Here is a 55,465-nt window from a genome sequence, read left to right as displayed (position 1 = left end):
CAGCGCGCCGATGTTGTGGTCCCGCATCAACTGGGCGGCACGGTCGAGGGTTGCGCTCGCCGGGATGCAGCGGACGTCGACGGACATCAGATCGCGGGCGCTGGTCATGGGGGCCTCCGGGGTCCTGGGTGGGGGCGGCCCGTGGGATCCGGCGGGCGGCCTCGGGTACGCCCTCGTCATGCTGGCCGCGCCCCGGGCGCGCGGCGACCGTATGGAGACGAACGGGTGACCAGCCGAGGGGACGGCTCCACTCCCCACCGCACCGCCCTTCCAGATTCTTGGAACACGTTCTACTGTGTGGCCGCCCGCACGACGTACCAGCGACGGACAGCTACCCGCACAGCGACGGACCGTGACCAGCCTGGAGGGGCCCGTGCACCTCGAATACACGCCCGAGCAGCAGCGGCTCCGCGCCGAGCTGCGCGCCTATTTCGCCGAGCTGGTGCCCGACCACGCGTACGCCCGCCCCCATGGCCCTGAAGGCATGGGAGGTGCCCCCCTCACGGACCCCGCCACCCAGAAGCGCTTCTACCGCGACACCGTGCGCCGCCTCGGCGCGGACGGCTGGCTGGGGGTGGGCTGGCCCGAGGAGTACGGCGGGCGCGGGCTGAGCCCGATGGAGCAGTTCATCTTCTTCGACGAGGCCGCCCAGGGCGGGGTGCCGCTGCCGCTGATGACGCTGAACACGGTCGGACCGACCCTCATGCGGTTCGGCACGGACGAGCAGAAGGCGTACTTCCTGCCGAAGATCCTGTCCGGCGAGATCGACTTCGCGATCGGCTACAGCGAACCCGACGCGGGCACGGACCTCGCCGCGCTCAAGACGAGGGCGGTGCGGGACGGCGACGAGGCCACCGGCCACTACACGGTCAACGGCCAGAAGATCTGGACCACCAACGGCGACACCGCCGACTGGGTCTGGCTGGCCGTGCGCACCGACCCCGGAGCGCCGCCGCACAAGGGCATCTCCCTGCTCCTCGTGCCGACCTCCGACCCCGGCTACTCCTGCACCGTCATCAACACGCTCGCCTCGCACGACACCACCGCCAGCTACTACGAGAACATCCGCGTCCCCGTCTCCCGCCGCGTGGGCGAGGAGAACAACGGATGGCGGCTGATCACCAACCAGCTCAACCACGAGCGCGTCACGCTCGCCGCGCATGGCACCATGGCGATCCGCGCCCTGCACGACGTCCAGCGCTGGGCCGCCGACACCAAGCTCGCCGACGGCCGCCGCGTCATCGACCTCGGCTGGGTACGCGGCCGCCTGGCCCGTACCCACACCAGGCTCGACGCGATGAAACTCCTCAACTGGCAGATGGTGAACGCCGTCCAGGAGGGCACCCTCACCCCGCAGGACGCCTCGGCCGTCAAGGTGTACGGCTCGGAGGCCCGCCGCGACGCGTACGCCTGGCTGATGGAGATCGTCGGCGCCGCGGGCCCCATGAAGGAGGGCTCGGCCGGCGCGGTGCTCCACGGCGAACTGGAGCGCGGCTACCGCTCGGCCGTGATCTTCACCTTCGGCGGAGGCAACAACGAGATCCAGCGCGAGATCATCTCCTGGATCGGTCTGGGGATGCCGCGAGTACGCCGTTAGCCTGGCCCTACAGGAGGTGGCGCCGCATGCCCGAACCCAGCCCCCGGCCCAGCACCCCCGACCCCGGCTACTTCGGCCCCGAGTCGGTGACCTGGCAGCTGCACGGTGACCCGATCATGTGGGTCGCCGGGGTGCGGGCGCTGTACCTCCAGGCGCTGCATCCGCGCGCCGTGCGCGGGGTCATGCAGAACAGTGACTTCCGCACGGACACCTGGGGGCGGCTGCTGCGCACCGCCCGGTTCGTGGCGACCATCTCGTACGGGACGAAGGACGACGCGGAGCGTGCGGGGGCCCGGGTGCGGCGCATCCACGGGTTTCTGAAGGCCGACGATCCGGTGACCGGTGAGCGGTTCCGGGTCGACGAGCCCGCGCTGCTGCTGTGGGTGCACTGCGCGGAGGTCGACAGCTATCTGCACGTGGCGCGCCGCTCCGGGTATCCGCTCAGCGACGCGCAGGCCGAGCGCTATGTGGACGAGCAGCGCGAGGCCGCCCGGCTCATCGGGCTCGACCCGGCCGCCGTCCCGGCGTCCACCGCGCAGCTCGCCGCCTACTTCGCGGACGTACGTCCCCAGCTCGCCGCCGGTGCCGACGCGCGCGACGTGGACGCCTTTCTGCGGCGGCCGCCCGTCCACCCGCTGCTGGCACCGGCGCGCGCGGTGCTGTGGCGGCGCGTGGCGGGACTCGCCTACGACGCGCTGCCCCCGTACGCCCACGAGTTGTACGGGCGGCCCGCGCCCGCTCCGCACGAGGTCACCCGGCGGCTCGTCGCCACCGGGCGCCTGCTGCGCCGCGTTCCGCCGACCGTGCGCTGGCAGCTGCCGCCGAAGCACATCCTGCGCGCGGTCGACCGGATGGGGCCGGGAACGCGCCCGTCACCGTACACACTCCGCAGACAGGCGGCCATACTGGAGGGAGCCGGGGAGGGCGCAGCGGAGTGACGTGACGGGGGCGACATCGCGCGATGGCGGACACCAGGCTGATCCACGGCCGGTACCGGCTGCTGGAGCTGATCGGGCGCGGCGGCATGGGCGAGGTGTGGGCGGCCCGCGACGAGTCACTGGGACGGCGGGTCGCCGTCAAGTGCCTCAAGCCGCTGGGGCCGCTGCACGACCAGTCGTTCGCCCGCGTGCACCGCGAGCGCTTCCGGCGCGAGGCGCGGGTCGCGGCCGTGCTCCAGCACCGCGGCGTCACGGTCATCCATGACTTCGGGGAGTACGAGGGCGGGCTCTATCTCGTCATGGAGCTGCTCGACGGCCGCAATCTGAGCCAGCTCCTCCAGGACGGCAGGGGCCATCCGCTGCCGGTGCCGGACGTCGTGGACATCGCCGAGCAGCTGTCCTCGGCCCTCGCCTACACCCATCAACAGGGCATCGTCCACCGGGACTTGAAGCCGGCCAACATCATGCGGCTGCCGGACGGCACGGTGAAGATCCTGGACTTCGGGATCGCCCGCCTCGGCGCCGACATCGGGTTCACCTCCCGGCTCACCGGCACCGGCATCGCCATGGGGACCCCGCACTACATGTCACCCGAGCAGATCGGCGGCGCCCCCGTCGACCACCGCAGCGACCTGTACTCGCTGGGGTGCGTGCTGTACGAACTGGCCACCGGGGCACCGCCGTTCGACCTCGACGACGCCTGGGCGATCCTCGTCGGCCACCGCGACACCGCGCCCGAGCCCCCGCGCGCCACGCGCGCCGAACTCCCCGTGTTCTTCGAGGAGATCGTGCTCGACCTCCTCGCCAAGGAGCCCGGCTCGCGACCCCAGGACGCGAGGGAGGTGGTGCGGCGGCTGGCCGCCGGGCGCGGGCTCGTCCCGCCCCCGGCCGCCCTGTCCACGGTGGCGCCGCCGCCCGTGCGGCTGCGCGGGCTGCCGTCCTGGGCGCGCGGGATGACCACCGGCCACAAGGCGACCGGCTCCGCGCCGCCGGATCCCGCCCCGCCCGACCCCGACGCCAGCCTCACCGGCGCGTGGACGACCGCCCTGCCACCGGTCCCGCCCGCCCCCGACCGGCCGCCGCCGCCCCCGCCCGAGCTCCTGGCCGAGCTCGACGAGCGGCACCGCGAAGGCCTGGGCCTGGGCCGCGCCGGCCGCTGGGCGGAGGCGGGTGAGGTGCACCGCGCGGTCGCCGCCGAACGCGCCCAGACGCTGGGCCCCGACCACCCCGACACCCTGGTCAGCCAGTACGAGGTGGCCTTCGCCCTGAGCCGGACCGGGCGCGAGGCCGACGCGCTGCGCGAGTTCGGCCTGGTCGCCCAGGCCCGGGCCCGCGCGCTCGGACCCGACGACCCGGGCACGCTCGACGCCCGCCAGGAGACCGCGTACGTCCTGGGCCGCCTCGGTCGCCACTTCGAGGCCCACCAGGTGTACACCTCGGTGCTCGCCGCCCGGGAGCGCGTCATGGGAGCCGACCACCCGGCCACCCTGCGCTGCCGCCACAACCTCGCCTTCAACCTGGGCCGCCTCGGCCGTCTGGAGGACGCGCACCGCATGGCGCGCGAGGTCGCCGCCGACCGTGCGCGCGTGCTCGGCGCGGGCCACCCCGACACCCTGGTTTCCCGGTCCGAAGTCGCCTATGTGCTCGGCCAGTTGGGGCGCTGGGTCGAGGCGTTGCAGCTCTATCGCGAGGTCGCCTCCGCGCGCGCGACCGTGCTCGGGGCCGACCATCGCGACACGCTCGCCACCCGGTACGAGGTCGGCATCGCCCTCGGCCGCCTCGGCCGCAGCGCCGAGGCGCTGGAGCTGTACCGGGTCCTCGTCGAGGACCGCACCCGCGTCGACGGCCCCGAGGACCCCGAGACCCTGCGCGCCCGCCACGGCCTGGGCGTCAACCTCGGGCGCCTCGCCCGCTGGGAGGAGGCCCTGGCCGAGGCGCGCGAGGTGGGCGCACTGCGCGAGCGCGTGCTCGGCACCGACCACCCCGACACCCTGGTCAGCCGGCGCGAGATCGCCGTCGGGCTCGGCTGGCTCGGGCGGTGGGCGGCGGCCCTGACGGTCTACCGGCAGGTCGCGGACGCCCGCGAGCGGGTCCTCGGCGCCGCCCACCCCGACGCCCTGGCCAGCCGGAACGACGAGGCCCACTGCCTGGAGCGGCTGGGCCGCGGCGCCGAGGCGGCGGCCCTGTACCGGCGGGTCGCGGTGCTGAGGCAGGAGAGCGGGCGGCTGGGGCGGTAGCGGGCGGCGCGGGCAGCGGAGCACCGGCGCCACCCTGGCCGCCGGTGATCGGCGCGTGCTAGGAAGGGCCATGCCCGCACACCAGGTGTACGACACCGTGATCGTCGGCGGAGGCCACAACGGCCTGGTGGCCGCCGCCTACCTCGCCCGCGCCGGCAAGTCGGTGCTGGTCCTGGAGCGCCTCGGCCACACCGGCGGCGCGGCCGTCTCGACCCGCCCCTTCGCGGGCGTCGACGCCCGGCTCTCGCGCTACTCCTACCTCGTCTCGCTGCTGCCGCAGAAGATCGTGGACGACCTGGGGCTGCGCTTCGCCGTCCGCAAGCGGACCGTCTCCTCGTACACGCCGGTGGTACGCGACGGACGCCCCACCGGGCTGCTCGTCGGCGGTGGCGAGGAGCGCACCCGGGCCTCGTTCCGCCGCCTCACCGGCTCCGACAGCGCGTACACGGCCTGGGAGGCGTTCTACGGGATGACCCGGCGGGCCGCCGAGCGGATCTTCCCCACGCTGACCGAGCCGCTGCCCACCCGCGAGGCCCTGCGCGAGCGCCTGGGGGACGACACGGCGTGGCGGGTGCTCTTCGAGGAGCCGATCGGCGTCGCCGTGGAGGAGCGGTTCGGCGACGACCTGGTGCGTGGCGTCGTCCTCACCGACGCCCTGATCGGCACCTTCGCCGACGCCCACGACCCCTCCCTCGCCCAGAACCGCTGCTTCCTCTACCACGTGATCGGCGGCGGCACCGGCGACTGGGACGTGCCGGTGGGCGGGATGGGCGCCTTCACCGACGCGCTCGCGGGCGCGGCGCGGGCGGCCGGCGCGGAGATCGTCACCGGGTACGAGGCGACCGCGCTGCGCACCGACGGCCGCGAGGCCGAGGTCGACTTCCGTACGGCCTCGGGCGAGGGCACGGTCGCGGCCCGCCACGTCCTGGTCAACGCGTCGCCCGAGGCCCTGGCCGCGCTCACCGGCACCACGGCCCCGGAGCGCGCCGAGGGCGCCCAGCTCAAGGTCAACATGCTGCTCACCCGGCTGCCCCGGCTGAGGGACACGGCGGTCGACCCGCGCGAGGCGTTCGCCGGGACCTTCCACATCGGCGAGGGGTACGGGGCGCTGGCGGCCGCGTACGCCCAGGCCGCGGCGGGCGAACTGCCGACGGCGCCGCCCTCCGAGATCTACTGCCACTCGCTCACCGACCCCTCGATCCTCGGCCCGGACCTGGCGCGGCGCGGCTACCAGACGCTGACCCTGTTCGGGCTGCACACCCCGGCACGGCTGTTCGCGGGCACCGCCAAAGACCACGACAGGACGCGCGAGGTGCTGCTGGAGGCGACGCTGGCCCAGTTGGACGCGCACCTGGCCGAGACGCTCGCGGACTGCCTGGCCACCGACGCCGACGGGCGGCCCTGCATCGAGGCGAAGACCCCGCTCGACCTGGAACGGGAGCTGCGGCTGCCCGGCGGCAACATCTTCCACCGCCCGCTCGCCTTCCCGTACGCGCGGGAGTCCGCCGGCCGCTGGGGCGTGGCGACCGCGCACCCGAACGTCCTGCTGTGCGGGGCGGGCGCGGTCCGGGGCGGTGGGGTCAGCGGCATCCCGGGCCACAACGCGGCGATGGCGGTGCTGGGGAGGTAGGACCGGCCGTCAGCGCGGGATCGCCCGGGCCAGGGCGTCGGCCAGGGCCACTCGGGGCGCTGAGCCGGAGCGCCAACTCCGTACCGGATGAACGGAGTTGGCGAGGACCACCAGGAACGTGTCGGTGTCCGGGGCGATGACGAGGCTGGTGCCGGTGAAGCCCGTGTGGCCCGCCGTGCGCGGGGAGGCGAGCGCGCCCATGTACCAGCGCTGGTCGAGCTCGAAGCCGAGGCCGTGCGCGTCGCCGGGGAAGGCGGTGTTGAAGTCGGTGAAGAGCAGCTCGACGGAGGCGGGGCGGAGGATGCGGGCGGGGCCGTACGCGCCGCCGTTCAGGAGCGTGCGGGCGAGGACCGCGAGGTCACGTGCGGTCGAGAACACCCCGGCGTGCCCGGCGGCGCCGCCGAGCGCGAACGCGTTCTCGTCGTGCACCTCGCCCCACACCAGCCCCCGCTCAAGCCCCGACCAGGGCTTTCGCGCGTCCTCGGTCGCGGCGATCCCGGGTCGCCAGGAGGCGGGCGGGTTGTAGCGAGTGCGGTGCATCCCGAGTGGAGCAGTGATCTCGTCGTGGAGCAGGTCCTCCAGAGTGCGAGCGGTGATCCGTTCCAAGAGCAGCTGAAGCGCGAGGAGATTGAGGTCGGAGTAGCGGTACGCGCTCCCCGGCGGCCGCTCGGGCCTCTCGTCCCACAGCAGCCGCAGCTTCCCCTCGTACGTCGGTTCGTCGTACAGCGGGAGCCAGGCGCGCAGCCCCGAGGTGTGGGTGAGCAACTGGCGCACGGTGACGGCCCCCTTGCCCGCCACTGCGAACTCCGGCAGATACGTGGCCGCCTCGGCCTCCAGCTCCAGCGCGCCCCGCTCGATCTGCCGCACCACGAGCAGCGAGGTGAACAGCTTGGAGACGGAGGCGAGGTCGAAGACCGTGTCCCGGGCCATCGGGATCCGCCGCCCGGGCGGGAGTTCGACGCCGGTGTCCGTCCGCTCGTCGTAGGCCGAGTAGCCCACGGCCGTACCGACGGCGTGGTGCAGTGCCACCGTCGAGCCGCGCCCGGCGAGCACCACCGCGCCCGCGTACCAGGGGTGGACCGGCGAAGGCCCCAGGAACCGCTCGGCCACGGCGACCAGCGTGCCCAGCGGCCCCGGCATCAGCCCGGCCTCCTCGGCGGTGCCGTACCGCAGCACGGGCCCCGTCTCGTCGCTCCGGATCATGGCCGCCACCCTAACCGGCTCGGGTGCGCCGTCCACGTAAAGAATCTGACGCAGCATCAGAAAATCTCTTCCCTCGTCGCCCGGGCTGCGGCATCCTGCGCCCCATGCAGACGGAGCTGAGCAGAAGACTGGGAGTGGAGCACGCCATCTTCGGCTTCACGCCGTTCCCGGCGGTGGCCGCCGCCATCACCCGGGCCGGCGGATTCGGCGTGCTCGGCGCGGTCCGCTACACCGCCCCCGACGACCTCGCGCGCGACCTCGACTGGATGCAGGACCACACCGACGGGCTGCCCTACGGCCTCGACGTCGTCATGCCCGCGAGGAAGGTGGAGGGCGTCACCGAGGCCGACGTCGAGGCGATGATCCCCGAGGGGCACCGGCAGTTCGTGCGCGAGACGCTCGCCGAACACGGCGTCCCCGAGCTCGCCGAGGGCGAGGCGTCCGGCTGGCGGATCACCGGGTGGATGGAGCAGGTCGCCCGCAACCAGCTCGACGTCGCCTTCACTTACCCGATCAAGCTGCTCGCCAACGCGCTCGGCTCCCCGCCCGCCGACATCGTCGGCCGGGCGCACGCCAACGGGGTCCTGGTCGCCGCGCTCGCCGGCAGCGCCAAGCACGCCCGCCACCACGCCGAGGCGGGCATCGACATCGTCGTCGCCCAGGGCTACGAAGCCGGCGGCCACACCGGCGAGATCGCCTCCATGGTGCTCGTGCCCGAAGTCGTCGACGCGGTCGGGCCGCTGCCCGTGCTCGCCGCCGGAGGCATCGGCAGCGGCGCCCAGGTGGCCGCCGGACTCGCCCTCGGCGCCCAGGGCGTCTGGCTCGGCTCCCTCTGGCTCACCACCACCGAGGCCGATCTGCACTCACGCGCGCTCACCCGCAAACTCCTCGCGGCGGGCTCCGGCGACACCGTCCGCTCGCGCGCCCTCACCGGCAAGCCCGCCCGCCAGCTGCGCACCGAGTGGACCGAGGCCTGGGACGGCCCGAGCGCCCCGGGCACCTTGCCGATGCCCCTGCAGGGGCTGCTGGTCGCCGAGGCGCTGTCGCGCATCCAGAAGTACGAGATCGCGCCACTGCTCGGCACGCCGGTCGGCCAGATCGTCGGCCGGATGAACTCCGAGCGCAGCGTCCAGGAGGTCTTCGACGACCTCACCCGCGGCTTCGAGCAGGCCGTCGACCGTATCAGCCGCATCGCCCGAAGGAGTGGGGCATGACCGACTCCCAGCAGCCGCCCAACGGGTTCTGGGCGCAGGCCGCAGCCGATCCCGACCGGGTGGTGCTCACCGCGCCCGACGGCGAGCGCTGGACGGCGGGGCGGCTGCACGCCGCCGTCAACCAGCTGGTGCACGGGCTGCGCGCGGCCGGACTCGAACAGGGCGACGCGTTCGCCGTCGTCCTGCCCAACGGGGTCGAGTTCTTCACCGCGTATCTGGCCGCCTCCCAGGCCGGGTTCTACCTCGTCCCCGTCAACCACCATCTGGTCGGACCCGAGATCGCGTGGATCGTCGCGGACTCCGGCGCCAAGGTCCTCATCGCCCACGAGCGGTTCGCGGACGCGGCGACCGCCGCCGCCGACGAGGCGAAGCTGCCGGGCAGCCAGCGGTACGCGGTGGGCGAGGTGGCGGGATTCCGCCCGTACGGCCAACTCCTCGACGGGCGGCCCGAGTCCGTGCCCGAGGACCGCACCCTCGGCTGGGTCATGAACTACACCTCGGGCACCACCGGCCGCCCGCGCGGCATCCGGCGCCCGCTCTCCGGCAAGCTCCCCGAGGAGTCCTACCTCGGCGGCTTCCTCGGCATCTTCGGCATCAAGCCGTTCGACGACAACGTCCATCTGGTCTGCTCGCCGCTTTACCACACGGCCGTGCTCCAGTTCGCGGGCGCGTCCCTGCACATCGGGCATCCGCTGGTTCTGATGGACAAGTGGACGCCCGAGGAGATGCTGCGCCGGATCGACGCGTACCGCTGCACCCATACGCACATGGTGCCGACCCAGTTCCACCGGCTGCTTTCGCTGCCCGAGGAGGTCAGGGCGCGGTACGACGTGAGCTCGCTGCGGCACGCCATCCATGGCGCGGCCCCCTGCCCCGACCATGTCAAGCGGGCGATGATCGAGTGGTGGGGGAGCTGCGTGGAGGAGTACTACGCGGCGAGCGAGGGCGGCGGGGCGTTCGCCACGGCCGAGGACTGGCTCAAGAAGCCGGGCACGGTCGGCAAGGCGTGGCCCATCAGCGAACTCGCGGTCTTCGACGACGACGGCGACCGGCTGCCCCCCGGCCAGCTCGGCACCGTCTACATGAAGATGTCGACGGGCGGCTTCAGTTACCACAAGGACGAGACCAAGACGCGGAAGAACCGCATCGGGGACTTCTTCACCGTGGGCGACCTCGGCTACCTCGACGAGGACGGCTACCTCTTCCTGCGCGACCGCAAGATCGACATGATCATCTCGGGCGGGGTCAACATCTACCCGGCCGAGATCGAGGCCGCGCTCCTCACCCACCCGGCCGTCGCCGACGCCGCCGCGTTCGGCATCCCGCACACGGACTGGGGCGAGGAGGTCAAGGCGGTCGTCGAAGCGGCGCCCGGGCACGAGCCGGGGGACGCGCTCGCCACGGAGATCCTCGCCCACTGCGAGGAACGGCTCGCGGGCTACAAGCGCCCCAAGTCCGTCGACTTCATCGCGGCCATGCCGCGCGACCCCAACGGCAAGCTGTACAAGCGACGGCTGCGCGAGCCGTACTGGGAGGGCCACGAGCGGGCGATGTGAGCCGCCTGCCCCAGGGGGCGCCGTACGGTGCCCGATGGGGCAGGCGGCGACCGTCAACGCACGGCGGGGCTCACCCGCCCTGATGCCGAACCTCTTCCGGGGCCGTGCACCGGGTCCGGAGGGCCGGCCTCAGAAGGAACCCCGTGCGTGTACTCGTCGCCGGAGCAACCGGAGTCATCGGGCGGGGGCCCTGGTCCCGCTGCTCGCCCCCCGACAAGCCCGGCCACGTCCCGGCGTAACCTCCGGCGCGGCCCGCCCGGGCGGGCCGCATGGACGTCAGCGGTGCTCGCGCACCCGGACGACCCGCAGGGCGGGTGAGGAGAGGATGTCCCGCTCGCAGAAGCGCGAGCTGACCCAGCGCTGCTGTGAGTAGAGCCTCGTCTGGTCGCTGCAGTGCGGGGAGAGGACGTTCTCCGACTGGGAGTACGTCAGGAGGGTGCGGGCGACGGGGCACTTGCCGCCGTCCCGGCCGACCGCCTGGATGTGGCTGGATCCGGTGGACACCTCGGAGTAGCCGCGCGCCGGGTCCCATATCCCCTCGACCTTGTTCCAGATGCCGAGGGCCTCCGTCCCGCCGGAGACGGGCAGGCGCCTGCCGTCGCGCACCACGTACTGGTGGTCGCCCAGCGCCGAGTCGAGCGGGATGCCGGCCGCGCGCAGCTCGCCCACCGCGTCGGCGAGTGCCCGGGCGACGCCGGGCGAGGCGGTGTTGAGGGTGTTCGGCGTGTGCGCCGGGTCGGCGGCCGAGAACGGCACCTTCCACAGCTCAGCTGCCGAAACCGTCGCCGTGAGCTTGCGCCAGTAGCGGTCGAAGAGCAGCGCGCCCCGGCTCCTGGCATCCACCGTACGGTCCCAGCCGGCCAGTACCGCGCACGCCCCGGACACGTCGACCGGCTTGCCGGTGCTGTCCGACGCGGCGTCGCCCGCAAGCGCGGCGCAGGCCCGGGCCGTGTCGGCCGCCGCCAGGTTCCCGGCGGGCGCCCGGTCGGCGAACTCCTGGCGCTGGAGGTCGGCGACGGTGAGCCGTCCCTTCGCGGCCATGGCGGAGACGTCCTCGACGGCCAACTCAGGGGGTGACACGGGTGGTTGCGCGTGACACATGAAGTGCCGCCAGCCACTCAGTCAGCCCGGGCGCACGCCTGTCAACACTCATGCCCCGCCCGCAGGGCCCTGGCGCAGATCCACGATCCGTTTGAACTTGCCCACCGACCGCTCGATGGTGTCGGGGTCGACGACCTCCACCGCCACCGAGACCCCGATGCCGTCCTTCACCGACGAGACGATCGACCGCGCGGCCGCGTCGCGCTGCTCGGGCGAGGTACCGGCGCGCGCCTCCACCCGTACCGTCAGCGCGTCCAGTCTGCCCTCCTTGGTGAGCCGCAGCTGGAAGTGCGGGGCCAGGCCGGGCGTGCGCAGCACGATCTCCTCGATCTGGGTGGGGAAGAGGTTCACCCCGCGCAGGATCACCAGGTCGTCGCTGCGGCCGGTCACCTTCTCCATCCGGCGGAAGACCCGCGCCGTGCCCGGCAGCAGCCGGGTCAGGTCCCGCGTCCGGTAACGGATCACGGGCATGGCCTCCTTGGTGAGCGAGGTGAAGACCAGCTCGCCCCGCTCGCCCTCGGGCAGCACCTCGCCGGTGAGCGGATCGACGACTTCCGGGTAGAAGTGGTCCTCCCAGATGTGCAGCCCGTCCTTGGTCTCCACACACTCCTGCGCCACACCGGGCCCGATCACTTCCGAGAGCCCGTAGATGTCGACCGCGTCGATGGCGAAGCGCTCCTCGATCTCGCGGCGCATCTCCTCCGTCCACGGCTCGGCGCCGAAGATCCCGACCCTGAGCGAGGTCGTTCGGGGATCGACGCCCTGCCGCTCGAACTCGTCCAGGATGGTCAGCATGTACGAGGGGGTCACCATGATGATCTCGGGCCGGAAGTCCTGGATCAGCTGGACCTGGCGGGCCGTCATGCCGCCGGACGCGGGGATCACCGTGCAGCCGAGCCGCTCCGCCCCGTAGTGCGCGCCCAGGCCGCCCGTGAACAGCCCGTATCCGTACGCCACATGTACCTTGTGGCCGGGTCTGGCGCCCGCCGCGCGGAGGGAGCGGGCCACCACGTCCGCCCAGATGTCCAGGTCGCGCTCGGTGTAGCCGACCACCGTCGGGCGGCCGGTGGTGCCGCTGGAGGCGTGGATGCGGCGGACCTCGGAGTCGGGGACCGCGAACATCCCGAACGGGTAGTGGTCGCGCAGATCCGCCTTGCTGGTGAAGGGGAAGCGGGCGAGGTCCGCAAGCGAACGGCAGTCCTCGGGCCGTATCCCCGCCTTGTCGAACGCCTCCCGGTAGAAGCCCACGTGGTCGTACGCGTGGCGCAGCGAAGCCCTCAGCCGATCGAGCTGAAGGGCCTCCAGCTCGGCCCGGCTCAGCCGTTCCGCCGCGTCCAGCAGGGGTTCCATGGGCCGCTCCTGTCCTCGCCGGTCGTCACTCCGCCCGAAATCGGACGACCGATCATTCGGTAGATCTGCTCGGTTCAGTAATCCAGCCACCGAACCGCACCGTCAAGGCCTGTGGACAACGCGCTTCACCGCGTCGGCCGTGCTGCCGTTCGCGCTCTCCGCGAAATCCCCTTGGCCCGATCGCCACCGGCTGTGAGGATCACGATCATGCCGAAGTTCACCGCGTACGACGGGACCGAGCTCGCCTACCACCTGGTGGGGGCGGGGAAGCCGCTGATCTGTCTGCCCGGCGGGCCCGCGTGGGCCTCCGCCTACCTGGGCGACCTGGGCGGCCTCGACATCCACCGCCAACTGGTCCTGCTCGACCAGCGGGGCACGGGTGACTCGGCGGTGCCGGACGACATGTCCTCGTACCGCTGCGACCGGCTGGTCGACGACGTGGAGGCGCTGCGCGAGCACCTCGGTCTGGCGGAGGTCGACCTCCTCGGGCACTCGGCCGCCGGCAACCTCGCCACGCTCTACGCGGCCGCCCACCCGCACCGGATCGGCTCGCTCGTCCTGGTCACGCCCGGCACCCGGGCCGTCGGCCTCCCCGTCACCGAGGACGACTGGCGCGGCGCCGTGGCGCTGCGTGAGGGCGAGAGCTGGTATCCGCAGGGGCGGGCCGCCTTCGAGGAGATCTGGGGCGGGCGCGACTCCGGCGAGGTGCGGTCCGCCATCGAGCCGTTCATGTACGGGCGTTGGGACGCGGCGGCCCGGGCGCACGCGGCCGCCGCCGGCTCGCGGGCCAGCCGGGAAGCGGCTGCCGTCCACTACGAGGACGGGGTCTTCGACCCGGCCGCCACCACCGAGGCGCTCGCGGCCGTGGAAGCGCCCGTGCTGGTCCTGGCCGGGGAGTACGACGGCGGCCCCACGCCCGCGCTCGCATCCCGGCTCGCCGCGCTCTTCCCGCACGGCGAGGCCGCCGTGCTGCCGGGCGCCGGGCACTTCCCGTGGGTGGACGCGCCCGGCGACTTCGCCCGTACGGTCGCGGCGTTCCTGGAACCCGGTGTCCACAGCGTACGGACCAACTCCGGCATCCGGCTCGCCTACCGGACCTGGGGCGATGCCTCCGCGCCGCCCGTCGTGCTCGCGCACGGGCGCGGCGGATCGGGCGCGCACTGGACGGAGGTGGCCGAACGGCTCGCCGCGACACGCCGGGTGTACGCGCTCGACCTGCGCGGGCACGGCCTCAGCGACTGGCCCGGCCGCTACTCGTTCGAGGGGTTCCGCGACGACCTGCGCGGCTTCATTGACGCGCTCGGCCTGGCCGGCGCCGACGTGGTCGGCCACTCCATGGGCGGCGCGGCCGCGCTGCTGCTCGCCCAGGACGCGCCCGAGCTGGTCGGGCGGCTGGTCCTGGAGGAGGCGCCCGCGTTCGTGCCGCTGGATCCGCCGCGCGGGTTCGTGGCGCGGCCCGACGAGGAGCTCGTGTTCGACTGGCCGGTGGTCGCCGACACCAATGCCCAGCTGAACGCGCCCGACCCGGCCTGGCGCGAGCGGCTCGCCGAGCTCGCCGTGCCGACCCTGCTGGTCGCGGGCGGCGAGTCCGGCGGCATCGAGATCCAGGACCGGATCGCCGAGATGGCCGCCCGCATCCCCGGCGGCCGCCTCGTCACGATCGAGGCCGGCCACTCGGTCCACACGGTCCGGCCGGACGAGTTCGTCGCGGAACTGAGGGAGTTCGGGATCTGAGGTCACCCGGCCGTGGACTCCGCCACGGCCACCGACCGCGCCCAGCGGTAGTCCGCCTTGCCGCTGGGCGAGCGCTGGATGCTCGGGGCGATCACCAGCTGGCGCGGCACCTTGTACCCCGCGAGCCGGGTGCGGCAGTGGCTCTGGATGTCGTCGAGGGTCGGCTCCTCGGCGCCCTCGCGCAGCTGCACCACCGCCGCGACATGGTTGCCCCACGTGGTGTCCGGCACCCCGGCGACCAGCGCGTCGTACACGTCCGGATGGGACTTGAGCGCCTGCTCGACCTCCTCCGGATACACCTTCTCGCCGCCGGTGTTGATGCACTGCGAGCCCCGCCCGAGGACCGTGACGATGCCGTCCTCGCCGACCGTGGCCATGTCGCCGAGCAGCACCCAGCGCTCGTCGCCCCGCTGGAAGAACGTCTCGGCGGTCTTCGCCGGATCGTTGTAGTAGCCGAGCGGCACATGGCCGCGCTGGGCGATCCGGCCGGGCTCGCCGGGCTTCACCGGCTCTTGGGTGGCCGGGTCGACCACCGCCGTACGGGAGTTGACGCGCAGCCGGAAGCCCTTGTCGGGGCCGGAGTCGTCGGTGGCGGTGCCGTTGAAGCCGGACTCCGACGAGCCGAAGTTGTTGAGCAGCATCGCGGTCGGGACCAGCGCGCTGAACTGGGCGCGGACCGTCTCCGACATGATCGCGCCGGACGACGAGACGCTGAACATGGACGAGCAGTCGGTGCCCTTCATCGGGCCGCTCAGCGCGTCGATGAGCGGGCGCAGCATCGCGTCCCCGACCAGCGACATGCTGGTGACCTTCTCCTTCTCCACCGTCCGCAGGACTTCCTCGGGCACGAACTTGCGGTGGATGACGACGCGCTGGCCGAAGTTGAAGCCGATGAACGCGGTGAGCGTGGAGGTGCCGTGCATCAGCGGGGGAGTGGGGAAGAAGGTGATGCCCCCGCCGCCCGCCGCGACCCGCTCGGCCAGCTCCTCGGGGCGCGCGACCGGCTCGCCCGTCGGGGCGCCGCCGCCGAGCCCCGAGAAGAACAGGTCCTCCTGGCGCCACATCACGCCCTTGGGCATGCCGGTGGTGCCGCCGGTGTAGATGATGAAGAGGTCGTCGGGCGAGCGGGGTGCGAACCCGCGCCCGTCGGACCCGGCCGCCTCGGCCTCGGCGAACGGCACCGCGTCCAGCACAGGCGCACCCTCGGGGGGTTCCCCCACCCGTACGAGGTGGCGCAGCTTCTCGGTGTGCGGCAGCGCGCCCGCCACGCGCTCGGTGAACTCCGCGTCGAAGACCAGCGCCGCCAGATCGGCGTCCCGGTAGAGGTAGACCAACTCGTCTTCCACGTAACGGTAGTTGACGTTGACCGGGACGATCCGGGCCTTGAGGCAGCCGAGTGCGGTCTGCAGGTATTCGACGCCGTTGTACAGATGGAGCCCCAGGTGCTCGCCCGGCCCGATGCCGCTGTCGATCAGGTGGTGGGCGATCCGGTTGGCGGCCGAGTCCAGCCGCGCGTAGGTCAGCCGGCGCTCCGCGCCCGTGCCGGGGTGGTCGAGGTAGACCAGTGCCTCGCGGTCGGGGACCACGTCGACGACCGACTCGAACAGGTCGGCAAGGTTGTACTCCACCGCTCCTCCTGACCCCGGCGCCATCCGTGTGGCGGTCATCAGAGCAGAGCCCACCACAACTGGGAAGGGGCTCCGCCCAAAGAATCTGACTGACTGTCAGAAAACTATTGAACTGCGCCCCCCGCTCCTGCAACCTGTTCCAGTCCGACGACGGGAGGCAGGCGCATGGGTGGCACCGAACACCTCACCGTGCGGCGCGAGGGCGCCACACTCGTACTCACGCTCAACCGGCCGGAGGCCAGGAACGCGCTCTCGCTGTCGATGCTGGTCGGCCTCCACGACGGCTGGCTGGAGGCCGATGAGGACGACGCGGTCCGCTCGGTCGTCCTCACCGGCGCCGGCGGCGCGTTCTGCGCGGGCATGGACCTCAAGGCCCTGGCGGGCAAGGGGATGGAGGGCGACGGTTACCGGGACCGCCTCAAGGCAGACCCGGATCTGCACTGGAAGGCGATGCTGCGCCACCACCGCCCCCGCAAACCCGTCATCGCGGCCGTCGAGGGGCCCTGTGTGGCGGGCGGCACCGAGATCCTCCAGGGCACCGACATCCGCGTGGCCGGCGAGAGCGCCACCTTCGGGCTCTTCGAGGTCAAGCGCGGGCTCTTCCCGATCGGCGGCTCGACCGTCCGGCTCCAGCGGCAGATCCCGCGCACCCACGCCCTGGAGATGCTGCTCACCGGACGGCCCTACAGCGCGGCCGAGGCGCGGGACATCGGGCTCGTCGGGCGGGTCGTGGCCGACGGCACCGCGCTGGAGGAGGCGCTCGCCCTCGCCGGGCAGATCAACGCCTGCGGGCCACTCGCCGTCGAGGCGGTCAAGGCCTCGGTGTACGAGACCGCCGAGATGACCGAGACCGACGGGCTCGCCGCTGAACTCCGGCGCGGCTGGCCGGTCTTCGACACCGCCGACGCCAAGGAAGGCGCCCGCGCCTTCGCCGAGAAGCGCCCGCCCGTCTACCGGCGCGCCTGAGCGCGTCCACTCCCGCCGCGCGCCCGAGATGGAGACCCCGATGCCCGAAGTCCTCAGCGCCCCCCTGGTGGTCGAGTTCCCGTTCACCCGCTCGCTGGGCCCCGTCCAGAGCGCCTTCCTCACCGGGCTGCGCGAGCGGACCGTCCTCGGTGTGCGGACCTTGGACGGCAGGACGCTCGTACCGCCCGTCGAGTACGACCCGGCCACCGCCGAAGAGCTCCGCGACCTCGTCGAGGTCGCCGCCACCGGCACCGTCACCACCTGGGCCTGGAACCCGTCCCCGCGCCGGGGCCAGCCGCTGGAGCGCCCCTTCGCCTGGGTCCTGGTGCGGCTCGACGGCGCCGACACCGCGCTGCTGCACGCCCTGGACGCACCGGGCCCCGACGCCGTGCGGACCGGGATGCGGGTACGCGTGCGATGGGCGCGGGAACGAAGTGGCGCCATCACCGACATCGCGTGCTTCGAACCGTACGAGAGCGAGGCGGCGGGCCAACCGAGCCCGCACGGCGGCGAGTTCGCGGACCCGGTCACCGGGATCGTCGCCCCGGCCCGGCTCGACTACACCTACAGCCCGGGCCGCGCCCAGACCGGGTACATCGAGGCCCTGGCGGAGCGCCGGACCGTCGGTGAGCGCTGCCCGTCGTGCCGCAAGGTGTACGTGCCGCCGCGCGGGGCCTGCCCCACGTGCGGGGTCGCCACCGACGAGCGGGTGGAGGTCGGCCCGGCCGGCACCGTCACCACGTACTGCATCGTCAACATCAAGGCGAAGAACCTCGATATCGAAGTGCCGTACGTCTACGCGCACATCGCCCTCGACGGCGCCGACCTCGCCCTGCACGGCCGGATCGGCGGCATCCCCTACGACCAGGTGCGGATGGGGCTGCGGGTCGAGCCGGTGTGGACCGAGGACAGCCGCCACCCCGACCACTACCGGCCCACCGGGGAGCCCGACGCCGACTACGACACGTACAAGGAGCTGATCTGATGGGCCCCGCACGGGATGTGGCCGTCGTCGCCTTCGCGCAGACCGACCACCGGCGCCGCACCGACGAGCTCTCCGAGGTCGAGATGCTGATGCCGGTGCTGCACGAGGTGCTCGACCGGACCGGGCTGAGGACCGGCGACATCGGCTTCACCTGCTCGGGCTCCTCCGACTACCTCGCGGGCCGCGCCTTCTCCTTCACCATGGCCCTCGACGGTGTGGGCGCCTGGCCGCCGATCGCCGAGTCGCACGTCGAGATGGACGGCGCCTGGGCGCTCTACGAGGCCTGGGTGAAGATCCTCACCGGCGAGGCCGACACCGCGCTCGTCTACTCCTACGGCAAGTCCTCGCCCGGCGAGGTCCGGGACGTACTGACGCGCCAGCTCGACCCGTACTACCTGGCGCCCCTGTGGCCCGACTCCGTGGCGCTGGCCGCGCTCCAGGCGCAGGCCCTGATCGACGCGGGCGACACCGACGAGCCCGCGCTCGCCGCGATCGCGGCCCGCAGCCGGAACTCCGCCGCCGCCAACACCCATGCCCAGGTGCGCGGTTCACGGCCCCAGGGCGACTACCTGGTACGCCCGCTGCGCACCGGCGACTGCCCGCCGGTCGGGGACGGTGCCGCGGCCGTGATCCTCGCCGCCGGGGACACCGCGCGCGAGCTGTGCGAGCGGCCCGCCTGGATCCGGGGCATGGACCACCGCATCGAGGCGCACGGCCTGGGTGTGCGCGACCTGACCGACTCGCCGTCGGCCCGGCTCGCGGCCGAACGCGCCGGGGCCTTCGAACTCCCCCATGGCCTGAAGGGCATGGGAGGTGCCCCCACCGTCGACACCGCCGAACTGCACGCCCCCTTCAGCTCGCAGGAGGTCGTCCTGCGCAAGGCGCTGCGGCTGGACGACGGGGTACGGGTCAACCCGTCCGGGGGAGCGCTGGCCGCCAACCCCGTGATGGCCGCCGGTCTGATCCGGATCGGGGAGGCGGCCGCCGCGATCCACCGGGGCGAGTCCGACCGGGCGCTGGCCCACGCCACCTCGGGGCCGTGCCTCCAGCAGAACCTCGTCGCCGTCCTGGAGGGGGAGCCGTCGTGAGCAGGGAACCCGTGGCCGTCGTAGGAATCGGCCAGACCAAGCACGTCGCCGCCCGGCACGACGTCTCGATCGCGGGACTGGTCCGCGAGGCGGCCCAACGCGCCCTGGAGGACGCCCGGTTGGCATGGGCGGACATCGACGCGGTCGTCATCGGCAAGGCCCCCGACTTCTTCGAGGGGCTGATGATGCCGGAGCTGTACCTCGCCGACGCGCTCGGCGCGGTCGGCAAGCCCATGCTGCGGGTGCACACGGCGGGCTCGGTCGGCGGCTCGACCGCGCTGGTGGCCGCGAACCTGGTGGCCGCCCGGGTCCACGGCACGGTCCTCACCCTGGCTTTCGAGAAGCAGTCCGAATCCAACGCCATGTGGGGCCTGTCGCTGCCCGTCCCCTTCCAGCAGCCGCTGCTCGCCGGGGCAGGCGGCTTCTTCGCGCCGCATGTGCGCGCGTACATGCGGCGCACCGGCGCCCCCGACACGGTGGGCTCGCTCGTCGCGTACAAGGACCGGCGCAACGCGCTCCTGAACCCGTACGCGCATCTGCACGAGCGGGACATCACCCTGGAGAAGGTGCAGGCGTCCCCGATGCTCTGGGACCCGATCCGCTACTCGGAGACGTGTCCGTCCTCGGACGGGGCGTGCGCGATGGTCCTCACCGACCGTACGGGGGCGGCCCGTTCGCCCCATCCGCCCGCCTGGGTGCACGGCGGCGCGATGCGCAGCGAGCCCACGCTCTTCGCGGGCAAGGACTTCGTCTCCCCGCAGGCGGGCAAGGACTGTGCCGCCGACGTCTACCGGCAGGCGGGGATCGCCGACCCGCGCCGCGAGATCGACGCCGTCGAGATGTACGTGCCGTTCTCCTGGTACGAGCCCATGTGGCTGGAGAACCTGGGGTTCGCGGCGGAGGGCGAGGGCTGGAAGCTCACCGAGGCGGGCGTCACCGAGCTCGACGGGGATCTCCCGGTGAACCCGTCGGGCGGGGTGCTCTCCGCCAACCCCATCGGCGCCTCCGGCATGATCCGCTTCGCCGAGGCGGCCCTACAGGTGCGGGGCCGGGCAGGGGAGCACCAGGTGGAGGGGGCCCGCAAGGCACTGGGGCACGCCTACGGCGGCGGCTCGCAGTTCTTCTCGATGTGGCTGGTCGGGTCCGAGCCGCCGAGCCGGTAGGGGTGCGGGCGGCCGGTCGCCGGGGCCGTGCGGCCGTCGTCGCGGGTGGGCCGCGGTACTCCTTCCGTGGCCTGTCCGGGACCGGACGCGATCGCTAGTCTGGCCCCGGACGACAGGGAACCGGGAGGAGCAGGGACGTGGCCGAGAGCACCACCCAGCAGACCCTTGTGGGCTGGGACAAGCCGGATCTCGATCTCAGCAAGGCCGACTGGAGGTCGAGCAGTCAAGGGACGGGAGACGTCCAGATCGCGTTCGTCGAGGGGTTCATCGCGATGCGCAACGGGGGCCGCCCCGGCAGCCCCTCGCTGATCTTCAGCCCGGGTGAGTGGCGTGCCTTCGTGCTGAACGCGCGCGACGGGGAGTTCGACCTCACCTGAGCGGCGGGACGGACGGGGTCGCCCCGTCCGGTCGCGAGCGTCCGCGCACCCGCCCGGCCCGTGGGCCGGGCGGGGCCGGAGCGCGGCGAGTGCCCGCGCCCCGGGGGTCCCGGATGCCGTCTCCATCTAACGCTTGCCGCCGTGGTTACCATTAGCCGCATGGCCGACCACTCCCTCGTTCTCGATCTCGCCCTCACCGTCCGCCACGACGGACACGGCGGGGTCGCCGACGATCTGAGCGGGCCGGACGGGCTGACCACATGGGTGCGCGAGCACGCGGCGGCGCTGGATACGGATGGCTTCACGGTCGAGGCCTTCGCGGCCGACGACGACGCCCTCGCGGCGGTGCGCGCGCTGCGGGCCGCCGTGCGCGCCCTGTTCGCCCGGGCGGTACGGCCGGACCCGCCGAGCCCCGCCGACGCCGAGCGGCTGCTCCCCGCCGGGATGGCCCTGGAGCTGCTGAACTCGGCCGCGGCCGCCGTACCCACGGCGCCCCGCCTGGAATGGCCCGAGGGCCGCGACCCCTACGCCGTCCACCGCGGCACCGGCACCCCCGACGCCGTCACGGCGCTCTGCGCCTCGCTCGCCCGCGCCGCCGTCGACTTCCTGGCCGGGCCCGACCGGGCGAGGCTGCGGGCCTGCCACGCGCCCCGGTGCGTGCGGTACTTCCTCAAGGAGCACCCGCGCCAGGAGTGGTGCAGGCCCTCCTGCGGCAACCGCGCCCGCGTCGCCCGCCACCAGCGGCGCCGGCAGCTCCACGCCGAGCCGTAGCCGCCCGGGGGCGTCAGGCTTCCAGCGCGTCCTCCTCCTCGAACAGATGGGCCCACGGCCGCTGGCCCCGGCCCGCGGCCTCGATGCCCGTCTTGCCGTACCGGGCCGTCGTGCGCGACCACGCCAGATTGCCGCTCATCAGCGCCCGCATGCCCGCCACATAGTCGTCGACCTGGGTGCGCAGCTGGGCAGAGACCCCGGAGGCCGCGAGCGCCTCGGACAGCTCCACCGCGAGCGTCCGGAAGCGCTCCACCCGGGAGTTGGCCAGCCGGGCGACCTCGCGGGCGGCCCGGTCCACCGAGAGCCCCGACCCCTTGTGCAGGATGATGACGCTGTTGTTGACGTCCCCGGCGGCCAACTCCTTGTCCGCGGACACGATGTCGTTGACGAAGATCACCACATCGGCGGTGATCCAGCGCATCTCGGCCAGCGGGCTGCCCCGGTGCAGCTCGTCGGGGAGCGTGTAGCGGCCGCACCGCTCGACGAGATCCAGACAGGGCTGTACGCCGATGGAGTCGCGGCGGCCGCGCAGGAACCCCGGCAGCGACGGCGGCCCGGTGCGGGTGCGGTTGAGGGCCTCCCAGTGATAGGCCGTCAGATACTTCCGCCAGTGCCCGCGGAAGCGCTCCTGCCACAGCCGCGGAGTGCCGTCGCACAGCCGCTTCCACAACTCCGCGAGCGTGCCCGCGAGATGGTTGGTCGGGTCGCCCGGAGCCGGGCCCCGGTCGCTCATCGTGCGCAGCATGATGTCGATCTGCCGGGCCACCGCGTCCGGCTGCCGGCCGATCGGGCCGTCGAACTGGTCGTCGAACACGAAGAACCAGGCGTTGAGGTCGGTCGCCAGCGCGAGATCCGAGTCCGTGGTGTCCGGATAGAAGTACGCCATCAGACGTTCGAGCCCCATAGCGTCGTACTCATTGGTCGCGCACTCGCCCGAGAGCATCCCGAACCGGTGAAGCCAGTCGAGCGTGTGCTGACGCGCGACGGCGTGGCGCGGATGACAGCGAGCGGGGAACGGTATGTCGACGAGCCTCGCGCGGTCCTCCGACAGCTGTGAGCCTGCTGGGGACGACATCGCTCCGCCTCCTCTGCGCCGAAGGGTGAGCAGCCTTGGGCGGAGCTGCTGTCCGAAAAGCTCATAGTGCGCCCGTGGCCGAAACTGCACAAGCGGCGTGTGCACCGGTGCTTCGCGCCCCCCTGGAGCCGCGTCAACCCCCCAGCAGATCCTGGCGAGTCAGTCAAGCCGTGTTTGCGAGACGGTCACATCGGTGTCACGGTGCGTGTCCGAAAGCGTAGGCTCGGCCCTACTGCCAAAAGGGGACGGTTGTGGCGGACATGAAAGGCCGGCGGACCAGTGGTGCGCGCAGGCGGCTGTTCGAACGGGAGAATGAACTCCTGCTTCTCGAACGCATGTTGGACGACCTGTGCGGCACGGGAGCAGAGGGGGTTACGGGCGCGTCGAGCGGCGGGCTGCTCGCGGTCTCGGGAGCGCCCGGGCTCGGCAAGACGAGTCTGCTCGCCGAGGTCCGCAGGGAGGCCGCCGCCCGGGGCTGCACCCTGCTGACGGCCCGCGGCGGTGAGCAGGAGATCCGCGTGGCCTTCCACGTGGTGCGCCAGCTGGTGCAGCCCGTGCTGGCCGCGGCCGGCGAGAGCGAACACCGGCGGATACTCGGGACCTGGTACGACATCGTGGCGCCCGCGGTCGGCCTGGTCTCCGTCCCGGGCGGCTCGCCCGACCCGCAGGGCGTGCGCGACGGCCTCGACTGGCTGGTGACCCGGTTCGCCGTCGAGCACACGCCCGTCGTGCTCATCGTCGACGACGCGCACTGGGCGGACGAGGAGTCCCTCACCTGGCTGAGCTCGTTCGCGCTGCGCGCCGCCGAGCTGCCGATCCTGATCGTGGCCGCCTACCGGCCCGAGGGACTGCCCGTGCAGGCGAGCGAGTTCCACAGGCTCGCCGAGCGGCAAGGCTCGCGGCCGGTGACCCTGGCGCCGCTCTCCCCGCACGCCGTGGGCAGGCTCGTCCACGACGTGCTGGAGAACGGCGCCGACGACCTGTTCTCGCGCGAGTGCTGGGCGCTGACGGGAGGCAACCCGTTCGAGGCGGTCGAGCTGATCGCCAAGATCCGTGAGCGGAACATCAAACCGCACTACGCCAACGCCGCCGAGCTGCGCGAACTCGCGTCCACGGCACGCGGCAGCGGACTCGTCCAGCGCCTGGAGCGGCTCGGCCCCTCGCCGGTCAGGCTGGCGTGGGCCGTCGCCATCCTGGGCACCGCGGTCGACCCGCACATGGCGGGCAGCGTGGGCAACCTCGGCGCCGAGGAGTCGGTCGACGCGATCCACCGGCTGCGCGAGGCCCGCATCCTGGCCGGCCGCACGGGCGACCCCGACCGGCTGGACTTCTTCCACCCGCTGGTCGGTACAGCGGTCTACCGCGCCATTCCGCCCGCGATGCGGGTGGCGATGCACGGCCAGGCCGCGGTCTGCGTCACCGAGGCGGGCCTCGGCCCCACGGTCGCCGCCCGCCACCTCCTGGAGATGCATCCCGAGGACGACCGCTGGGCGGTGCAGCAGCTCAGGGCCGCCGCGCGCGAGTGCATGCGGGCCGGTGCTCCCGAGGCCGCCCGGCGCTGTCTGGCCCGGGCCCTGCGCGAGCCGCCCGCCCTTGAGGAGCGGGCGGAGGTGCTGTTCGAGCTCGGCTGCTCGGCGCTCCTGAACGAACCGGCCACCACGGTCAACCACCTCCAGGCCGCCCTGGAGGAGCCGGAGCTCGGACCCACCCTGCGCGAGGCGATCACCTACCGGCTCGCCCAGGCGCTGGCCCACACCGACCGGATGGGCGAGGCGGCCGAGCTGGTCGCCGTCGAGGGCAGGAGCTCCACCAACCCCCGCACCCGGCTGCGCATGCAGGCCGAGGCCTTCAAGTGGAACGCGTTCCGGGCCGACGAGGAGGACTCGGCCGCCCGCTCGCGCAGGCTGGCCCGTCTCTCCGACCACCTCACCACCCGGGGCATGGCCGAGCGGTACATCCTCGGGCTGCGCGCCTGGGACGCCATGGTCCGCGGCGAGCCCGCCGCCGTCGCGCTCGCGTACGCGGAGGAGGCACTGGGCGACGGGCTCTCCTGGACCGACGAGGAATGGGGCTTCGAGGTCCCCGTCATGGTCGCGCTCACCTTCATGTACTGCGACCAGCCGGGCCGCGCGGACGAGCTGTTCAGCAGGGGCATCGCGGAGTGCGAGAACCGCGGCTGGCGCGGCGCCCACCTCTCGTTCGGCCTCACCCTGCTCGGGTACATCCGGTTCTGCCGCGGCCGCCTCGCCGAGGCCGAGGACCTGGTCCACGGCGGGCTGCGGATCGCCGACCGGGTCGGCCAGCGCATCCCGGCCCAGTGGTTCGCCCTCGGCATCCTGATCGAGATCCTGCTGGCCCGGGGCCGGGTGGACGAGGCGCAGGACCTGTCCGACCGGTACAACTACGGCCAGGTCGTCCCCAACGCCGTCGTCTACCCCGACTCCGAGACGGTCTACAGCGAGCTGCTGCTCGCCCGGGGTCTGCGCAGCGACGCCGAGCAGCGGCTGCGCGCGGTCGGCCGGCGCCTGGACCGCAGGGGCATGCGCAACCCGGCCTGGTGCCCCTGGCGGCCGCTGCTCGCCGAGGCGCTGGCCCCGGCAGACCCGGCGGAGGCCCAGAAGGTGGCCGACGAGGCAGTCGAGCTGGCCCGCCGGTTCGGCACCGCGGGCGCCATCGGCCGGGCCCTGCACTCCGCCGCCAAGGTGGCCACCGGCGCGAAGAGCCTCAAGCTCCTCGCGGAGGCGGTGCAGCACCTGGAGCGCTCGCCGTCCGCGTACGAGCTGGCGTGCGCGCTCGTCGACCACGGCACGGCGCTCAGCCGGGCCGGGCTGCCCCAGGACGCCTCGGAACTGCTCGTCCGGGGCATGGAGAACGCGGTGGTCTGTGGCGCCGACGCACTGGCGGCCCGGGCGCGCGACGAGCTGGCCGCGTCGGGGCTGCGCCCGCTGCGGCTGCGTGCGGTGGGCACGGACTCCCTCACCGCTCAGGAGAAGACGGCGGCCGACCGGGCGGCGCGGGGCTGGGAGAACACCCGTATCGCCGAGGAGCTGGGCATCCGGGAGCGGGCCGTCGAGCTGCTGCTCTCGGGCGTCTTCCGCAAGATCGGCACCGACCGGGCCGGGCTGCCGGAGCTCCTGCGGCACACCGAGAGCCGCCCGGCACCGGGCACGCCGCTCCGCTGAACCGCCGGACGCGGGCCGGGGCCCGTCGAGGTGCCCCGGCCACGTACCATGGGCGGCATGTCGTTCCTCCGCCGCCGCAGCTCCGCCACTCCCGCGGGCCCGGACTTCGATGTCCTGGCCATGGACCCGGGCGACTGGCCCGGAAACCTCGGTGCCGGGCTGCTGCCCGCGCCCGACGGAAGCTGCCAGGGTGTCTTCCTGCGCTACGACCTGTTCGGCGGCCGCGGCCCCGCGATGGTCATCGGCAATCTGCCCGAGGGCTCTCCGGCCAGGGAGCTCGACGAGGGCCAGGTGCCGTTCGAGGTCTCCCAGCTCCTACTGGCGCTGGAGAACGACGAGCCCGTCGAGGTCGTCGGCGCCGAGGACATCCCCGTGATGCAGGGCGACAACCTGCTGATCGTGCGGCGCCTCAAGCTCTCCGAGAGCCGCGTCTCCTGTGTGCAGTTCGACCGCAGCGACAAGGTGCTGGTCACCATCGCCAGCTGGGACCGGCCGATCACCGACGACCTGTACGCGCTCCTGAAGCCGCTGCCCGCGGAGCTCTTCCAGCAGAGCTGACGGTGTCACCGGCAGGTCAGCGGCCTGCCACTGGTCTGATCCACTGATACAACTCACCTTTCTGGCGGCGCTCTTGACGCGCCCTCACCCGGGGTCACACAGTGTGCGCGCACCGCACCCGAGGTGAACTCCCGGCAGGAAGGGTTGTCATGACATCCCATCAGAGGACCAGGCTCGCACTCGCGCTGACCGCCACCGGGGCCTTCGGCCTCACCCTGCTCGCCCCCGTGTCCCCGGCCGGCGCCCAGGACCGCGCCACCGAGTGCCCGCGCGTGCTGAAGTGCGACTGGATCCCGGCGGCCTACCAGCAGAACGGCGATCCGGCCAACAAACAGGCGTACGGGAACTACGACATCGCCGACCGGCCGTCCACCAACCGGATCAAGTACATCGTCCTGCACGACACGGAAGAGGACTACGACGGTACGATCCGGATCTTCCAGGACCCCAAGAGAGCCGTCTCCGCCCACTACGTCGTGCGCTCCTCGGACGGCCATGTGGCGCAGATGGTGAAGACCAAGGACGTGGCCTGGCAGGCCGGGAACTGGTACATCAACACGCACTCCATCGGCATCGAGCAGGAGGGCGTCGCCGTAGAGGGCGCCAAGTGGTACACGCCCGAGATGTACCGCTCCACGGCCGCGCTGGTGCGCTACCTCGCCGCCGAGTACGACATCCCCCTGGACCGCCAGCACATCATCGGCCACGAGAACGTGCCCCCGACGACGGCCGGGGGCACCCGGAAAATGCACTGGGACCCGGGTCCGTACTGGGACTGGAACCGGTTCATGGCCGTGCTCGGCGCACCCACCCGCCCCACCGCGCGGCCGAGCAGCCAACTGGTCACCATCAGCCCCAAGTTCGGCTCCAACCAGCAGGTGTTCCGGGACTGCGAGAAGAACACCGACCTGCCCGTCCAGGGCAGCAGCGCCGTCCCGCTGCACACCGAACCCTCGGCCACGGCCCCGCTGTTCGCGGACCCCGGACTGCACGCGCCCGGTGAGCCCGGCACCAACTGCGCCAACGACTGGGGCAGCAAGATCAGTGCCACCCAGCAGGCCGTGGTGGCCGAGCGCAGGCCGGGCTGGACGGCGATCTGGTGGTACGGCCAGAAGGCCTGGCTCCAGACGCCCGAGCACACCCGCACGACCACACCGACCGCCGGCTACGTCGTACGGCCGAGGGCGGGCCTGACGGAGGTGCCGGTGTACGGCGTCGCCTACCCCGAGAAGGCCGACTACCCGGCCGACTTCACCGCCGTGCACGTCGGCACCCCGCTCGCGTACACCATCAAGGCGGGCCAGTCCTACCCCGGCGGCGGCGAGGCCCCCACCGGCTACTTCTACGCGCCGACGATCGACTCGTCCCTCCCGTACGACCACACGTACTTCCCCGGGGCGGCGAAGTACGTCACCGTGCAGATCGGCCACCGCATCGCCGTGGTGAGGGCCGCCGACGTCGACGTCGTACGGGTGCGCTGAGCGCGCCGCGCACACGGCGGCGCGCCGCGCGTCCGGTGTGTCGGCACCGGGCGCGCGGCGCGCGCCTTTCCCCGGGGCCCGTCCGGCGGAGCAGGTAGCCGGAACGGGCCCCTCACACGGCGGTCAGCGGGTCCCGACCGCCGCACGCACGGCCCGACGCGCCAGCGCGCAGTCGTCGTGCAGCCTGCGCAGCAGCAGCCGCTGCTGCTCCCCGGCCGAAGGCACACCCGGCTGCTGCGACGAGGCCGCGCCCGAGGGCGCCGACTCGCGCATGGTGCGCTGCACGGCCGTCTCGTACGTCCGGATCTCCCGCGTCAGTACGAGCATCAGGTTCACCAGGAAGGCGTCCCGCGCGGCCGGGCCGGCCGCCTGTGCCGCCTGGCTGATCTGGCGCCGGGCCACCGGAGCGTCCCCGAGCACCGCCCACAGCGTCGCCAGGTCGTACCCCGGCAGGTACCAGCCGGCGTGCTCCCAGTCGACGAGCACCGGACCCGCGGGCGACAGCAGGATGTTCGTCAGCAGCGCCTCGCCGTGCGAGAACTGCCATGTGACCGGGCGGCCCGAGTGGGCCAGGCCGTGCAGCAGCTTCTGGAGGTCGCTCAGATCCCGGTCGGTGAAGAGCCCCAGCTCGTGGTAGCGGGTGATCCGCGGCGCGTAGTCCAGCGGCCGGGTGAACATCTCGGCCGGCGGCCGCCAGGCGTTGACCCGGCTGATCGCCCCGAGGGCCGCCCGGACGTCGGCCCGGGGCGGGGCCTCGACCGGGTGCCGGGACAGGGCCGCCGCACGTCCGGGCATCCGCTCGATCACCAGGGTGCAGTTGTCGGGGTCCGCGGCGATCAGCCGCGGCACCCGCACCGGTGGGCGGTGCCGGACGAACGCGCGGTAGACCGCTATTTCGTGCCTGAACCGCTCGGCCCAGACGGGCGAGTGGTCCAGGAGGCACTTGGCGACCGCCGTGGCGCGCCCGGTGGATCCGACGAGCAGCACGGACCGGCCGCTGCGCCGCAGCACCTGCACCGGATTGAACTCAGGACAGATGCGGTGCACCGACGCGATGGCCATCCGCAGCTGCGCGCCCTGCGGGCCGGACAAGTCGATCCTCCCGCTGGGCGGTTGGACGCCCGCCCCGGGCCGGCGCGCGGTCCGGCCGACGCCGAGCGCCGCCGGAGCGGCGTGCGAGGGGTCGAGGTACGGTCCGCCGCCCGCCACCAGGTGACGGTGCGGCCGGGGCGGGGCTGACACGGAGGACGATGCTGTGTACATGGGCGAGACAGATCCCTTCGTGCGCCGACGAGTTGCTGGCCAGCCCGGCCCGGTGGCCCTGATCCCACCCTGGGGAATGGGGTCCGCCTGCCGGGGCGGGGTGGCGCCTTCTTACCCGACACCCGACTGCGGGTGGCACACCATCTGGCGCACCCTGGCGAACCGTGGCGAATAGTCCCACCTCCTCTGACAGGGGGTTACTGTCAACTCAGCCGAGAACCTGGGGGCTTGAAGTGAACGGACAACCCAACACCCGCCTGAACGACCTCTTCGGCCTCGCCGGCTGGTCCAAGGGCGAACTCGCGAGGCTGGTGAACCGGCAGGCGGCGGCAATAGGCCACCCCCAACTGGCCACCGACACCTCACGGGTGCGGCGTTGGATCGACATGGGGGAGTCCCCGCGCGATCCGGTGCCGAGAGTGCTGGCGGCTCTGTTCACCGAGCGGCTCGGCCGTGTCGTGACCATCGAGGACCTCGGTTTCGACCGGCAAGGGCGCGCCGGGAAGCGGCGGGACGTCGGACCCAAGCAGAATCCCGACGGCCTGCCGTGGGCGCCTGAACGGACGGCGGCGGTCCTCACCGAATTCACGGGAATGGACCTCATGCTCAACCGACGCGGTTTGGTGGGCGCGGGCGCCGCGCTCGCCGCAGGCTCCGCACTCAGCAGCGCCATGCACGACTGGCTGCACACCGACCCCGTACTCTCGGCCGACGCCCCCCACCTCGACGATCCCCTGCACGCGGACCCCGCCGGGTACGACCGCTATGAGGCCGCCCCCATCGGGTCGCAGGAGATCGGGGCGCTGGAGCGCTCGGTCGAGGTCTTCCGTGCCTGGGACGCGTCCCGGGGCGGCGGACTTCAGCGCAAGGCCGTGGTGGGTCAGCTCAACGAGGTGGGCGGCATGCTCGCCTACCGTCACCCCGACCATCTCCAGCGGCGCCTGTGGGGCGTCGCCGCCAACCTGGCCGTCCTGGCCGGCTGGATGTCCCACGACATCGGCCTCGAACCGACCGCCCAGAAGTACTTCGTCATCGCCGCGCACGCGGCCCGCGAGGGCGGCGACCGCCCGCGCGCCGGCGAAGCACTCTCCCGCGCCGCCCGGCAGATGGTCCATCTGGGCCGTCCCGACGAAGCGCTCGACCTCATGAAGCTCGCCAAGTCCGGTTCCGGCGAGGAGACCCTGCCGCGCACGCGGGCCATGCTGCACACCATCGAGGCCTGGGCGCAGGCGTCGATGGGGCAGGGCCAGGCGATGCGGCGCACCCTCGGCGAGGCCGAGGAGCTCTTCGTCTCGGACCGGGGCGACGTGCCCGCGCCGAGCTGGATGCAGATGTTCGACGAGGCGGATCTCCACGGCATGCAGGCCCTGGCGTTCCGTACGTTCGCCGAGCACGACGCGAGCGCGGCGGGCATCGCGGCCCGCCATGCAAAACGGGCGCTCGAACTACGGGTCAACGGGCGCCAGCGCTCGAAGATCTTCGACTACATCTCACTCGCCTCGGCCTGCTTCATCGCCGACGACCCCGAACAGGCGGACCGCTACGCCCGGCTGGCCCTGGTGTCGATGGGGGAGACCTCCTCCCACCGCACCTGGGACCGGCTGCGCGAGATGTACCGGCTGACCGGGCAGTACTCCGGCTACCAGAAGATCCAGGACCTGCGCGAGGAGATCCAGCTGGCCCTGCCGAAGGCACCGACGCGCCGGGGCAGGAGCATGGACCTGTAGCGGGCCCGGTCAACCGGGCCCGCTCACGACCGGATTCCGCTCAACCGATCCGTACCGCTGTCAACCGATCCCTGCCGCCGGGTAGTTCACGACCCGATGCGTGCCACCAGCACGCACGCGTCGTCCTCGCGGTCCGTCTCGCCGAACTCCTCGACCACCATACGCACCCCGTCCTGGGCCGTACGGACCGTTTCGAGGCGGGCGGCGAGCTCCAGCAGCCTGCGGCACCCCGGCTCATTGGAGGTGCCCCGGCGGGTCAGCCCGTCGGTGTGCAGGACCAGCAGATCGCCGGGGATCAGCTGCACCTCGGCCTGTCCGTACCCGGCTCCTGACGTCGCTCCGAGCAGCACCCCGTCCGGCGGCGTCAGGGCGCACCCCGTCCCGCCGCGGAACAGCAGCGGGGCGGGGTGTCCTGCTTGTGCCCAGGAGAGGATGCGGGTGGCCGGGTCGTACTGGCAGCAGACCGCGCTGCCGAGCGCGGGCTGGACCGAGTGGTCGAGCAGCTGGTTGAGGTGGCCCATCAGGTCGCCGGGGCGGATGCCGGCGACGGCCATGCCGCGCAGCGCGCCGAGCAGCATGGCCATGGCACCGGTGGCGGTGACGCCGTGGCCGGTGAGGTCTCCGACGGTCAGCAAAGACCTGCCGTCGGGCAGTTCGAGCGCGTCGTACCAGTCGCCGCCGATGAGCGCGCTGGTGGCCGACGGCAGATAGTGCGCCGCCACGTCGAGCGCCGCCGGGTTGCCCTGGGGCAGCCGCAGCGAACCGCGCCACGGCGGCAGCACGGCCTGTTGCAGCTCGACCGCGAGCCGGTGTTCGGTCTGGGCGATGTGCTGCTCGCGCCGCAGCGAGTCGCGCGACTCCCGTACGGCACGCTGGCTGCGGCGCAGCTCGCTGACGTCGCGCAGCACAGCCCACATCGACGCGGTGCAGCCGTCGGCGTCGAGCACGGGCTCGCCCATCATGTGCAGCGTCCGCACGCGCCCGTCGGTCCGGACGATCCGGAACTCGCCGTCGATCGGCTTCCCGTCGACCAGACAGTCCGTCACCATGGCCGTGAGCAGCGCCTGGTCGTCGGCGAACACCATCGAAGGCAGTTCGTCGAGCGACATCGCTCCGCTCTCGGGCGCCCGTCCGAATATCTGGAAGAGCTCCTCGGACCAGTCCACCGCGTCCGTGAGCAGGTTCCACTCGGCGCTGCCGACCCGGCTGAGCAGGGATCCGGGCAGCGGGTCGAGCGCGAGCTCGGGCTGCGGCTCCGCTTCGTCGGTCGCCTCGGGGGCGGGCTCGGGGTGGAGTCCCTCCTTCAGCTGGTCCAAGTGCGTGCCGAGGTCGTCGAGGTGATGGACCGCCAGGTCGCACAGGGCGCGCTGCCAGCGGCCGTGCGGGTCGTCGTCGTCCACGAGCGCGTCCCGCCGTACGGCGTCCACTCCGCCGCGCAGCCGACGGGTCTGTGTGATCAGCGCGTCGACCGTCTCCCGCTCCGGCGGTTGCGGGCTGGGACGGTCCGCGAACAGATGGGACGGCATGACGTACTCCGATACAGGCGCGGCACTGCAAGTCGGAAGGATGGACCGGTAACGACTGTTGCACAGGGAGCGAGGCCCCGTAAGGGATTTGGCAACACTCGATACGGTGGTGCTTCTGGCATATGCCTGCGGCCGACCGGAGGCGATCAGCGCATCCGCCGCCGAACAGGGAAACCATGGGTGCGTGCGGTCCAAACCACCAGTACAGCACCGATTACGAGCGGCAGGGCCGCCCAGGGCAGCGCCCCCGCGCCCGCGTTGTCCAGAACCACGCCTCCGGTGAGCGATCCGGCGGCGATCCCGACGTTGTAGACGGTCGCCTGGAGCGAGGTGGCCACATCGGCGTGCTCCGGTCCCGAGACGTCGACCAGCGCGGTCTGGATCAGCGTCGGCGCGCCGCCGAAGGCCGCGCCCCACAGTGCGACCGCGACCACCAGGACGGCGGGCACCCGACCCAGGGCGCCAAGTGCCGCCATCACAAGGGCGATCAGGGCCAGGGCCCCCAGCAGGGCGGCCCGCAGCCTGCGGTCGGCCAGCGCGCCCGCGAGCCAGATGCCTCCGACGGTCGCGGCCCCGAAGACGAAGAGGACCAGGCCCGCGCGCCCGAACCCGGCGTGCTCGGCGAACGGCATCAGGAACGTGTACATCGCCTGGTGGCCGAGGAGCAGCAGCAGGGTGACGGACAGGACGGTCCGGATGCCCGGCAGGACCGCGATGCGCCGCAGCGGGGTCCGCCCGGCGCTCGGCTCGCCGGGGAAGTCCGGCACGTACCGCAGCGCACACAGGATGAGGAGCGCGGCCAGGACGGCAAGGCCGGCGAAGCCCGCGCGCCAGCCGACGGTGTCCGCCAGCGCGGTGCCCAGCGGCACACCGAGCGAGAGCGCGGCCGTGATGCCCGCGAGGACGATCGCGATGGCGCGGCCCCGGTGTTCGGCGGGGACCATCCGGGCGCCGTACCCCGCGAGCATCGACCACAGGGTGCCGCCCATCGCCCCGGCGAGCAGCCGGGCCGCACATGTCAGGAGGTAGGAGGAGGAGAGCGCGGTGACGGCGTCGGCGAGCGCGAGGCCGGTGAGCGCGCCGGTCAGGACCGTGCGCCGGGGCAGCCCGCGCAGCAGCGCGGTGAGCGGTATCGCGGAGAGGAAGGAGGCGGCCGCGTACAGGGTCACCAGGAATCCCACCCGGCTCTCCGACACCCCCAGTCCGCCGCCCATGCCCGGGAGCAGTCCCGCGGGCAGCAGCTCGGTCAGGGTGGCGGTGAACGCCGTGGCGGCGAGCGTGAGCAGGCCGCCCAGCGGCAGTGCGGCGGGTCCGGTGGCGGTCGGCGCGGCGGTGCGCGCCACAGGTGCGGTCGGCATACGGCCATGATCGAACCCTCACATTAGTGTGAAGGGCAAGTCCCTTTTCCCCGGGGACCGCGCTGACCTGCGCCGGAACCGGTCCCGGGGCGGGGAGCGAGGTTCCCGGCTGTTCATGACATCCTGTGTCGTCACAGCTCGCCGGACAGATCGGCGGACGTCCGGGGGGTTACAGGGGAAGGTCGATGAGGCTCTGCTTTCTGGTGGAGGAGCACTACCGCCACGACGGCATGCCGGTGGAGGTGATCCGCCAACTCGTCGACTGGGGTCATCGAGTGGACGTGCTGCGCCCCGGCGGCTCCCTGCTGCGGATGTCCGAGGTGGTCAGCGCGGGCAGCCATGACGCCTGGGTGCTCAAGACGGTGTCCGGCGGCCCGGGCCTCACGCTCCTGGAGGCCGCCGCCGCGGTCGGCCTGACCACCGTCAACGACGCCCGGTCGATACGGGGCGTACGGGACAAGGCGCTCGCGGCGGCCATCGGCCGCAGCCGGGGCCTGCCGATGCCGACGACGTATGCGGCGGCCGTCCCCGAGCTGCTCGCGGAGATACCCGAGTCCGAGTTCCCGCTGGTGGTCAAGCCCGCCGACGGCAGCGCCGGGCGCGGGGTGTGCCTGGTTCCCTCGCCGGACCGGCTCGCCGCGATGACGGGGCAACTGGCGGGCCAGGGCATGCTGGTGGCCCAGCCGTATGTGCCCAATTCGGGCGTGGACCTCAAGGTGTACTGCGTGGGCGGCGAGCTGTACGCCACCGAGCGCTGTTCCCCGCTCCACCCCGACCACGCGGTGCGCGAGCGGCAGGTGGCGCTGCCCGCAGAGGTGGCCGCGACCGTCGCGCAGGTCGGCGCGGTCTACGGCCTGGACCTGTACGGGGTCGATGTGCTGCTCGGCCCCGACGGGCCGGTGGTGGTCGACGTGAACGACTTCCCGAGCTTCCGTCAGGTCCCCCAGGCGGCGGCGCGGGTGGCGCGCGCGGTGCTCGAACTGGCCCGCACGGGCCGGGGGAGCGGCCCGGACGCCTTCCCGGCCGCCCGTATCCCGGAGCAGCAGCCGGGGGCGGCGGTATGAGGATCGGGCTGATCACGCCGGAACCCGGCCATCCGCTCCTCGCCGCCGCCACCGCCCTGCTCGTCCGCGAGCACACGGTGGAGCCGGTGGACCCGGCTTCGGCGCCCCCGGACCGCGTCGCCGACGTCTATCTGCTCAAGTCCCGTACGCCCCGCGCCCTCGCGCTCGCCCGGGAGCTGGAGCTGCGGGGCGCGGCCGTGCTGAACTCCGCGTCCGCCACGGCCCTCTGCCAGGACCGCACGGCGATGGCGGAGCTGGCCGGCCGGGCCGGGCTGCCGTTCGCGGCCACCCGGACCTTCGCCGCGCTCGCCCCGCTGCCGGACGACCCGGACCTCACGTATCCACTGGTGGTGAAGAGCCGCCACAGCCGCCGCCACGACCTGGTCGCCCGCGCCGACGACGCCGCCGGGCTGCGGGCGCTGGCCGGGGCGTGGGCGCAGGAGCCGGTGGTGGTGCAGGAGTTCACCGCCAACAGCGGCTGGGACCACAAACTGTGGGTGATCGGCGACCGGGTCTTCGCCGCCCTGCGCCGCTCCGAGCTCGCGCCCGGGGGCCGTGGCCCCACCCGCTCGCTCTGCCTCGACGCGCTGCCGCCCGGCTGGGCCGCGCTGGCGCTCCGGGTGGGGGAGGTCTTCGCCCTGGACGTGTACGGGGTGGACCTCATCGACGCGGGCGGTGGGAGCCCGCTCGTGGTGGACGTCAACGCCTTTCCCGGGATACGGGGTCAGCGGGGCGCCCCCGAGGCGCTTGCGGAGCTCGCCCTGGCGGCAGGCGGCGGCCGCCTCATCCCACGGGCGCGGGCACGTCCTGCGGAAGAGTCGTGTTCCACGCCGTGAGCACGGGCCGGCCGTGCTCGGTCCCCAGCCGCGACACGGCCCCGGTGCCGAGCAGGAACAGCGACCCGGCCGAGGCGGGCAGCCCCAGATAGCGGGCCGTCAGGACGCGCAGGAAGTGCGAGTGGGCGACGAGGGCGACGCCGCTGTCGGAATCCTCCGGCGACGCGAGCGCGGCCCGTGCCTCCGCGAGCACCCGGTCGGCCCGTTCGCCGACCTGCTCGGCGCTCTCGCCCGGGTGCGCGGCGGGCCCGGCGGCGACCCCGTCGGTCCACAGGTTCCAGTCGGGGCGGTCACGCTGGATCTCGGGGGTGGTGACGCCCTCGTACCCGCCGTAGTCCCACTCGCTCAGATCGGGCCGCACCCGCGGCGCGGTGAGCCCGGCGAGTTCGGCGGTGCGCCGGGCCCGGGCCGCCGGGCTGACCAGGGTGAGCCCGATCCGGCGCCCGGCCAGCAGCGGCGCCACCGCGCGGGCCTGGGCCTCGCCGTGTTCGGTGAGCGGCAGGTCGGTGTGGCTGGTGTGCTGCCCGGTCAGGGTCCACGCCGTCTCGCCGTGCCGTATCAGGATCAACTCGCCCATGGATGGTTCCCGTTCTCCGCGACCGGCCCGCCGGGCTCGTCCCGCCAGACCGTGTACGGCACAACCAAGTCGCGCCCGGTGGCATTCCGGCAGGTGGGGCCGGTGGCGGAGGTCACGCTCAGCGGGCGAGGAAGGCGACGACGCCCTGCCGAGACGGCGTCGTCGCCGAGCAGGTCGTTGTGCTTGAGGCAACCCGCCGGGTTGTCGACCGCGCCGGTCAGCGGCACGCCGCTGTCCGGGTCGATCACCTCGTCGCGGTTCGACCACCAGGTCCCGTACTCCTTCGGCGCGTCCTCGGCGAGGCCGGTGGGCCGGGTGAGGCCCGAGGCGTCCGGGCCGCCCGCCGCCATCCTCAGGACGCCCTTGCGCGCCCCGGGACCGGTCGCCCGGCGCCGGGCGACCGCGACGGTCAGGTGCGGGCCCGCACCGGGGTGGCGCCAGTCGCGCGGGACGGCCATGGCCGCGCACTCCAGCGCGCCCGAGTCGCAGGGCCCCGCCATTCGAGGTGCTGCTGGAGATAGCGGTCGGGCACGCGGGTGACGCCTGCCGGAGGGCGGAGTCGGCGGTGAGCGCGAGCGCCACCAGGGGCGGCCCGCCGTTCAGCGCCGGCCACGCCACATGGGCCGGATACGCCTGGCAGCCGGCCAGCGGTTCGTACCGCTCGACATCGTCCGCGTCGAGCCCGCAGGCGGCCCCGTACGCGCCGAGCCGCTCCTGGGCGAGCGTCTCGCCGGTCGCGAGCGGGGCGAAGAACCCCGCGCAGGGCGGAGTTGCCCGCTCCCGCCGACCGGTCGGCGAGGAAGGCGAAGGCGCAGCGGCTCGCGGAGCTGCGGGCGGACGCGTCGCTGATGCCGGTGGCGGTCGGGGAACTGATGCGGTTCTCTCCATCGCGGACGGCATTCTGCGGGTGGCGACCGAGGACATCGAGGTGGCCGGGACCGTGATCCGTGCCGAGGAGGGCGTGGTGCTCTCCACCTCCCTGGTCAACCGGGACGGCTCGGTCTATCCGGACGCCGACGCGCTCGACCGGCACCGGTCGGCCCGCCGCCACGTGGGCTTCGGGTTCGGCATCCACCAGTGCCTGGGGCAGAACCTGGCGCGGGCCGAGATGGAGATCGCCCTGGGCGGCCTCTTCGCGCGGCTGCCGGGGCTGCGGCTTGCGGCGCCCGCCGACCGGATTCCGTTCAAACCGGGCGACACCCTCCAGGGGATGCTGGAACTCCCCGTCACTTGGTAGTGGAGTGGGCTCATGAGGATCAGCATCAATGGTGACGTCTGTATCGGCTCGGGGCAGTGCGCCCTGACGGCGCCGGGTGTGTTCACCCAGGACGACGACGGCTTCAGCGAGTTGCTGCCGGGGCGCGCGGACGGCGGGGGAGACCCCATGGCCCGCGAGGCGGCCCGCGCCTGCCCGGTGCAGGCCATCTCGCTCGCGGACTGAGAACGCGCCGGTGGTACGGCACCGGTTCGTGTGCCGTACCACCGGTGGCCGCGGCCGTCAGCGGCCCGTGTGCCGCAGCCGTACGACGGGAATGTCCCGCTCGGTCTTGTTCTGGTACTCCGCGTACGGCGGGAACACCTCCACCAGGTGCGGCCACACCCTGGCCTTCTCCTCCGGGGAGAGGGTCTCGGCGCGGGCCGGGAACCGCTCGGCGCCGACCCGGACGCTGACGTCCGGCTCGTCCACGAGGTTGAGGTACCAGAGCGGGTGGTCGTCGGATCCGCCCTTGGAGGCCACGATCAGATGGTCGTCGCCGTCGCGCCCGTAGATCAGCACGGTGCGCCGTACGGTGCCGGTGCGGCGGCCGACGTAGTCCAGGAGCAGACAGGGCGCGCCGTGCAGGGTCGTTCCTCTGGTGCCGCCCGACTCCTCGTACAGCTGGGCCTGTTTGGCCACCCAGCCGGTCGGGCTGATCTCCACCGAGCCGCCTTCTCCGGGTTTCAGAGTCACTGCGTCCTCCCTTGCCGAGGGTGATTCGCCTTCCAGCCTGCCCCACTCGGCGGGGGCGAGTCGTCGGGGCGCACCCGGGCGGCCGGAAACGTCTCCGCGCGGAAGCCCGGCCGCCCGGCCGTCAGCCTCCGGTGGTGGAGCCGGGCCGCAGGATCATGAGGACGGTCACCGCCGCCCACAGGAGGTTGAACACCCCGGTGAACATGGCCAGTCGGACGGTCCGGCGTGCGCCGACGGCGGTCACCGGTCCGGTGTGCCCGCCCGTGGCGGCCGCGTCGAGCTCGGTGAGTACCGCGTCCTGGCGCGGCAGGACGAGCGCGATCAGCGCGCCCGCCGCGAGCGTTGTCAGCACGATCGAGACGATCAGCCAGGTGTCGCCGAGGATGTGCATGTTCTTCGCCGTGGCGAACCCGAAGACGGGCACCGCGACGCCCACGGCGGCGTAGACCCGGCAGATCCGGTACAGCAGCCGCACCGACGCCAGCGCCTGCGCGTCATCGGGCGCGGCCAGTGCCCGCCGGGCGGTGGGCGGGAACATGCTGGCGGCCACGGCGACCGGTCCGACGGCGAGGATCGCGGCCAGGATGTGCACGGTGAGGAGGAACTTCGTCACGAGCTGGGCACTTTCGTACGGGTGTGAGGGCTCCCGGACGGGGGCCCCGGCCGACGTTATGGCGTGCTCGTGCGCCGGAGAAGTGGCGGGAGTGCCAGCATCCAACGGATTCCCGCCAACTCGCTCGGGCGGGTGCGCCGCCGTCCGTACACAGGGTTCCCGGGGCGTTTTCAGTGCCGGAACCTATGATGATGGAAGATCACTTCCATTCGGAGTGGCCGCCCGCTCGGCGCCGGAGGTTCGTTGTGGAGCAGAAGTCCGTCACCGTCGTCACCGGCGGCAGCCGCGGTATCGGCGCCGCGGTCTGCGCCCGTCTGGCCGCCGACGGCCACGACGTGGTCGTGGGCTACCGCTCGGCCGCCGCGGCCGCCGAAGCCGTCGCCGAGGAGGTGCGCGCGGCGGGCCGCAACAGCCTGGCGGTGGCGGTCGACACGGCGGACGAGGCCTCCGTGGACCGGCTCTTCGACGCCGCCGCCACGCTCGGCCCGGTCACCGGGCTCGTCAACAACGCGGGGGTCAGCGGGCCCAACGGCCGTCTCGCCGACGCCGACGCGGAGGGGATGCGCCGGGCCATCGACGTCAATGTGCTGGGCTATCTGCTCTGCGCCCGCCGGGCCGTGCGCGACATGGCGGCGCGGGGCGGCGGGTCCATAGTCAACATCTCCTCGGCCGCGGCCACCCTGGGCAGCCCCGGGCAGTACGTGCACTACGCCGCCACCAAGGCGGCTGTCGACGCCATGACGGTCGGGCTTTCCAAGGAGGTCGCGGCCGACGGCATCCGGGTCAACTGTGTGGCGCCGGGCATCATCTGGACCGGCTTCCACGAGGACCCCGAGCGCCCCGCGAAGCTCGCCGACGCCATCCCGATGGGCCGGGCCGGGCGGCCGGACGAGATCGCCGGAGCGGTCGCGTGGCTGCTCTGCGACGACGCCTCGTACGCGACGGGGACCGTCATGCGGGTGGCGGGCGGGATGTAGCCGGGAGCTGCCCCGGCGTCAGGTCAGCGGACCCGGCGAGGGCATCGGTTCCGGTACGGGGTCGGGCCCCGGCGGGTTGGGTACGGGATCCGGCTCCGGCACGGGCAGGGGCCCCGGCAGCGGTCCCGGCCCCGGCGCGGGCGGGCCGGGCGTCGGCCCCGGAGTGGGCGTCGGCGGCGCGGGATCGGGCGGGCCGGGGGTCGGCCCGGGGCCCGGGGTGGGCCCCGGCGTCGGCGGGTTGGGATCGGGGTACGGGGGCTGGGTCATCGGGACCTCCTGGGTGCTCCGGCCCTGCTCCGGGCCGATGGGCGGGGCGTCGGCTCCGCGCCCGGGACCTGGCCCGTGCGGGCCGACGCCGTCTCCACTGTCTCCTCCAGCGCGTGCCCACGCCCGTCGGCCGTACTCCATCCGTCGCCGAGCGCGGCCCCTTCCGGGCGGTCCGGGGGCCGGGTCAGTCGACGCCGTCCCCAAGGGATTCGAGGAGCTCGCGCAGGGTCCCCGCGAGTGCGTCCCGCCGGTCCGCGCCGAGGGCGGCGAGCAGCCGTTCCTCCGTGGCGAGGTGGTCGGGCAGCGCCCGGTCGATGAGCGCGCGGCCCTCGGCGGTGAGGGCGACCTCGACGACCCGGCCGTCGGCCGCGCTCGGGGAGCGGGTCACCAGGCCGCGCGCCTCCAGCCGGTCGAGGCGCTGCGAGACGGCGCCCGAGGTCACCATGGCGGAGCGCATCAGCTCGGCGGGGGTGAGCAGATGGGGCGGCGGGCTGCGGCGCAGGGTCGCGAGCACGTCGAAGGAGGCGGGGTCGAGGCCGTGCTCGGCGAAGGTGCGGCGCAGCTCGGTCTCGATGAGCCGGGAGAGGCGTTTCAGCCGCCCGATCACCGCCATCGGCGATACATCGAGGTCGGGGCGGCGCTCGCCCCACTGCGCGAGCAGGAGGTCCACATGGTCGGTCACGGACCCACACTAGCCAATCTCTTAGCGATGAGATACTTTTCTCTTAGCGCTAAGAGAAATCTTCCAGCGCGACCGGACGAACCAGAAGGAGCGGACACTCATGCGCATCACCGTCTTCGGAGCCGCGGGAAACGTCGGCAGCCGCGTCGTGGCCGAGGCCGTCGCCCGGGGGCACGAGGTCGCCGCCGTCGTGCGTGACCGGGCCCGCTTCCCCGAACTCCACCCGGCCGCCCTCGCCCGTACCGGCGACGCGCAGAACGTCGACGACATAGCCGAGCTGAGCGCCGGACAGGACCTGGTCATCAGCGCCACCCGGCCCGCTCCGGGCAGCGAGGGCGACCTCGTCACGGTGACCAAGGCACTCCTGGCCGGGCTCGCCGGAACCGGAGTGCGGGTACTGGTCGTCGGCGGCGCCGCCACCCTGACGCTGCCCGGCGCCGGCGGCGCCACCGTCGTCGACGCCCCCGACTTCCCGGCCGACTGGCGGCCCATCGCGCAGGCGTGCACCGAGCAGCTCGCCGTCTGGCGCGCCGAGACCGAGGTCGACTGGGCCTACCTCAGCCCGGCCGCCCTCCTGGAGCCGGGCGAGCGCACCGGCAGCTACCGGCTCGGTGCCGACGAGCTCCTGGTGGACGACCGGGGCGAGTCCGCGATCTCCATGGAGGACCTCGCGGTGGCGCTCCTCGACGAGGCGGAGGAGCCCCGCCACCACCGGACGAGGTTCACCGTGGCGTACTGAGGCGCCGCCCTCAGTGCCCGAGCAGCACCCTCAACTCGGGCTGGAGCAGCTCCCCGTGGGCCTGTACGAGGTCGTCGCACAGGTCCCAGATCCGCTCCACCGGCAGCGTGGCGGCGGTCGCCGCGTCGGTCATCGCGGCGTGCCGCACATGCCGGGGCTCGCCCTCGGTGGCGGCCCGGACCACCAGATCGGTGACGCTCGCGTACGTACGGTTCAGCGCCGCGCACTGCGGCGGCAGCGCGCCGACGTGGGTCGGCTGCACGCCCGACGCGTCGACCAGACACGGGACTTCGACCACCGAGTCGGTCGGCAGATTGCTGATCAGCCCCTGGTTGGGGACGTTGCCGTAGATCGTGCGGGGGGTGCCCGTCACGATGCTGTGGACGATCTGCGGGGCGTACTCCATGGTGCCCTCGACCGGCAGCGGCCGCCCCGCCGCCAGGGCGCTGCGGGTGCGCTCGTAGCTGACCGTGTTGTCCTCGATGATGTCGAGGTACGCGCCGATCGGCAGCCGCAGCCGCTCCACCTCGCTGTCGTGGTGCAGGTACCACGGCACGTATTCGGAGGAGTGCTCGCTGGTCTCGGTGGGGTAGTGGCCGAGCCTGCGGTACATGTCCACGCGGACGCGGCGCGGCAGTTCGCGGTCCTTCTCGATGGCGGCGTCCAGGAGCGGGTGCAGATCCCGGCCGTCGCGCTCGAAGCGCAGCACCCACGCCTGGTGGTTCATCCCGGCGGCCAGGTACGACACCTCGGAGAAGTCCACGCCGACCAGCTCGGCCAGGTCGTGCATCGTCCAGTACACCGAGTGGCACAGGCCCACCGCCTTCAGCCGGGGGGCGATCCGGTGCAGATAGAGGAGGTTCATCGCCATCGGGTTGGTGTAGTTCAGCAGCCAGGCGTCCGGGCAGAGTTCGGCCATGTCCTCGGCGATCGACCGCAGCACCGGGAAGGTGCGCAGGGCCCGGAAGATGCCGCCGACGCCGAGCGTGTCCCCGATGGTCTGGCGCAGCCCGTAGCGGGCGGGGACGGCGAAGTCGGTGCGGGTCGCCGCGTTCATGCCGACCTGGACGGTGTTGATGACGAAGTGCGCGCCGTCGAGCGCGCCGCGCCGGTCGGGGTGCGCGGTGATGACGGGCGCGACCTTCAGCGCCCCCGCGATGTGCCGGGCCGCCGCCTCGCTGGTCGCCAGCCGCTCGGGGTCGATGTCGTGCAGCGCGATCCGCAGCCGGGTGAACTCGGGGAAGGCGAACAGGTCGGCCAGCAGCCCCTGGGTGAACACCACGCTGCCCGCGCCCATGAAGGCGATCTTCACTTCGGCCGGTTCGGCCATCTCGGTGACTCCAGTCGTCTCGGTCGTCGTCTCGGTCGTCGTCTCGGTCATGCGGAAACTCCGGTAACTCTCGTGACTCCGGTGACTCCCGTGCTCGGAACGCGGGCGACGGCCTCGTCCCAGGTGGGCTGGGCCGCGGTGCCGCCGCGGCCGCGGGTGGACAGCGAGCCGCAGGCCGCTGCGACGGCCAGCGCGTCCGCGAGGCCGAGCCCGCGCAGTACGGCGGCGACGAATCCGGCGTCGAAGCTGTCCCCGGCCCCGACCGTGTCGAGCGGCTCGACGGGCAGGGCGGGAGCCGTGGTGACCCGCGCCCCGTCGTGCGCGAGCGCCCCCTCGGCGCCGTTCTTGACCACGACGAGCGGGCCGCGCCGGGCCAGTGCGGCCGCCGCCTCGGCCACGCCCTTGGCGACCCCGGTCATGGCGCGCGCCTCGGCCGCGTTGGGCAGCACCTGGTCCGTCACCTTCAGGACCGGGTCGAGCAGTTCCGGGTCCCAGCGGCCGGACGGGTCGTCGTTGGTGTCGAGGGAGGTGGTCGCGCCGAGCTCGCGCGCCCGCGCGAACATCTCGGCGAGCGCCCCGGCGAGCCGCGGCATCAGGAAGAACGAGGCCGCGTGGACGTGCCGGGTCCCGGCGAGCAGCGCCTCGGGGACGTCCCCGGGCCCGGTCGCGGTCAGACATCCCGGCGCGGTGAGGATCGCCCGGTCGGCGCCCCGGGTGAGGACGGCGGTGAGCGGGGTGGCCCGTTCGGGGTCGGTGGTCAGGGCCGAGGTGTCGACTCCGCGTGCGGCCAGGGCCGTACGGACGAAGGCGCCCGCCGGGTCGTCGCCGACGCGGCCCGCGAACGCCACGCGCAGCCCGAGCCGGGCCGCGCCGCACGCCATGATCGCGGCGGAGCCGCCGAGAACGAGGTCGGCCCGCTCGACGAGCTGTTCGCGCTGGCCGTACGCGAGGTCGCGCGGCACCGGGCCGAGGACCACGTCCGGGTTGGCGTCGCCCACGACGAGGAGGTCGAAGGGGCGCGCGGAAGGCGGAGGCGCCGGTGGTGGGGGCGCGGGTGGTGAAGGCATGGCAAAGGGCTTTCCGGTCCGGGGGAGTCGAGTGACGGGGTGCGAGGGGAGCGGCGGCTCCGGGTGGCGTCGGCCGGGCGGAGGCCCGGCCCGCGTCAGCCCTTCAGCCCGCTCGACGTCAACGACTGGATGAAGGTCCGCTGGGCGAAGAGGAAGGCGAGCAGCACCGGCAGCACCGTGATGACGTTGCCCGCCATCACCGCCGCCCACTGGGTGTGGTGCTGCCCCTGGAAGGTGGTCAGCCCCAGCTGGAGGGTGTACTGGGTGTCGTGGTTGATGGCGATCAGTGGCCAGGACAGGTCGTTCCAGGTGGCGAGGAAGGTCAGTACCGCGACCGTGGCGAGCGCGGGCCGGGCCAGCGGCGCCACGATCGAGAAGAGCACCCGCAGCCGTGAGCAGCCGTCGATCCAGGCGGCCTCCTCCATCTCCCTGGGCAGCCCGAGGAAGAACTGCCGGAAGAGGAAGACCGCGAACGGCGTGACCAGCGAGGGCACGATCAGCGCGCCCAGAGTGTCGATCAGCCCCAGCCACTTCATCACCAGGAACGTGGGGATCATCGTCAGCTGGAACGGGATCACCATCGTCGCCAGCATCAGCGCGAGCAGCGCCCGCGAACCCCGGAACCGCATCCGGGCGAACGCGTAGCCGCCGAGCGCCCCGAGCACCAGGTTCGAGCCGACGGCGACGACCGAGACGATGCACGAGTTGGCGAACCAGCGCGGGAACATCGCGTTGCCCAGCACATAGCGGTACCCGCCGAAGTCGATCCCCTGGGGCCACAGCGCCGGCGGGAACCGGTTGATCTCGGCGTTGGTCATGAACGAGCTGAGCACCAGCCACACCAGCGGCAGCGCGAAGCAGAGCGAGAGCGGCGCGAGCAGCAAGTGCCAGGCGCTGAACGGCAGTCGGCGTCGCCGGGTGGTGCGCGCCGCCGGGGCGGCGGCGGGTGCGGCGCCCTCGGTGGCCATGGTGGAGGCGGTCATCGGGCCACTCCTTCCGCGCGCCGCAGTCCGGGTGCGGCACCGGTGGTGCGCTCCCGGTGGCGGCGGTAGAGGGTCACGGCTGTGCCAGCGAGGAGCAGGGCGACGGCGAGTACGTAGGCGGCGGCGGCGCCGTAGCCCGCGGTGAAGGTGCGGAACGCCTGCTGCCAGACGAAGTACACGATGACCGTGGTCGACTCCAGCGGGCCGCCCTTGGTCGTCACGTACACCAGGTCGAACACCTGGAGCGCGGTGATCAGCTGCCACAGCACCAGGAACGCGGTGACCGGGGCGAGCGTCGGCAGCGTGACATACCGCAGGACCTGCGCCCGGCTCGCCCCGTCCAGGCGTGCCGACTCGACGAGTTCGGCGGGTACGTCCTGGAGCGCGGCGAGGAAGACGACGACGCAGAAGCCGATCCCGCTCCACAGCGAGATCGCCAGCAGGACGTACAGCGACTGGCCGGGGTCGGTCAGGAAGCCCTGCGGTGAGACGCCCAGCTTGTGCAGGATCGAGTTGGCCGCGCCGAACTGCGGGTCGAAGATGAAGGAGAACAGCACGCCCTGCGCGGCGGCCGAGACGACGAACGGTATGAAGACGAGGGTGCGGTAGACGCCGACGAACCGGATCCGCCGGTTCAGCGCGAGGGCCAGCGCGAGCCCGCCGGCCAGGCTCAGCGGCACGTACAGGCCCGCGTACGTCAGGGTGTTCTCGACGGCCTTGCGGAAGCCGGGGTCCTTCGACAGGGCCCGGTAGTTGTCGAGGCCGACCCAGCGGCCGGGGGTGACCAGGTCGTCGGCGCGGAACGACAGCAGCAGCGACCAGATGACCGGCACCACGCTCAGCCCCAGGATGACCAGGACCGACGGGGTGATGAACGCCCAGGCGGTGGCCTGCTCGCCGCGTGCCCGCCTGCGCCGGGCGCGGCGCCGTTCGACGGGCTCCCGGTCGTCTGGCGCCAGGGTGAGCGGGCGGGGTGCGCCCGTACGGGATCCTCGGTCCACGACGACCCTCCTCATCGGGGAATCAGCAGGGCGGCGTCCGCCTTGTCGGCGCACCGGCGCACCGCCTTGGCGGGGGAGGCGCGGCCGAGCAGCACGGACACCACGGCCTCACCGGTGGCCTGCGAGATCTGCGGATAGGCGGGGTGGATGGGCCGCACCCGGGCGGTCTCCAGGGCCTTGGTGAACACCGGGAGGCCGACGGTGTCGGCGGAGTGCCGCTGCCAGGCGCTCTCGGCCTCGGTCCGTCTGCTCAGCGGCAGACTGCCGCCCCCTATGTCCCACCGCACGTCCTGCGCGGGAGTGATCAGCCAGCGGACGAACTCCACGGCCGCCCGGGCACGCGCCTTGCCGTTGTCGAAGAGGGTCCAGGTGTCGGGCCCGGAGATGGTCAGCGGCTTTCCGCTGTAGGTGGGCATCGGCACCACGTCGTACGGCAGCTTGGACTCCACGATGTTGGGCAGCTGCCACGGCCCGGTGATCACCATGCCCATCCGGCCGGAGGTGAACACCTGGTACATCTGCTCGCTGCCGGGCTTGGGGTCGATGTAGACGCTCTTGTCGGCGACCAGTTGGGCGACGGTCTCCAGGGCCCGCCGTCCGGCGTCGGCGAAGCCGATGCTCCTGCCGTCGGGGCCGATCACATCGCCGCCGAGGTCCCACACCATCGGCCACAGCCGCCACACGGTGTCCTCGTCGCCCGCGCCGGGCCAGCCGGTGCCGAAGACGCCGTGTCCGGCGTCGGTGAGTTTCCTGGCGGTGGCCACGAACTCGGGCCAGGTCCAGCCGGGTCCGGGCAGCGGGATTCCGGCGCGCCGGAAGAGTGTGGTGTTGCAGGCGACGGCCAGCGAGTCGAGCAGCGAGGGTGCGGCCCGTACCTTGCCGTGCAGGGTGACGGCCTCCCTGACGGAGGGCCAGAAGTCGTTCCACGGCGGCGAGCCGTCGTGCAGCGCGCCGGTCAGATCGACGACTTTCGGGCTGCGGGCGATGCTCGCGAGGTCCGAGCCGAAGATGTACGCGATGTCGGGATAGGCACCGGCCGCCAGCGCGGCCGTCACCTTCTGGAGCATCGCGTCCGCGACCACGCCGCCGCCGCTCGCGTTCACCCGGACGCGGGACTGCGAGCGGTTGAAGTCGGCGGCCAGCCCTTCGATCGCCTTGGCACCGATCTCGTTCTGGCCGTGCCACATCTCGATGTTGACGCGGCCGTCGGCGCCGACGCCGTCGGAGGTGGTCGAGGCGCAGGCGTCGAGCAGGGGAAGGGTCGCGGCCCCGGCGACGACGCCGGCCCCGGTGCGCAGGACCCGGCGGCGCGGGAGGCCCGGGGCGGGGTGGGGCTTGCTGGTGCGGTCATGACCGGCGGGCATGGTCGTCCATCCCTTCGCGGATGCGCCCCGCCTCGGACGCGGGACACACGTCCTGGCGACTCGGGCCGGACTCCGGATCGGGTCGGGATCCGCTACCGGCTGGGCGCACCTCTCGAAGCGCCGGGCCGCGTGGGCCCTGCACTGGCTGGATGAAAGCGCCTCGGGGGTCACGCGTCAAGTACCCGAGAGCGGTGCCGCTCCGCGTGCCGTCCGTCACCACACGTCACTCCACGGCACAATGGTGCGCTTCCGGCCCGGGTGGTGATCTTTCGGCCCAATTGCGCGGAGGAGATCTCCAAGTGTCGCCTCCACCACTGGATGTGAGGGTCCATCACCTCGGTCGTCCGCGTTGGCCGTCCCCCTGGCCATCACCTTTCAGGAGGTTCATCGGTGAATCCGTTCCGCAGGCTGCGTGTCCTCATGGGCATCGGCGCGTCCACCGCCGCGCTCGCCGCGACCGGGCTGATCGGCGCCCCCCCCGGCGCAGGCGGCCGCGCCCGCCGAGGGCACGGCCGCGAGCGCCAGGACCGCGTCGCAGCCGGTCGCTCCGGCGGCCTGCTCGGGCACGTACGAGGGCGACGAGCGCCTCGGCCCGCAGTACCTGCCGAAGCCCTGGCAGGACCCGGTCGGCCCGCTGCTCTTCGGCTACCACCGCACCGGCCGCCTCAGCCCGACGGCGTTCCTCGCCACCTACTGGGACACCACGGCGGGCAGTTGGAAGTACCCGCCCAACGACGGCTTCGCCAACGGCCCCGACGGCATCCTCGACAAGCGGGCGGTACGGCTGCACGTGGGTGAGGACCTGGACCGCTTCGGCTCCGAGTACGGCGCGTTCCTCGCCCCGGCCGGGGCGGGCTACGGCCGCCGGGCGCTGCCGCCGCAGAGCCTGATCACGCGTGAGGCGGCTTACCCGTGTGCGTACCACGCGTACGGGGTGACCAAGAGCTTCACCGTCTGGGAGGGCCGGATCGCGCCCTGGTTCGAGCAGCGTGGCGGCGGCGAACAGGTGAAGCTGGATCCGATGTTCGTCGACCCGGGCGAGGGCCAGAAGCTCAATGTGAAGTGGCTCCTTGACCACGGGTATCTGAAGGCGGAGACGAATGTGGGGGCGGAGAGGAGCGCGCTGGCGGGGGTGGCGACCGGCTGAGCGCGGGTTCCGGTTCCGGTTCCGGTTCTGGTCCGCTTCCCGCTAGGGGGCGGTGAACACCAGCTCCGACCACCGCACGCCGGGGCGGCCGTGCAGATCGGCGCGGCTGCCCCGGTGGGCGGCTCGCAGCCCCGCCGCCTCGGAAAGCGCGAGGGTCTCGGCCTCCGGCACGTCGAACATGCGCCGCCCGGACGGCACCGGGCCGCTGCGTACGGTCATCGCCAGCGTGCCGCCGGGAGCGAGCAGCGCGGCGACGGCCCGCATGCCCCGGGCGCGCTCGGCGGCGTCCAGGTGCATCCACACCGCCGTGAGCAGGATCAGGTCGAACCGCTCGCCGAGCCCGGTGAGCACCGGCACGTCCGGCAGCGCGTCGTCGAGCCAGGTCAGAGCGGGTTCCGGATGCAACCGCTCGCCGTGGAGGCGGAGTTCGGCGGTCGGCTCGACGGCCGTGACCGTGTGGCCGAGGCGGGCCAGTGCGGCCGCGTCCCGCCCGGTCCCGGCGCCGAGGTCCAGGGCCCGTACGGGCGAGGCCGGATAGAGGTGCAGCAGACCGCCGTGGACCTCCTCGAAGGTCACGCTCTCGTACTGCTCGGCCAGCGCGTCGGCGTCAGCGCCGTACCCCTGCGTCCCCGCGACGGTGTCGTTCACACGGTCAGGCTAAACGATCAGCAGCCCGGCATTACCAGCGAGGTAATCGCCAACGGGCCCCGCTCCCCGCACCATTGATCACACAACGCACCGCCGCGCGAGGCGGTCACCCACGGGGAAGGACCCAGCGCCATGCCGTACTTCGAGACCGGCACCGACGGCACCCGCCTCCACTACGTCGACTACGGGCCGCGCGAGGGCCGGACGATCGTCTTCGTCAACAGCTCCTACTTCGGTACGGAGATGTGGGAGTTCCAGATGCTCACGCTGGCCGCCGAGGGCTACCGGTGCGTCGGGCTCGACCGGCGCGGGCACGGGCGGTCCGACGACGTGTGGGACGGGTTCGACCTCGACACCCTGGCCGGGGACGTCGGCGCGCTCCTCGACCATCTCGACCTCACCGACATCACCCTGGTCGGACACTCGATCGGCACCGCCGAGGTCGTCCGCTACCTCACCCTGCACGGCAGCGGGCGGGTGGCTCGGGTCGCCCTGGTGGCCGGGATGGCACCCGGCCCGGCCCGCTCTGCCGACCACCCCGAGGGCGTGGACCCCGCCCTCATCGCCGCCGGGAACGCGGTCTTCCGCAAGGACCGCCCGGGCTTCTTCGCCGACGGCGCCGCCGCGTTCTTCGCCCTGGACCGCCCCGGCAACGACGTCTCGCCCGCCCACGTCCAGTACTGGGAGAACCGCTGCGCCGGCGCCACGGCCCGCGCCGCCAACGCCCTCGGCGACCTCGTCGTGACCCTGAACGTCGCCCCCGAACTCGCCAAGATCGACGTCCCGGTCCTGGTCATCCATGGCACGCACGACGCGTCCGCGCCGATCGCGCTGACGGGGGAGCGGGCCGCCCGCCTGATCCCGGGCAGCACCTACCACGTGTACGAGAACGCCGGTCACGGCCTGTTCGTCACCCACGCGGACCGGCTCACGGCGGACCTGCGGGAGCTCACGGGCCGCTGACTGCGCCATGGGATGAGCCCGGCCGGCCGACGAAGAGCTCCGCCGGCGCTCAGCCCCCGCCGATGCCCAGCGCCCCCCGCACCTCCCGGAAGAGCCGCTTGTCCAGCCCGTTCACGCTCATCCGATTCTTCGTCACGGCGAAGGAGAAGCGGTGGGCCGGGTCGGCGGAGGCGGCGCTGCCGCCTGAGCCGTTTGTGCCGAAGCCGCCGTCGGGGGAGCGCACCACCGAGCCCGCGCCGCCCAGCATGAAGCCGTAGCCCTTCAACAACGGGAAGCCCAGGGAGCGGTCCTCGCCGCTCGTCCTCGGGGTCGTCGCCTCCTTCAGGGTGGCTTGCGACATCAGGCGTACGCCGTCCAGCTCGCCGCAGGCCAGCGCCGCGTACACCCGGGCCGCCGCCCGGGCCGTCATCGTCCCGTTGGCCGGGAGCGCCGCCCGGCGGAAGCCGGCGCGGTTGGCCAGCGCGGCCACCGGCAGCACCGGGCGGGGGGCGAAGGTGAAGAAGGGGGAGTCCGACGGCATACGGTCCAAGTACGCCGACCAGCCGCCGTCGTAGCACGTGGCCACCCGGTCCACCAAGTGGTCAGGGACCGAGAACAGCAGCGAGTCCGCCACCCCCAGCGGCGCCGCCAGCTCCTCCCGCAGCAGCTCGTCGCAGGTACGGCCGGTGGCCCGGCGCAGGGCCTCCGCCAGCAGTACGCCGTACGTCCAGCCGTGGTAGCCGCTCGCCGTGCCCGGCTCCCACAGCGGCGCCTGCCCGGCCAGCCAGTCCCCGACCGCCGCCACGTCGAACAGTTCCTCCGGGGTCACGTCGGGGGGCAGCTGCGGCAGCCCAGCCGAGTGCGACAGGACGTGGCCCAGGGTGATCCCCGATTTGCCCCGCGCCCCGAACTCCGGCCAGTGCTCGGCGATCGGGGTGTCGTAGCCCACCCTCCCCCGGTCCACCAGGACCGCCACCAGCGCCGCCGCGACTCCCTTCCCCGTCGACCACGACGGCACCAGCGTCTCCGCCTCCATCGGACGGCCGCCCTCCACATCGGCCAGGCCCGCCCACGCGTCCACGACGAGCTCGCCGTCGAGATAGGCCGCCACCTGGACGCCGGTCTCCTCGCCGGACGCCGTCACCTCGTCCAGGATCTCCTCGGCCCGGCTCTGGGCGGCATTACGCGGTCGTGCCTCGGTCATCCCACTGCTCCCCACTCGCGCGGATGGCCGCCCGCCGCGCAGGGCGACGGACGGCCACCACATTCGTACCCGCAGGCTACATAGCTACATACGTCCGAACTCCGCTCCCGTGGTCACCTGGAACGGCAGCCACGTCGAAGTCGCCGTCCCCGGCAGGCTGTTCTGCGTGCGCAGCGTCGTCAGCTCGTCCGCCGACAGCGCCTTGCGGGTGATCCGGAACTCGTCCAGCGAGCCGGTCAACGGATTGGTTCCGTCCGGCTTCGCGCCCAGGCGGAAACCGTCCACGGCGTACGTGTCACCCGTGGTCACCGAGCCCGCCGGGGCCGCCGCGCTGCCCAGCGTCACCCCGTCGACGATCAGCCGGAGCTGTCCGTCCGCCCGTTGCAGGGCCACGTGGTGCCAGGCACCGTCGCCGAAACCGGCCTCGCCCGAGCCGTCCACCGCCGCCACCACCGTGGTCGCCGTGTCCGTCTCGAACGCGGCGTACAGCCGGTCCTGCGCGGGCTGCGCCCGCAGCCAGATCTGCCGCTCCGAGGCGCCCGTCCCGTACGCCCACACCAGCACCTGGTCCGGACTGGCTGTGGTGGCCGAGTACTTGAGCCAGGTGCTGACGGTGAAGTCGGCCGAGCCGAGCGCGGTGGCCGCGCCGTACGGCAGGTCGACGGCGTCGTTCGACCCGTCGAAGGCAAGCGCGTTGCCGAACCGGCCGGGCACGGTCGCCGCGCCGCCGCGCACGAAACCGTGGCCGCAGTGGACCGTCGAGTCCGGGGTCGCCGGACCCGCCGCGGGGCGCACCACGTCCTTCGCGCCCGTGTACTGGTTCTCGAACGACCACCAAAGCGCCGGAAGATCGGCCGGGTAGGAACCGGAAGAGCCCGCCGTGGAACCAGCGACCGTCGAGATCTCCGCCGTCGTCAGCGCCCGGTGGTAGATCCTGAACTCGTCCACGTCACCGTCGAACACACTCGTGTCGTCGAGCTTCGAGCCGACCCGCACCCCCTGCTGGCCGCTGCCCTGCGCGGGCGTCAGCGAGCCGGTCGGACCGCTCACCGTGACCGGGGTACGGGCGTCCACGCCGAGCGAGACCTTGTCGGCCGACCGGGTCAGCGTCATCAGATGCCATGCCCCGTCCCCGAACGACCTCGTCGACGTGGCGTCCGGCAGCGCGACGGCCGCCGTACCCGTGTCCGTCTGCACCCAGGCGTAGAGCCGGTCCTGCGACGGCTGGGCGCGCACCCACAGCTGCGGGCTGCTGCTCCCCGTCCCGTACGCCCACACCAGCGCCTGGTCCGGCGTGGTGGAGCCCGCCGCGTACCGGAACCAGATCGATGTCACCGCGATCGGCGCAGGTGGGAGACTTGCGCCCCTCCGCGAACGCGAGCAGGCTGCCCGCCTTCGTCTTCACCAGGGCCGGAATGCGATAGCAGCCGTAACCGCCCACACCGGAGCGGAACAGCACCTGCTCTGCGCCGACGAGAGCGCGCGTGGACGCCAGCGGGCCGCTCGCGTACGACGAGGGCGCGGCGAGAAGGAGGGAGACCGCCGCGAAGGCGAGGGCGAGCAGCCCTGCGAGGGCCCTGGCGGACCACGGTCTGCACCGTGGGAAGGAAGCGCCACCTGGTGCCGGTGAGTTGTACGGGGTGAACGACATGGAGATCATGGTGGTGATCGTCCCGTAGGGGATTCGACCAACACCTGGTGACCAGCTGTTGAACGCCGTGTGAAGGTCTGTTCACTCCCGGGCGAGAGCCGCCCGGAACCGGAGGTGTCCGGTCCGGACAGCCTCGCGTACGACCGTTTCAGTCTCCTGTACGACCGCTTCTGCGCGTAACGGTCTACGTATGCGGCCGGTGGCCCCTCTCCTGGCGCGGGAACGACTGGTCGGCGCCGGGCAGCGTCGGCTTCGGCAGCGTCGCCACCTCCTTCTTCGCCTCCTCCAGCTGCTCCGCCGTGTTCTGCGGCAGCCGCGGCGGGCGCGGCCGGGCCTGGGCGAAGCGGAACGCCGACGTGAGGTCGCCGAAGGTGCGGCGCCGCCACTGGCTGATGTTGGGCTCCTCGACCCCGGTGAACTCCTCCAGGAACTGGAGCGCCGAGGTGTGGTCGAACGCCTCGCTCGACACCCAGCCGCCCACCGTCCGGACGCCCAGCACGCGCACCTACCGGCCGGGCCGGGAGGTGCGCCGAGGGCGGGTGGGAGGGGGCGGAGGCCTCAGGCCCGGGCCGCCGCCAGCAGCGCGGCCGCCGCTTCGCGGGCCTGGAGCGCGGGGTCCGGGCTGTGGAAGATGCCGGCGGTCACCATCGCGCCCTCGGCGAGGAGCGTCAGATGGTCGGCGAGACGCTCGGGCAGCCCCGCGTCCGCGACGAGCGAGCCAATGTAGTCCCGCAACGCGCTCTTGTGGGCGCGTGCCTGGGCGGCGACTCGGGCCGAGGAGGCACCGAGTTCGCCGTACGCGTTGATCCACGCGCAACCGCGGAAGCCGGGCTCGCCGAACCAGCCGCGCAGATGGTCGAAGACCGCCAGGATCCGCTCCTCGGGCTCCGCGCGCTGCTCGACGTACTCCGCCAGGCGCCCGCGCCACACCGTGTCCCGGCGCTCCAGATACGCCTCCACCAGCTGGTCCTTGGCGGGGAAGAGGGCATAGAGGCGCCTGAGCGAGACACCGGAGGCGCTGCGGATCTCGTCCATGCCGACGCTCTGGATGCCCCGCCCGTAGAACAGGGTCCCGGCGGCGTCGAGCACCCGCTCCCGTGCGACTGCGCTGTCCATGACCTCATCACTCCTTGAACTGAGAACGTTCGTTCTCTAGAGTAGCGGCACAACGGGGAGAACGGTCGTTCTCTCTCGTTCCCGCTGCCCGTTCGCGCTCGCGCCGTTCGACCGGAGGTCCTCGCCATGACCGCTCGCCCGCCCCTGCCCCCCTTCGACCTGCATACCGCCCGGCAGAAGGTCCAGGCCGCCGAGGACGCCTGGAACACCCGTGACCCCGAGAAGGTCTCGCTCGCGTACACCGAGGACTCCCGCTGGCGCAATCGGGACACCTTCGTCACCGGGCGGGCCGGGATCGTCGAGCTGCTCACCGCCAAGTGGGAGCGCGAGCTCGACTACGCGCTGCGCAAGGAGCTGTGGGCGTTCGACGGCAACCGCATCGCGGTGCGTTTCCAGTACGAGAGCCGGGACGCGGCGGGGCAGTGGTGGCGCAGTTACGGAAACGAGCTCTGGGAGTTCGACGAGAACGGTCTGATGGACCGCCGTGAAGCGAGCATCAACGATGTGCCGATCGATGAATCGGAACGTCGGATCTTCGGAACACGCCCCGATTCCGAGCGGGGCGTTGCCTTTCCGCTCCGCTGACAGACGAATTTTGGAGTGATCGGCTCGTCGGTCCCGTTCTTCCGGGCGGCACCTGTCCGTCAAGAGATCCGAGACCCCAGAGGGATGGAAGTACCTGTGAACGTCACCAAGCGGGCCGGCCTCGCGGCCATGATGACGTACATGGCCACGGCGGCGGCGGTCACGCCCGCCGCGGCCGGGTCGTCCGTACCCGTCGCGGTCCCGCTGGAAGGTCTGGAGGCGACGCTGCCGTTCGAACCCCCCACGGTGAGCACTGGCGTACCCATCCCGGTGCCGGGTTCCCCGGGCGGGCCGCGCCACGTCGTCGGCTCGCTGATGCCGTCGCCGCTCATGCCGGCCCTGCCGGTCACCTCGGAGCTGCCGTCGACGCTGGTCAAGGCGCCGCTGACGGATCCGCTCACCGACGACAAGCTCGGCTCGGCGGCCCTGACCACGCCGTCCTCCCCGCTGCGCGCGGAGGGCCCGGGGGCGATCCTTGACGCGCCGCTCACCCCGCCGCAGGCCGAGCTGTTCGGGCTGCCCGCGCTCGACGAGCCCCAGGCCGGGCTGCTCGCCCCGCGCTGCGCGGAGCGCCCACCGCCAACCTCGGCCTCCGGTAGGGCCTTCCGCGCCCAGGTGCTCCCATCCACCTCTCAGGAGTCGCTAGCGCAGCACGCGTTCATCTGTCAAGGGCACTAGAAATACACCGGCTTGGGCTCGTAGCGTGCTGAACAGCCCCCACTGTTGCACGAAGGAGCTCTTCCGTGGACCACTCCCGCCTTGTCGAGGTCAGTGAATACGTCAACCGCAACGCCCCTCACCTCGCATTCGAGAAGTCGTCATTCAGCGACCTCGACCACTCCAAGGATTGCGTCGGATTCGCCGTGGACGGTGAGCGGATCGCCGTGACGCATACGAAGGACGCCGACGCACCGGTGCTCCGGTACACCCGGTCCGAGATCGCCGCCATGGTCCGCGCGGCGAAAGCGGGACAGCTGGACAAGTTCTGCTGAGCCCGTTCCTTCCTCCCCAGC

The 55,465-nt window shown here is 72.9% G+C and carries 48 protein-coding genes and 5 pseudogenes (1 of these 53 cut by a window edge); 29 read left to right on the top strand and 24 right to left on the bottom strand.

All coding sequences use genetic code 11. From position 1 onward, the window contains the following. Nucleotides 1–108 carry the beginning of a CBS domain-containing protein gene (locus ACFWA7_RS19715; RefSeq protein ID WP_385824153.1) on the bottom strand. The gene continues 312 nt to the left of window position 1, outside the view, so 108 of the gene's 420 nt are visible here — the first part of the coding sequence; the start codon lies at nucleotides 106–108; its stop codon lies off the left edge, out of view. A 265-nt stretch (nucleotides 109–373) separates the two neighbouring features. Here ACFWA7_RS19715 and ACFWA7_RS19710 point away from each other — a divergent pair, with 265 nt between their 5' ends. The 4 genes from ACFWA7_RS19710 (at nucleotide 374) to ACFWA7_RS19695 (ending at nucleotide 6,402) form a co-directional block, all read left to right on the top strand. After that, nucleotides 374–1,597 carry an acyl-CoA dehydrogenase family protein gene (locus tag ACFWA7_RS19710; RefSeq protein ID WP_385539271.1) on the top strand — a complete coding sequence of 408 codons (1,224 nt, stop codon included), beginning with the start codon at nucleotides 374–376 and terminating at the stop codon, nucleotides 1,595–1,597. A 26-nt stretch (nucleotides 1,598–1,623) separates the two neighbouring features. Further along, complete coding sequence (locus ACFWA7_RS19705; RefSeq protein ID WP_385824151.1) at nucleotides 1,624–2,535, top strand: oxygenase MpaB family protein; 912 nt, start codon at nucleotides 1,624–1,626, stop codon at nucleotides 2,533–2,535. 23 nt (nucleotides 2,536–2,558) lie between these two features. Continuing rightward, nucleotides 2,559–4,772, top strand: a complete 2,214-nt coding sequence (locus ACFWA7_RS19700; RefSeq protein WP_385824149.1) for a tetratricopeptide repeat protein — start codon at nucleotides 2,559–2,561, stop codon at nucleotides 4,770–4,772. Nucleotides 4,773–4,842: 70 nt separating this feature from the next. Beyond that, the gene (locus ACFWA7_RS19695) at nucleotides 4,843–6,402 is read left to right on the top strand and encodes a phytoene desaturase family protein (RefSeq protein ID WP_385824147.1); all 1,560 of its coding nucleotides are present in this window, start codon (nucleotides 4,843–4,845) and stop codon (nucleotides 6,400–6,402) included. Between the two features lie 15 nt (nucleotides 6,403–6,417). Here the strand turns inward: ACFWA7_RS19695 and ACFWA7_RS19690 are convergent. After that, nucleotides 6,418–7,605 (bottom strand): annotated as a pseudogene (locus ACFWA7_RS19690) (serine hydrolase domain-containing protein); the annotation flags it as partial. A 104-nt stretch (nucleotides 7,606–7,709) separates the two neighbouring features. On the opposite strand from ACFWA7_RS19690, the gene ACFWA7_RS19685 reads away from it, so the two are divergent. Together ACFWA7_RS19685 and ACFWA7_RS19680 are read left to right on the top strand one after the other, a co-directional pair. Next, nucleotides 7,710–8,819 (top strand): NAD(P)H-dependent flavin oxidoreductase, encoded by a 1,110-nt coding sequence (locus tag ACFWA7_RS19685; RefSeq protein ID WP_385539247.1) that lies wholly within the window; start codon nucleotides 7,710–7,712, stop codon nucleotides 8,817–8,819. Continuing rightward, the gene (locus ACFWA7_RS19680) at nucleotides 8,816–10,375 is read left to right on the top strand and encodes an acyl-CoA synthetase (RefSeq protein WP_385824145.1); all 1,560 of its coding nucleotides are present in this window, start codon (nucleotides 8,816–8,818) and stop codon (nucleotides 10,373–10,375) included. Before ACFWA7_RS19685 ends, ACFWA7_RS19680 begins: the two co-directional genes overlap by 4 nt. Before the next feature lie 276 nt (nucleotides 10,376–10,651). On the opposite strand, the pseudogene ACFWA7_RS19675 reads toward ACFWA7_RS19680, so the two are convergent. Both ACFWA7_RS19675 and paaK read right to left on the bottom strand, forming a co-directional pair. Further along, a pseudogene (locus ACFWA7_RS19675) lies at nucleotides 10,652–11,437 on the bottom strand (penicillin acylase family protein); the annotation flags it as partial. 87 nt (nucleotides 11,438–11,524) lie between these two features. Beyond that, the gene (gene paaK, locus ACFWA7_RS19670) at nucleotides 11,525–12,826 is read right to left on the bottom strand and encodes a phenylacetate--CoA ligase PaaK (protein ID WP_385824143.1); all 1,302 of its coding nucleotides are present in this window, start codon (nucleotides 12,824–12,826) and stop codon (nucleotides 11,525–11,527) included. A 207-nt stretch (nucleotides 12,827–13,033) separates the two neighbouring features. Here paaK and ACFWA7_RS19665 point away from each other — a divergent pair, with 207 nt between their 5' ends. Further along, on the top strand, nucleotides 13,034–14,560 hold the full coding sequence (locus ACFWA7_RS19665) for an alpha/beta fold hydrolase (protein ID WP_385824141.1): 1,527 nt from the start codon (nucleotides 13,034–13,036) through the stop codon (nucleotides 14,558–14,560). 2 nt (nucleotides 14,561–14,562) lie between these two features. Here the strand turns inward: ACFWA7_RS19665 and ACFWA7_RS19660 are convergent, their stop codons facing one another. Further along, complete coding sequence (locus tag ACFWA7_RS19660; RefSeq protein ID WP_385824139.1) at nucleotides 14,563–16,188, bottom strand: acyl-CoA synthetase; 1,626 nt, start codon at nucleotides 16,186–16,188, stop codon at nucleotides 14,563–14,565. Nucleotides 16,189–16,353: 165 nt separating this feature from the next. On the opposite strand from ACFWA7_RS19660, the gene ACFWA7_RS19655 reads away from it, so the two are divergent. The 6 genes from ACFWA7_RS19655 to ACFWA7_RS19630 all read left to right on the top strand — a co-directional run bounded on the left by ACFWA7_RS19655 (nucleotide 16,354) and on the right by ACFWA7_RS19630 (nucleotide 21,538). Next, the gene (locus tag ACFWA7_RS19655; protein WP_385824137.1) at nucleotides 16,354–17,154 is read left to right on the top strand and encodes a crotonase/enoyl-CoA hydratase family protein; all 801 of its coding nucleotides are present in this window, start codon (nucleotides 16,354–16,356) and stop codon (nucleotides 17,152–17,154) included. 40 nt (nucleotides 17,155–17,194) lie between these two features. Next, a complete protein-coding gene (locus tag ACFWA7_RS19650) occupies nucleotides 17,195–18,139 on the top strand; it encodes a Zn-ribbon domain-containing OB-fold protein (RefSeq protein ID WP_385824135.1) in 945 nt (314 codons plus the stop codon). Continuing rightward, the gene (locus ACFWA7_RS19645) at nucleotides 18,139–19,227 is read left to right on the top strand and encodes a thiolase domain-containing protein (RefSeq protein ID WP_385824132.1); all 1,089 of its coding nucleotides are present in this window, start codon (nucleotides 18,139–18,141) and stop codon (nucleotides 19,225–19,227) included. Before ACFWA7_RS19650 ends, ACFWA7_RS19645 begins: the two co-directional genes overlap by 1 nt. Next, a complete protein-coding gene (locus ACFWA7_RS19640; RefSeq protein ID WP_385539232.1) occupies nucleotides 19,224–20,390 on the top strand; it encodes a thiolase domain-containing protein in 1,167 nt (388 codons plus the stop codon). Before ACFWA7_RS19645 ends, ACFWA7_RS19640 begins: the two co-directional genes overlap by 4 nt. 137 nt (nucleotides 20,391–20,527) lie before the next feature. Then, complete coding sequence (locus ACFWA7_RS19635) at nucleotides 20,528–20,767, top strand: DUF397 domain-containing protein (protein WP_371650320.1); 240 nt, start codon at nucleotides 20,528–20,530, stop codon at nucleotides 20,765–20,767. A gap of 159 nt (nucleotides 20,768–20,926) precedes the next feature. Further along, entirely contained in the window at nucleotides 20,927–21,538 is a 612-nt protein-coding gene (locus ACFWA7_RS19630; RefSeq protein WP_385824129.1) for a CGNR zinc finger domain-containing protein, read from the top strand. Nucleotides 21,539–21,551: 13 nt separating this feature from the next. On the opposite strand, the gene ACFWA7_RS19625 is transcribed toward ACFWA7_RS19630, so the two are convergent. Then, nucleotides 21,552–22,613 (bottom strand): isoafricanol synthase, encoded by a 1,062-nt coding sequence (locus ACFWA7_RS19625; RefSeq protein ID WP_385539229.1) that lies wholly within the window; start codon nucleotides 22,611–22,613, stop codon nucleotides 21,552–21,554. Nucleotides 22,614–22,948: 335 nt separating this feature from the next. On the opposite strand from ACFWA7_RS19625, the gene ACFWA7_RS19620 reads away from it, so the two are divergent. From ACFWA7_RS19620 to ACFWA7_RS19610, 3 genes are all read left to right on the top strand, one after another. Further along, a complete protein-coding gene (locus tag ACFWA7_RS19620) occupies nucleotides 22,949–25,795 on the top strand; it encodes an ATP-binding protein (protein ID WP_385824127.1) in 2,847 nt (948 codons plus the stop codon). Between the two features lie 57 nt (nucleotides 25,796–25,852). Next, nucleotides 25,853–26,353: a hypothetical protein gene (locus ACFWA7_RS19615; RefSeq protein ID WP_385824124.1), complete on the top strand. Its 501-nt coding sequence runs from the start codon at nucleotides 25,853–25,855 to the stop codon at nucleotides 26,351–26,353. Nucleotides 26,354–26,502: 149 nt separating this feature from the next. Continuing rightward, nucleotides 26,503–27,834 carry an N-acetylmuramoyl-L-alanine amidase gene (locus ACFWA7_RS19610; protein ID WP_385824122.1) on the top strand — a complete coding sequence of 444 codons (1,332 nt, stop codon included), beginning with the start codon at nucleotides 26,503–26,505 and terminating at the stop codon, nucleotides 27,832–27,834. Nucleotides 27,835–27,957: 123 nt separating this feature from the next. Here ACFWA7_RS19610 and ACFWA7_RS19605 read toward each other — a convergent pair whose 3' ends face one another. Continuing rightward, nucleotides 27,958–29,097 (bottom strand): aminoglycoside phosphotransferase family protein, encoded by a 1,140-nt coding sequence (locus tag ACFWA7_RS19605; protein ID WP_385539225.1) that lies wholly within the window; start codon nucleotides 29,095–29,097, stop codon nucleotides 27,958–27,960. Between the two features lie 233 nt (nucleotides 29,098–29,330). Between ACFWA7_RS19605 and ACFWA7_RS19600 the strand changes: the two genes are divergently transcribed. After that, complete coding sequence (locus ACFWA7_RS19600) at nucleotides 29,331–30,824, top strand: hypothetical protein (RefSeq protein WP_385824120.1); 1,494 nt, start codon at nucleotides 29,331–29,333, stop codon at nucleotides 30,822–30,824. 86 nt (nucleotides 30,825–30,910) lie between these two features. Here the strand turns inward: ACFWA7_RS19600 and ACFWA7_RS19595 are convergent, their stop codons facing one another. Both ACFWA7_RS19595 and ACFWA7_RS19590 read right to left on the bottom strand, forming a co-directional pair. Next, on the bottom strand, nucleotides 30,911–32,350 hold the full coding sequence (locus ACFWA7_RS19595) for a PP2C family protein-serine/threonine phosphatase (RefSeq protein ID WP_385824118.1): 1,440 nt from the start codon (nucleotides 32,348–32,350) through the stop codon (nucleotides 30,911–30,913). 146 nt (nucleotides 32,351–32,496) lie between these two features. Beyond that, entirely contained in the window at nucleotides 32,497–33,708 is a 1,212-nt protein-coding gene (locus ACFWA7_RS19590; RefSeq protein WP_385539219.1) for an MFS transporter, read from the bottom strand. A gap of 185 nt (nucleotides 33,709–33,893) precedes the next feature. Between ACFWA7_RS19590 and ACFWA7_RS19585 the strand changes: the two genes are divergently transcribed. Together ACFWA7_RS19585 and ACFWA7_RS19580 are read left to right on the top strand one after the other, a co-directional pair. Then, nucleotides 33,894–34,772: a RimK family alpha-L-glutamate ligase gene (locus ACFWA7_RS19585; protein WP_385539217.1), complete on the top strand. Its 879-nt coding sequence runs from the start codon at nucleotides 33,894–33,896 to the stop codon at nucleotides 34,770–34,772. After that, a complete protein-coding gene (locus ACFWA7_RS19580) occupies nucleotides 34,769–35,608 on the top strand; it encodes a RimK family alpha-L-glutamate ligase (RefSeq protein WP_385824116.1) in 840 nt (279 codons plus the stop codon). The genes ACFWA7_RS19585 and ACFWA7_RS19580 overlap by 4 nt, the downstream gene beginning before the upstream one ends. On the opposite strand, the gene ACFWA7_RS19575 is transcribed toward ACFWA7_RS19580, so the two are convergent. Both ACFWA7_RS19575 and ACFWA7_RS19570 read right to left on the bottom strand, forming a co-directional pair. Then, the gene (locus tag ACFWA7_RS19575; protein WP_385539213.1) at nucleotides 35,556–36,185 is read right to left on the bottom strand and encodes a histidine phosphatase family protein; all 630 of its coding nucleotides are present in this window, start codon (nucleotides 36,183–36,185) and stop codon (nucleotides 35,556–35,558) included. The two genes, ACFWA7_RS19580 and ACFWA7_RS19575, sit on opposite strands and share 53 nt — an antisense overlap. Continuing rightward, on the bottom strand, nucleotides 36,173–36,685 hold the full coding sequence (locus ACFWA7_RS19570; protein ID WP_385824114.1) for a hypothetical protein: 513 nt from the start codon (nucleotides 36,683–36,685) through the stop codon (nucleotides 36,173–36,175). Before ACFWA7_RS19570 ends, ACFWA7_RS19575 begins: the two co-directional genes overlap by 13 nt. Before the next feature lie 315 nt (nucleotides 36,686–37,000). On the opposite strand from ACFWA7_RS19570, the pseudogene ACFWA7_RS19565 reads away from it, so the two are divergent. Next, nucleotides 37,001–37,422: pseudogene (locus ACFWA7_RS19565) on the top strand (cytochrome P450); the annotation flags it as partial. Nucleotides 37,423–37,434: 12 nt separating this feature from the next. Further along, entirely contained in the window at nucleotides 37,435–37,626 is a 192-nt protein-coding gene (locus ACFWA7_RS19560) for a ferredoxin (protein WP_385539210.1), read from the top strand. A gap of 57 nt (nucleotides 37,627–37,683) precedes the next feature. Here the strand turns inward: ACFWA7_RS19560 and ACFWA7_RS19555 are convergent, their stop codons facing one another. After that, nucleotides 37,684–38,136, bottom strand: a complete 453-nt coding sequence (locus ACFWA7_RS19555) for a nitroreductase family deazaflavin-dependent oxidoreductase (protein ID WP_385539208.1) — start codon at nucleotides 38,134–38,136, stop codon at nucleotides 37,684–37,686. Between the two features lie 121 nt (nucleotides 38,137–38,257). Then, the gene (locus ACFWA7_RS19550) at nucleotides 38,258–38,749 is read right to left on the bottom strand and encodes a DUF2269 family protein (protein ID WP_385824112.1); all 492 of its coding nucleotides are present in this window, start codon (nucleotides 38,747–38,749) and stop codon (nucleotides 38,258–38,260) included. 245 nt (nucleotides 38,750–38,994) lie between these two features. On the opposite strand from ACFWA7_RS19550, the gene ACFWA7_RS19545 reads away from it, so the two are divergent. Then, on the top strand, nucleotides 38,995–39,726 hold the full coding sequence (locus ACFWA7_RS19545) for an SDR family NAD(P)-dependent oxidoreductase (RefSeq protein ID WP_385539204.1): 732 nt from the start codon (nucleotides 38,995–38,997) through the stop codon (nucleotides 39,724–39,726). 451 nt (nucleotides 39,727–40,177) lie between these two features. Here the strand turns inward: ACFWA7_RS19545 and ACFWA7_RS19540 are convergent, their stop codons facing one another. Continuing rightward, on the bottom strand, nucleotides 40,178–40,675 hold the full coding sequence (locus tag ACFWA7_RS19540) for a MarR family winged helix-turn-helix transcriptional regulator (protein WP_385539202.1): 498 nt from the start codon (nucleotides 40,673–40,675) through the stop codon (nucleotides 40,178–40,180). A gap of 100 nt (nucleotides 40,676–40,775) precedes the next feature. Here ACFWA7_RS19540 and ACFWA7_RS19535 point away from each other — a divergent pair, with 100 nt between their 5' ends. Beyond that, on the top strand, nucleotides 40,776–41,414 hold the full coding sequence (locus ACFWA7_RS19535) for an NAD(P)-dependent oxidoreductase (RefSeq protein WP_385824110.1): 639 nt from the start codon (nucleotides 40,776–40,778) through the stop codon (nucleotides 41,412–41,414). Nucleotides 41,415–41,424: 10 nt separating this feature from the next. Here the strand turns inward: ACFWA7_RS19535 and ACFWA7_RS19530 are convergent, their stop codons facing one another. The 5 genes from ACFWA7_RS19530 to ACFWA7_RS19510 form a co-directional block, all read right to left on the bottom strand. Further along, a complete protein-coding gene (locus ACFWA7_RS19530) occupies nucleotides 41,425–42,744 on the bottom strand; it encodes an alpha-glucosidase/alpha-galactosidase (RefSeq protein ID WP_385539269.1) in 1,320 nt (439 codons plus the stop codon). Nucleotides 42,745–42,791: 47 nt separating this feature from the next. After that, a complete protein-coding gene (locus ACFWA7_RS19525) occupies nucleotides 42,792–43,811 on the bottom strand; it encodes a carbohydrate kinase family protein (RefSeq protein ID WP_385824108.1) in 1,020 nt (339 codons plus the stop codon). 95 nt (nucleotides 43,812–43,906) lie between these two features. Beyond that, on the bottom strand, nucleotides 43,907–44,794 hold the full coding sequence (locus ACFWA7_RS19520) for a carbohydrate ABC transporter permease (protein ID WP_385824106.1): 888 nt from the start codon (nucleotides 44,792–44,794) through the stop codon (nucleotides 43,907–43,909). Then, nucleotides 44,791–45,810: a carbohydrate ABC transporter permease gene (locus ACFWA7_RS19515; RefSeq protein ID WP_385824104.1), complete on the bottom strand. Its 1,020-nt coding sequence runs from the start codon at nucleotides 45,808–45,810 to the stop codon at nucleotides 44,791–44,793. The genes ACFWA7_RS19520 and ACFWA7_RS19515 overlap by 4 nt, the downstream gene beginning before the upstream one ends. Beyond that, nucleotides 45,807–47,159, bottom strand: coding sequence for an ABC transporter substrate-binding protein (locus ACFWA7_RS19510; protein WP_385539192.1), 1,353 nt, complete (start codon nucleotides 47,157–47,159; stop codon nucleotides 45,807–45,809). The genes ACFWA7_RS19515 and ACFWA7_RS19510 overlap by 4 nt, the downstream gene beginning before the upstream one ends. A gap of 475 nt (nucleotides 47,160–47,634) precedes the next feature. On the opposite strand from ACFWA7_RS19510, the pseudogene ACFWA7_RS19505 reads away from it, so the two are divergent. Continuing rightward, nucleotides 47,635–48,306 (top strand): annotated as a pseudogene (locus tag ACFWA7_RS19505) (TNT domain-containing protein); the annotation flags it as partial. 42 nt (nucleotides 48,307–48,348) lie between these two features. Here ACFWA7_RS19505 and ACFWA7_RS19500 read toward each other — a convergent pair. Beyond that, nucleotides 48,349–48,954 (bottom strand): class I SAM-dependent methyltransferase, encoded by a 606-nt coding sequence (locus ACFWA7_RS19500; RefSeq protein WP_385539190.1) that lies wholly within the window; start codon nucleotides 48,952–48,954, stop codon nucleotides 48,349–48,351. A gap of 132 nt (nucleotides 48,955–49,086) precedes the next feature. Here ACFWA7_RS19500 and ACFWA7_RS19495 point away from each other — a divergent pair, with 132 nt between their 5' ends. Next, nucleotides 49,087–49,917 (top strand): alpha/beta fold hydrolase, encoded by an 831-nt coding sequence (locus tag ACFWA7_RS19495; RefSeq protein ID WP_385824102.1) that lies wholly within the window; start codon nucleotides 49,087–49,089, stop codon nucleotides 49,915–49,917. Between the two features lie 49 nt (nucleotides 49,918–49,966). Here ACFWA7_RS19495 and ACFWA7_RS19490 read toward each other — a convergent pair whose 3' ends face one another. Both ACFWA7_RS19490 and ACFWA7_RS19485 read right to left on the bottom strand, forming a co-directional pair. Then, nucleotides 49,967–51,100: a serine hydrolase domain-containing protein gene (locus ACFWA7_RS19490; RefSeq protein ID WP_385824099.1), complete on the bottom strand. Its 1,134-nt coding sequence runs from the start codon at nucleotides 51,098–51,100 to the stop codon at nucleotides 49,967–49,969. An 84-nt stretch (nucleotides 51,101–51,184) separates the two neighbouring features. After that, nucleotides 51,185–52,435 carry a LamG-like jellyroll fold domain-containing protein gene (locus ACFWA7_RS19485; RefSeq protein ID WP_385824097.1) on the bottom strand — a complete coding sequence of 417 codons (1,251 nt, stop codon included), beginning with the start codon at nucleotides 52,433–52,435 and terminating at the stop codon, nucleotides 51,185–51,187. Between the two features lie 149 nt (nucleotides 52,436–52,584). Here ACFWA7_RS19485 and ACFWA7_RS19480 point away from each other — a divergent pair, with 149 nt between their 5' ends. Continuing rightward, nucleotides 52,585–52,779 carry a hypothetical protein gene (locus tag ACFWA7_RS19480; protein WP_385824095.1) on the top strand — a complete coding sequence of 65 codons (195 nt, stop codon included), beginning with the start codon at nucleotides 52,585–52,587 and terminating at the stop codon, nucleotides 52,777–52,779. A 156-nt stretch (nucleotides 52,780–52,935) separates the two neighbouring features. Here the strand turns inward: ACFWA7_RS19480 and ACFWA7_RS19475 are convergent. Both ACFWA7_RS19475 and ACFWA7_RS19470 read right to left on the bottom strand, forming a co-directional pair. Continuing rightward, nucleotides 52,936–53,235: pseudogene (locus ACFWA7_RS19475) on the bottom strand (phospholipase); the annotation flags it as partial. A 74-nt stretch (nucleotides 53,236–53,309) separates the two neighbouring features. Further along, entirely contained in the window at nucleotides 53,310–53,867 is a 558-nt protein-coding gene (locus ACFWA7_RS19470) for a TetR/AcrR family transcriptional regulator (protein ID WP_385824093.1), read from the bottom strand. Nucleotides 53,868–53,993: 126 nt separating this feature from the next. Between ACFWA7_RS19470 and ACFWA7_RS19465 the strand changes: the two genes are divergently transcribed. The 3 genes from ACFWA7_RS19465 (at nucleotide 53,994) to ACFWA7_RS19455 (ending at nucleotide 55,444) form a co-directional block, all read left to right on the top strand. Then, nucleotides 53,994–54,452: a nuclear transport factor 2 family protein gene (locus ACFWA7_RS19465; RefSeq protein ID WP_385539182.1), complete on the top strand. Its 459-nt coding sequence runs from the start codon at nucleotides 53,994–53,996 to the stop codon at nucleotides 54,450–54,452. 96 nt (nucleotides 54,453–54,548) lie between these two features. Further along, nucleotides 54,549–55,130 carry a hypothetical protein gene (locus ACFWA7_RS19460; protein WP_385824091.1) on the top strand — a complete coding sequence of 194 codons (582 nt, stop codon included), beginning with the start codon at nucleotides 54,549–54,551 and terminating at the stop codon, nucleotides 55,128–55,130. A 65-nt stretch (nucleotides 55,131–55,195) separates the two neighbouring features. Then, nucleotides 55,196–55,444 carry a DUF397 domain-containing protein gene (locus ACFWA7_RS19455; protein WP_385539178.1) on the top strand — a complete coding sequence of 83 codons (249 nt, stop codon included), beginning with the start codon at nucleotides 55,196–55,198 and terminating at the stop codon, nucleotides 55,442–55,444. Nucleotides 55,445–55,465 lie beyond the last annotated feature (21 nt).

Source organism: Streptomyces sp. NPDC059994 (assembly GCF_042737755.1).
GTDB lineage: Bacteria > Actinomycetota > Actinomycetes > Streptomycetales > Streptomycetaceae > Streptomyces.
Note: the sequence above shows the minus strand (reverse complement) of the source record. Positions and strands in the feature narration are given on the sequence as shown.

Excerpts from the sequence above, each read along its gene's own strand:
- ACFWA7_RS19465 (WP_385539182.1), top strand. The coding sequence starts at position 53,994 with ATGACCGCTCGCCCGCCCCTGCCCCCCTTCGACCTGCATACCGCCCGG.
- ACFWA7_RS19580 (WP_385824116.1), top strand. The coding sequence starts at position 34,769 with ATGAGGATCGGGCTGATCACGCCGGAACCCGGCCATCCGCTCCTCGCC.
- ACFWA7_RS19525 (WP_385824108.1), bottom strand. The coding sequence starts at position 43,811 with ATGCCTTCACCACCCGCGCCCCCACCACCGGCGCCTCCGCCTTCCGCG.
- ACFWA7_RS19590 (WP_385539219.1), bottom strand. The coding sequence starts at position 33,708 with ATGCCGACCGCACCTGTGGCGCGCACCGCCGCGCCGACCGCCACCGGA.
- ACFWA7_RS19665 (WP_385824141.1), top strand. The coding sequence starts at position 13,034 with ATGCCGAAGTTCACCGCGTACGACGGGACCGAGCTCGCCTACCACCTG.
- ACFWA7_RS19470 (WP_385824093.1), bottom strand. The coding sequence starts at position 53,867 with ATGGACAGCGCAGTCGCACGGGAGCGGGTGCTCGACGCCGCCGGGACC.
- ACFWA7_RS19630 (WP_385824129.1), top strand. The coding sequence starts at position 20,927 with ATGGCCGACCACTCCCTCGTTCTCGATCTCGCCCTCACCGTCCGCCAC.
- ACFWA7_RS19520 (WP_385824106.1), bottom strand. The coding sequence starts at position 44,794 with ATGACCGCCTCCACCATGGCCACCGAGGGCGCCGCACCCGCCGCCGCC.
- ACFWA7_RS19625 (WP_385539229.1), bottom strand. The coding sequence starts at position 22,613 with ATGTCGTCCCCAGCAGGCTCACAGCTGTCGGAGGACCGCGCGAGGCTC.
- ACFWA7_RS19490 (WP_385824099.1), bottom strand. The coding sequence starts at position 51,100 with ATGACCGAGGCACGACCGCGTAATGCCGCCCAGAGCCGGGCCGAGGAG.
- ACFWA7_RS19595 (WP_385824118.1), bottom strand. The coding sequence starts at position 32,350 with ATGCCGTCCCATCTGTTCGCGGACCGTCCCAGCCCGCAACCGCCGGAG.
- ACFWA7_RS19510 (WP_385539192.1), bottom strand. The coding sequence starts at position 47,159 with ATGCCCGCCGGTCATGACCGCACCAGCAAGCCCCACCCCGCCCCGGGC.
- ACFWA7_RS19515 (WP_385824104.1), bottom strand. The coding sequence starts at position 45,810 with ATGAGGAGGGTCGTCGTGGACCGAGGATCCCGTACGGGCGCACCCCGC.
- ACFWA7_RS19650 (WP_385824135.1), top strand. The coding sequence starts at position 17,195 with ATGCCCGAAGTCCTCAGCGCCCCCCTGGTGGTCGAGTTCCCGTTCACC.
- ACFWA7_RS19700 (WP_385824149.1), top strand. The coding sequence starts at position 2,559 with ATGGCGGACACCAGGCTGATCCACGGCCGGTACCGGCTGCTGGAGCTG.
- ACFWA7_RS19645 (WP_385824132.1), top strand. The coding sequence starts at position 18,139 with ATGGGCCCCGCACGGGATGTGGCCGTCGTCGCCTTCGCGCAGACCGAC.
- ACFWA7_RS19495 (WP_385824102.1), top strand. The coding sequence starts at position 49,087 with ATGCCGTACTTCGAGACCGGCACCGACGGCACCCGCCTCCACTACGTC.
- ACFWA7_RS19575 (WP_385539213.1), bottom strand. The coding sequence starts at position 36,185 with ATGGGCGAGTTGATCCTGATACGGCACGGCGAGACGGCGTGGACCCTG.
- ACFWA7_RS19695 (WP_385824147.1), top strand. The coding sequence starts at position 4,843 with ATGCCCGCACACCAGGTGTACGACACCGTGATCGTCGGCGGAGGCCAC.
- paaK (WP_385824143.1), bottom strand. The coding sequence starts at position 12,826 with ATGGAACCCCTGCTGGACGCGGCGGAACGGCTGAGCCGGGCCGAGCTG.
- ACFWA7_RS19605 (WP_385539225.1), bottom strand. The coding sequence starts at position 29,097 with ATGTACACAGCATCGTCCTCCGTGTCAGCCCCGCCCCGGCCGCACCGT.
- ACFWA7_RS19530 (WP_385539269.1), bottom strand. The coding sequence starts at position 42,744 with ATGGCCGAACCGGCCGAAGTGAAGATCGCCTTCATGGGCGCGGGCAGC.
- ACFWA7_RS19560 (WP_385539210.1), top strand. The coding sequence starts at position 37,435 with ATGAGGATCAGCATCAATGGTGACGTCTGTATCGGCTCGGGGCAGTGC.
- ACFWA7_RS19570 (WP_385824114.1), bottom strand. The coding sequence starts at position 36,685 with ATGGCGGGGCCCTGCGACTCGGGCGCGCTGGAGTGCGCGGCCATGGCC.
- ACFWA7_RS19585 (WP_385539217.1), top strand. The coding sequence starts at position 33,894 with ATGAGGCTCTGCTTTCTGGTGGAGGAGCACTACCGCCACGACGGCATG.
- ACFWA7_RS19620 (WP_385824127.1), top strand. The coding sequence starts at position 22,949 with ATGTTGGACGACCTGTGCGGCACGGGAGCAGAGGGGGTTACGGGCGCG.
- ACFWA7_RS19685 (WP_385539247.1), top strand. The coding sequence starts at position 7,710 with ATGCAGACGGAGCTGAGCAGAAGACTGGGAGTGGAGCACGCCATCTTC.
- ACFWA7_RS19610 (WP_385824122.1), top strand. The coding sequence starts at position 26,503 with ATGACATCCCATCAGAGGACCAGGCTCGCACTCGCGCTGACCGCCACC.
- ACFWA7_RS19680 (WP_385824145.1), top strand. The coding sequence starts at position 8,816 with ATGACCGACTCCCAGCAGCCGCCCAACGGGTTCTGGGCGCAGGCCGCA.
- ACFWA7_RS19535 (WP_385824110.1), top strand. The coding sequence starts at position 40,776 with ATGCGCATCACCGTCTTCGGAGCCGCGGGAAACGTCGGCAGCCGCGTC.
- ACFWA7_RS19615 (WP_385824124.1), top strand. The coding sequence starts at position 25,853 with ATGTCGTTCCTCCGCCGCCGCAGCTCCGCCACTCCCGCGGGCCCGGAC.
- ACFWA7_RS19705 (WP_385824151.1), top strand. The coding sequence starts at position 1,624 with ATGCCCGAACCCAGCCCCCGGCCCAGCACCCCCGACCCCGGCTACTTC.
- ACFWA7_RS19655 (WP_385824137.1), top strand. The coding sequence starts at position 16,354 with ATGGGTGGCACCGAACACCTCACCGTGCGGCGCGAGGGCGCCACACTC.